Annotated in this window: 47 protein-coding genes, 2 tRNA genes and 1 pseudogene (1 of these 50 cut by a window edge); 29 read left to right on the top strand and 21 right to left on the bottom strand. The window is 60.9% G+C overall.

Annotated elements, in window-relative coordinates; genetic code table 11:
- From addA to JK199_RS13845, 4 genes are all read left to right on the top strand, one after another.
- On the top strand, positions 1-1687 hold the end of the coding sequence (gene addA / locus JK199_RS13860; protein WP_212377042.1) for a double-strand break repair helicase AddA. Its footprint begins 1931 nt before the window's first position; the window shows 1687 of its 3618 coding nt (coding positions 1932-3618); its start codon lies off the left edge, out of view; the stop codon is at positions 1685-1687.
- A gap of 130 nt (positions 1688-1817) precedes the next feature.
- On the top strand, positions 1818-2144 hold the full coding sequence (gene trxA / locus JK199_RS13855; RefSeq protein ID WP_025829565.1) for a thioredoxin TrxA: 327 nt from the start codon (positions 1818-1820) through the stop codon (positions 2142-2144).
- A gap of 132 nt (positions 2145-2276) precedes the next feature.
- Positions 2277-3200 (top strand): acetyl-CoA carboxylase, carboxyltransferase subunit beta, encoded by a 924-nt coding sequence (gene accD / locus JK199_RS13850; RefSeq protein ID WP_244985178.1) that lies wholly within the window; start codon positions 2277-2279, stop codon positions 3198-3200.
- Between the two features lie 11 nt (positions 3201-3211).
- A complete protein-coding gene (locus JK199_RS13845) occupies positions 3212-4561 on the top strand; it encodes a bifunctional folylpolyglutamate synthase/dihydrofolate synthase (RefSeq protein WP_212377039.1) in 1350 nt (449 codons plus the stop codon).
- Between the two features lie 71 nt (positions 4562-4632).
- On the opposite strand, the gene JK199_RS13840 is transcribed toward JK199_RS13845, so the two are convergent.
- Both JK199_RS13840 and JK199_RS13835 read right to left on the bottom strand, forming a co-directional pair.
- Positions 4633-5631 carry a hypothetical protein gene (locus JK199_RS13840; RefSeq protein WP_212377036.1) on the bottom strand — a complete coding sequence of 333 codons (999 nt, stop codon included), beginning with the start codon at positions 5629-5631 and terminating at the stop codon, positions 4633-4635.
- 174 nt (positions 5632-5805) lie between these two features.
- Positions 5806-5880: transfer RNA gene (locus tag JK199_RS13835), tRNA-Thr, on the bottom strand.
- Between the two features lie 134 nt (positions 5881-6014).
- Between JK199_RS13835 and cysS the strand changes: the two genes are divergently transcribed.
- Positions 6015-7385, top strand: coding sequence for a cysteine--tRNA ligase (cysS, locus tag JK199_RS13830; protein WP_212377034.1), 1371 nt, complete (start codon positions 6015-6017; stop codon positions 7383-7385).
- A complete protein-coding gene (locus JK199_RS13825) occupies positions 7382-8149 on the top strand; it encodes an RNA methyltransferase (protein ID WP_025828376.1) in 768 nt (255 codons plus the stop codon). The genes cysS and JK199_RS13825 overlap by 4 nt, the downstream gene beginning before the upstream one ends.
- A 125-nt stretch (positions 8150-8274) precedes the next feature.
- On the opposite strand, the gene JK199_RS13820 is transcribed toward JK199_RS13825, so the two are convergent.
- Positions 8275-8940, bottom strand: a complete 666-nt coding sequence (locus tag JK199_RS13820; RefSeq protein WP_025828379.1) for an alpha/beta hydrolase — start codon at positions 8938-8940, stop codon at positions 8275-8277.
- A 420-nt stretch (positions 8941-9360) separates the two neighbouring features.
- Here JK199_RS13820 and JK199_RS13815 point away from each other — a divergent pair, with 420 nt between their 5' ends.
- From JK199_RS13815 to JK199_RS13790, 6 genes are read left to right on the top strand one after another with little or no spacing between them, the layout of a single operon-like run.
- Positions 9361-10509, top strand: coding sequence for a cysteine desulfurase family protein (locus tag JK199_RS13815; protein ID WP_212377031.1), 1149 nt, complete (start codon positions 9361-9363; stop codon positions 10507-10509).
- 43 nt (positions 10510-10552) lie between these two features.
- Positions 10553-11752: a cysteine desulfurase family protein gene (locus tag JK199_RS13810; RefSeq protein WP_212377028.1), complete on the top strand. Its 1200-nt coding sequence runs from the start codon at positions 10553-10555 to the stop codon at positions 11750-11752.
- A complete protein-coding gene (locus JK199_RS13805) occupies positions 11740-12054 on the top strand; it encodes a ferredoxin family 2Fe-2S iron-sulfur cluster binding protein (protein ID WP_179194632.1) in 315 nt (104 codons plus the stop codon). The genes JK199_RS13810 and JK199_RS13805 overlap by 13 nt, the downstream gene beginning before the upstream one ends.
- A 37-nt stretch (positions 12055-12091) precedes the next feature.
- Positions 12092-13210: a tRNA 2-thiouridine(34) synthase MnmA gene (mnmA, locus tag JK199_RS13800; protein ID WP_212377024.1), complete on the top strand. Its 1119-nt coding sequence runs from the start codon at positions 12092-12094 to the stop codon at positions 13208-13210.
- 13 nt (positions 13211-13223) lie between these two features.
- Positions 13224-13895, top strand: a complete 672-nt coding sequence (locus JK199_RS13795; RefSeq protein ID WP_212377022.1) for a glutathione S-transferase — start codon at positions 13224-13226, stop codon at positions 13893-13895.
- Positions 13896-13927: 32 nt separating this feature from the next.
- Positions 13928-15109 (top strand): glycosyltransferase family 4 protein, encoded by a 1182-nt coding sequence (locus JK199_RS13790; protein WP_212377019.1) that lies wholly within the window; start codon positions 13928-13930, stop codon positions 15107-15109.
- On the opposite strand, the gene JK199_RS13785 is transcribed toward JK199_RS13790, so the two are convergent.
- From JK199_RS13785 to rfbB, 7 genes are all read right to left on the bottom strand, one after another.
- Positions 15106-15780 (bottom strand): RluA family pseudouridine synthase, encoded by a 675-nt coding sequence (locus JK199_RS13785; protein WP_212377016.1) that lies wholly within the window; start codon positions 15778-15780, stop codon positions 15106-15108. The two genes, JK199_RS13790 and JK199_RS13785, sit on opposite strands and share 4 nt — an antisense overlap.
- The gene (locus JK199_RS13780) at positions 15777-18377 is read right to left on the bottom strand and encodes an FtsK/SpoIIIE family DNA translocase (RefSeq protein ID WP_408742389.1); all 2601 of its coding nucleotides are present in this window, start codon (positions 18375-18377) and stop codon (positions 15777-15779) included. Before JK199_RS13780 ends, JK199_RS13785 begins: the two co-directional genes overlap by 4 nt.
- 186 nt (positions 18378-18563) lie before the next feature.
- Entirely contained in the window at positions 18564-19553 is a 990-nt protein-coding gene (locus JK199_RS13775) for a glycosyltransferase family 2 protein (RefSeq protein WP_342356336.1), read from the bottom strand.
- A 119-nt stretch (positions 19554-19672) separates the two neighbouring features.
- Positions 19673-20578 (bottom strand): dTDP-4-dehydrorhamnose reductase, encoded by a 906-nt coding sequence (gene rfbD, locus JK199_RS13770; RefSeq protein ID WP_212377010.1) that lies wholly within the window; start codon positions 20576-20578, stop codon positions 19673-19675.
- A gap of 15 nt (positions 20579-20593) precedes the next feature.
- Entirely contained in the window at positions 20594-21151 is a 558-nt protein-coding gene (rfbC, locus tag JK199_RS13765; protein ID WP_077930844.1) for a dTDP-4-dehydrorhamnose 3,5-epimerase, read from the bottom strand.
- Between the two features lie 49 nt (positions 21152-21200).
- A complete protein-coding gene (gene rfbA / locus JK199_RS13760) occupies positions 21201-22112 on the bottom strand; it encodes a glucose-1-phosphate thymidylyltransferase RfbA (RefSeq protein ID WP_077930845.1) in 912 nt (303 codons plus the stop codon).
- Positions 22109-23167: a dTDP-glucose 4,6-dehydratase gene (rfbB, locus tag JK199_RS13755; protein WP_025828394.1), complete on the bottom strand. Its 1059-nt coding sequence runs from the start codon at positions 23165-23167 to the stop codon at positions 22109-22111. Before rfbB ends, rfbA begins: the two co-directional genes overlap by 4 nt.
- A 181-nt stretch (positions 23168-23348) precedes the next feature.
- Between rfbB and JK199_RS13750 the strand changes: the two genes are divergently transcribed.
- Both JK199_RS13750 and JK199_RS13745 read left to right on the top strand, forming a co-directional pair.
- Positions 23349-25541: a hypothetical protein gene (locus tag JK199_RS13750; RefSeq protein WP_244985177.1), complete on the top strand. Its 2193-nt coding sequence runs from the start codon at positions 23349-23351 to the stop codon at positions 25539-25541.
- Between the two features lie 16 nt (positions 25542-25557).
- Positions 25558-26253: a histidine phosphatase family protein gene (locus JK199_RS13745; protein ID WP_212377008.1), complete on the top strand. Its 696-nt coding sequence runs from the start codon at positions 25558-25560 to the stop codon at positions 26251-26253.
- A gap of 409 nt (positions 26254-26662) precedes the next feature.
- Here JK199_RS13745 and treF read toward each other — a convergent pair.
- A pseudogene (treF, locus tag JK199_RS13740) lies at positions 26663-28684 on the bottom strand (alpha,alpha-trehalase TreF); the annotation flags it as partial.
- Positions 28685-29264: 580 nt separating this feature from the next.
- Here treF and tldD point away from each other — a divergent pair.
- The 3 genes from tldD to JK199_RS13725 all read left to right on the top strand — a co-directional run bounded on the left by tldD (position 29265) and on the right by JK199_RS13725 (position 32514).
- A complete protein-coding gene (tldD, locus tag JK199_RS13735; RefSeq protein ID WP_212377002.1) occupies positions 29265-30722 on the top strand; it encodes a metalloprotease TldD in 1458 nt (485 codons plus the stop codon).
- 113 nt (positions 30723-30835) lie between these two features.
- Positions 30836-32095 carry a tyrosine--tRNA ligase gene (tyrS, locus tag JK199_RS13730; RefSeq protein ID WP_212376999.1) on the top strand — a complete coding sequence of 420 codons (1260 nt, stop codon included), beginning with the start codon at positions 30836-30838 and terminating at the stop codon, positions 32093-32095.
- Positions 32096-32139: 44 nt separating this feature from the next.
- Positions 32140-32514 (top strand): hypothetical protein, encoded by a 375-nt coding sequence (locus tag JK199_RS13725; protein ID WP_077930850.1) that lies wholly within the window; start codon positions 32140-32142, stop codon positions 32512-32514.
- Positions 32515-32864: 350 nt separating this feature from the next.
- On the opposite strand, the gene JK199_RS13720 is transcribed toward JK199_RS13725, so the two are convergent.
- From JK199_RS13720 to JK199_RS15990, 8 genes are all read right to left on the bottom strand, one after another.
- A tRNA-Thr gene (locus tag JK199_RS13720) sits at positions 32865-32939 on the bottom strand.
- Between the two features lie 65 nt (positions 32940-33004).
- Positions 33005-33418, bottom strand: coding sequence for an RNA polymerase-binding protein DksA (gene dksA / locus JK199_RS13715; protein ID WP_025829278.1), 414 nt, complete (start codon positions 33416-33418; stop codon positions 33005-33007).
- Between the two features lie 189 nt (positions 33419-33607).
- A complete protein-coding gene (locus JK199_RS13710) occupies positions 33608-34924 on the bottom strand; it encodes an O-antigen ligase family protein (protein WP_244985176.1) in 1317 nt (438 codons plus the stop codon).
- Between the two features lie 78 nt (positions 34925-35002).
- Entirely contained in the window at positions 35003-35605 is a 603-nt protein-coding gene (gene ssb / locus JK199_RS13705) for a single-stranded DNA-binding protein (RefSeq protein ID WP_212355822.1), read from the bottom strand.
- Between the two features lie 143 nt (positions 35606-35748).
- The gene (gene rsmD, locus JK199_RS13700) at positions 35749-36390 is read right to left on the bottom strand and encodes a 16S rRNA (guanine(966)-N(2))-methyltransferase RsmD (RefSeq protein WP_212376996.1); all 642 of its coding nucleotides are present in this window, start codon (positions 36388-36390) and stop codon (positions 35749-35751) included.
- 3 nt (positions 36391-36393) lie between these two features.
- A complete protein-coding gene (locus JK199_RS13695) occupies positions 36394-37179 on the bottom strand; it encodes a pseudouridine synthase (RefSeq protein WP_212376993.1) in 786 nt (261 codons plus the stop codon).
- Complete coding sequence (locus tag JK199_RS13690; protein ID WP_212376990.1) at positions 37176-37904, bottom strand: gamma-glutamyl-gamma-aminobutyrate hydrolase family protein; 729 nt, start codon at positions 37902-37904, stop codon at positions 37176-37178. Before JK199_RS13690 ends, JK199_RS13695 begins: the two co-directional genes overlap by 4 nt.
- Before the next feature lie 127 nt (positions 37905-38031).
- Complete coding sequence (locus JK199_RS15990) at positions 38032-38160, bottom strand: hypothetical protein (RefSeq protein WP_255029828.1); 129 nt, start codon at positions 38158-38160, stop codon at positions 38032-38034.
- Between the two features lie 337 nt (positions 38161-38497).
- Between JK199_RS15990 and JK199_RS13685 the strand changes: the two genes are divergently transcribed.
- From JK199_RS13685 to JK199_RS13665, 5 genes are all read left to right on the top strand, one after another.
- On the top strand, positions 38498-38971 hold the full coding sequence (locus JK199_RS13685; RefSeq protein WP_025829269.1) for a nucleoside deaminase: 474 nt from the start codon (positions 38498-38500) through the stop codon (positions 38969-38971).
- Positions 38972-39150: 179 nt separating this feature from the next.
- Positions 39151-40737, top strand: coding sequence for a Do family serine endopeptidase (locus JK199_RS13680; RefSeq protein WP_086654768.1), 1587 nt, complete (start codon positions 39151-39153; stop codon positions 40735-40737).
- Positions 40738-41097: 360 nt separating this feature from the next.
- Positions 41098-42243, top strand: coding sequence for an efflux RND transporter periplasmic adaptor subunit (locus JK199_RS13675; protein ID WP_244985175.1), 1146 nt, complete (start codon positions 41098-41100; stop codon positions 42241-42243).
- Positions 42236-45325 (top strand): efflux RND transporter permease subunit, encoded by a 3090-nt coding sequence (locus JK199_RS13670; protein ID WP_077930858.1) that lies wholly within the window; start codon positions 42236-42238, stop codon positions 45323-45325. Before JK199_RS13675 ends, JK199_RS13670 begins: the two co-directional genes overlap by 8 nt.
- Positions 45322-46860, top strand: coding sequence for an efflux transporter outer membrane subunit (locus tag JK199_RS13665; protein WP_212376986.1), 1539 nt, complete (start codon positions 45322-45324; stop codon positions 46858-46860). Before JK199_RS13670 ends, JK199_RS13665 begins: the two co-directional genes overlap by 4 nt.
- On the opposite strand, the gene JK199_RS13660 is transcribed toward JK199_RS13665, so the two are convergent.
- Positions 46840-47598 (bottom strand): Crp/Fnr family transcriptional regulator, encoded by a 759-nt coding sequence (locus JK199_RS13660; RefSeq protein ID WP_244985174.1) that lies wholly within the window; start codon positions 47596-47598, stop codon positions 46840-46842. The genes JK199_RS13665 and JK199_RS13660 overlap by 21 nt on opposite strands.
- A 331-nt stretch (positions 47599-47929) precedes the next feature.
- On the opposite strand from JK199_RS13660, the gene JK199_RS13655 reads away from it, so the two are divergent.
- The 6 genes from JK199_RS13655 (at position 47930) to JK199_RS13630 (ending at position 54441) form a co-directional block, all read left to right on the top strand.
- Positions 47930-48730 carry an OmpW/AlkL family protein gene (locus JK199_RS13655; RefSeq protein ID WP_025828742.1) on the top strand — a complete coding sequence of 267 codons (801 nt, stop codon included), beginning with the start codon at positions 47930-47932 and terminating at the stop codon, positions 48728-48730.
- 4 nt (positions 48731-48734) lie between these two features.
- Positions 48735-50114: an oxygen-independent coproporphyrinogen III oxidase gene (hemN, locus tag JK199_RS13650; protein ID WP_212376978.1), complete on the top strand. Its 1380-nt coding sequence runs from the start codon at positions 48735-48737 to the stop codon at positions 50112-50114.
- A gap of 152 nt (positions 50115-50266) precedes the next feature.
- A complete protein-coding gene (locus tag JK199_RS13645; RefSeq protein ID WP_025828744.1) occupies positions 50267-50929 on the top strand; it encodes a 2OG-Fe(II) oxygenase in 663 nt (220 codons plus the stop codon).
- Between the two features lie 136 nt (positions 50930-51065).
- On the top strand, positions 51066-52703 hold the full coding sequence (locus JK199_RS13640) for an electron transfer flavoprotein-ubiquinone oxidoreductase (protein WP_212376975.1): 1638 nt from the start codon (positions 51066-51068) through the stop codon (positions 52701-52703).
- 62 nt (positions 52704-52765) lie between these two features.
- Positions 52766-53515, top strand: coding sequence for an electron transfer flavoprotein subunit beta/FixA family protein (locus tag JK199_RS13635; protein WP_077930863.1), 750 nt, complete (start codon positions 52766-52768; stop codon positions 53513-53515).
- Between the two features lie 2 nt (positions 53516-53517).
- The gene (locus tag JK199_RS13630) at positions 53518-54441 is read left to right on the top strand and encodes an electron transfer flavoprotein subunit alpha/FixB family protein (RefSeq protein ID WP_212376972.1); all 924 of its coding nucleotides are present in this window, start codon (positions 53518-53520) and stop codon (positions 54439-54441) included.
- 99 nt (positions 54442-54540) lie between these two features.
- Here the strand turns inward: JK199_RS13630 and JK199_RS13625 are convergent, their stop codons facing one another.
- A complete protein-coding gene (locus JK199_RS13625; protein ID WP_244985173.1) occupies positions 54541-55212 on the bottom strand; it encodes a TetR/AcrR family transcriptional regulator in 672 nt (223 codons plus the stop codon).
- Positions 55213-55271: 59 nt separating this feature from the next.
- Here JK199_RS13625 and JK199_RS13620 point away from each other — a divergent pair, with 59 nt between their 5' ends.
- A complete protein-coding gene (locus tag JK199_RS13620) occupies positions 55272-56888 on the top strand; it encodes an efflux transporter outer membrane subunit (protein WP_212376969.1) in 1617 nt (538 codons plus the stop codon).
- Positions 56889-57286: the final 398 nt, after the last annotated feature.

Below are 57286 nucleotides of genomic sequence, written 5' to 3'. Positions count from 1 at the left end.
GCGAACGGGGCTGGCGGACCAGCTGGCCGTGCAGGATCTCATGGCGCTGTGCGGCGCGCTGCTGCTGCCGCAGGATGATCTGACGCTCGCCTGCGTGCTTACTTCCCCTCTGGGTGGGGTGTCGGATGAAAGTCTGATGGCTCTGGCAACCGGGCGCGGCAGGGGGGAGCCGCTCTGGTCCGCTTTGCGGGTGCATCATGCTGAGCGGCCGGACTGGGCACAGGCCTGGCAGATGCTGGATGGACTGTTCCGGCGTGTGGATTATCTGACGCCGCATGAACTGCTGTCCGAAGCACTGGGCCGTTCCGGCGGCCGGGCGCGCCTGCTGGCGCGGCTGGGGCCGGAAGCCGCCGAATCGATAGATGAACTGCTCTCGGCCGCCCTGCGCTATCAGGACATGCATCCGCCGTCTTTGCAGGGGTTTCTGCACTGGCTCCGTAATTCGGAAGAAAGCGTGAAGCGTGAGGCTGAAGCCGGGGGCGATGCCGTGCGCGTCATGACGGCGCACGGGGCCAAGGGGTTGCAGGCCCGGCTTGTCATTCTGCCCGATACGGTGGGCACCCCCCGGTTTGAGGACCGGCTGTTCTGGGTCAAGGACGGGCCAACCGGGCTGGACGTGCCGCTCTATGTGCCGCGTGGCGCCTTGGCTGTGAGCGTCACGCAAAAGCTGCGCGCGGCGATGCAGGCCAGTGCCATCGAGGAATATAACCGCCTGCTCTATGTGGCTCTTACCCGTGCGGCGGAGCGGCTGGTGGTGTGCGGCTGGAAACCGGGCCGCGTGGTGCCGCCAGAAAGCTGGTACGAACGGTGCCGCAAAGGATTTGAGGCAGCGGGGGCTGTGCCGCAGGACTGGGATGCGGGCGGCTGGACCGGCGAGATGCTGGTGCTGGAAGAAAAGCCCCGGCCCCGTGCGCAGAAGGAAAGCCAGAGCACCCTTTCTGCCGCTCCGTCTGAGGCGGCAGGTCAGGCAGAGGGTCATGCAGTGAAGGCCGTCCTGCCTGTGTGGCTGGGGCGTGCGCCCGCATGGCAGGGGGTGCCGCCGGTGGCGGACGCACCACTGGCCCGGCCTCTGGCCCCCAGCCGCCCGGATGATGCCATGCTGGGGCCTTTGCCGCCCGTTCGCTCCCCGCTGGATGTGGCAAGCGTGACCCCTGCCGCAGCGCGGGAGGCGGCCTTCCGGCGTGGCACGCTGGTGCATGCGCTGTTGCAATACCTGCCCGCTTATCCGCCGGAACAACAGGCAGAGATGGCGCATGGCTGGCTGGCCCGCCCTGCCAGCGGCCTGAAACCGGAAGAGGCCGCTATACTGGCAAAGCAGGTGCTGGGCGTGCTGGCCCTGCCGGATCTGGCGGCGCTGTTCTCCCCACAGGCACGGGCGGAGCAGCGGCTGGCCGGTGTGGCAGGTGGGCAGGTGATTGTGGGGCAGGTGGACCGCATGATTGTTCTGCCGGACATGGTGCTGGTGTGTGACTTTAAAACCGGGCGGCACACGCCGCGCACGGTGGCGGCAACACCCGTGCTGTATCTGCGTCAGATGGCGGCTTACCGCGCGTTATTGCAGGGGTTATACCCCGATAAGCGGGTGCGGTGTGTGCTGGTCTGGACGGAGGGTCCACGGGCAGACGTGCTGCCGGATGCCCTGCTGGAGGCGCATGCGCCGGGTGTCCGTGGAGACAGCACATCTTGACCGGATGCGCTGGCCCCTTAAGTGTAGAGACACACGCTGTGGGCGGGGAACCGTTTGCGGTCAGACTGTTTATGCCTCTGTCAGGCGTGCCCGCATGCCACCCGTCCACGAACAAGGAAGAGACAATCCCATGAGTGAACATACGCTTGCTGTTACAGATTCCAGCTTTGACGCCGATGTGCTCAAGGCCTCCGGTCTGGTGCTGGTCGATTTCTGGGCGGAATGGTGCGGCCCGTGCAAAATGATTGGCCCGGCACTGGAAGAACTCGGCAAGGATTTTGCCGGGAAGCTGACGGTGGCCAAGATCAATATTGACGATAACCCCGTCTCCCCCAACACGTACGGTGTGCGCAGCATCCCCACCCTGATGCTCGTAAAGGATGGTCAGGTGCTGGACACCAAGGTGGGCGCGCTGCCCAAAAGCCAGCTTAAAGCCTGGGTTGAAGGCGCTCTGTAAGCCTGTCTTGCAGAGGACGTGCGCCGTCCTGCCGGGCCATAATGCTTGGCAGGACGGCGCAAGCAGCGTAAGGCACGCTGCTAACAGGGCTATGCTCCCATTTTTTGATTTATCGCAGTTGCAGGGTTCAAGATGAGCTGGATCACCGAATACGTCCGTCCCAAAATTCGCGGCCTTCTGCGTCGTGATGTGCCGGATAATCTGTGGACCAACTGTGAGTCCTGCAGCCAGATGATTCTGACCAAGGAACTGCATCGCGCCATGAATGTGTGCCCCCATTGCGGGCATCACATGAAGGCACTGGTGCCCGACCGTCTGGCATGGACGTTTGATAACGGGGAATGCATCCGGATTGAACTGCCGCCAGCCCCGGTCGACCCGCTGGGCTTCCGGGACCAGAAAAAATATACCGACCGCCTGAAAGACGCCCGCGCCAAAAGCCATCTGGATGAATCCCTGATTGTGGCGCACGGCACCATTGGCGGGCACCCGAGCGTTGTGGGCGTCATGGCGTTTGAATTCATGGCGGGCACCATGGGTGCGGCCTTTGGTGAGCGTTTTGTGGCGGCGGCCCGTCTGGCTGTGCTGCAAAAGTCCCCGCTGGTCATTTTCACCGCCTCCGGCGGCGCGCGGATGCAGGAAGGGGCGATCAGCCTGATGCAGATGCCGCGCACCACCATCGGGGTGCAGATGCTGAAGGAAGCAGGTCTGCCGTATATTGTGGTGCTCACCAACCCGACCACGGGTGGCGTGACGGCCTCCTTCGCCATGCTGGGCGATGTGCAGATTGCCGAACCCAATGCGCTGATCGGCTTTGCAGGCCCACGCGTGATTGAAGACACCGTGCGGGAAAAACTGCCCGAAGGCTTCCAGCGGTCCGAATATCTGCTGGACCACGGCATGCTGGACATGGTGGTGTCCCGCAAGGAGATGCGGGAGACACTGGCCCGCGTGATCGGCCTGCTGATGCGTGCGCCTGCCACACCGGAAGACGGGAAGGCTGAACCGGCCCCCGCCGTTGTGCCGGATGCAGCCCCTGCCGCTCCTGCGGCCTGAGTACTCCGCGCGTGACATCCTCTACGGGCGGCTCCGTGCCGACGACTGAGTTTTCAGGCCGGACCGGAGAAGTGCTGGAACGGCTGAACCGTCTTTACCCGGCGCTGATTGATCTCTCACTGGGGCGGCTGGAAACCCTGCTGGGCAAGCTGGGGCACCCTGAAGACAACCTCCCCCCCGTGATCCATGTGGCGGGCACCAACGGCAAGGGCAGCACCTGCGCCACGCTGCGCGCCATTGGTGAGGCCGCGGGCTGGCGTGTGCATGTCATGACCTCGCCGCATCTGGTGGATGTTACGGAGCGGTTCCGCCTTGCCGGGACGCTGGTGAGCGAGGCCGAACTGGTCGCGACACTGGAGGAAATTGAGCAGGCCAATGCCGGAGCGCCCATCACGGTGTTTGAGGTGCTGACGGCGGCGGGCTTCCTGCTGTTTTCCCGCCATCCGGCGGAACTGGCCATTATCGAGGTCGGGCTGGGTGGCCGGTGTGACGCCACCAATGTGCTGAAGCACCCGGCGGCCTGCATTGTCACCTCGGTTTCCATGGATCATGAGGCCTTTCTGGGCAACACGCTGGAAGCCATTGCCGCGGAAAAAGCCGGGATTTTCAAACCCGGTGTGCCGGCTGTAACCGGCGCGCAGCCAGAGGCCGTGCGGCGTGTGCTGGAAGCGCAGGCCCGCGCGGTGGGTGCGCCGCTCGCCTGCCGTGGGGAGGCCTGGCAGATTGCGCCCGTGGTCTCCAGTGGCGTGCCTGCCGAAGATGGCAGCCTGATTTTTACCGATTCTCAGGGCTCGCTTACGCTGCCTGCTCCGGCCCTTACTGGCCCATGGCAGATGGAAAACGCCGGTCTGGCTGTGGCGGCGCTGCGTGTGTCCGGGCTGAGCGTGCCGGAGTCTGGCTGGCAGGGTGTGGGCAAGGTTTCATGGCCCGCCCGGATGCAGCGGCTGCATGGGGCACTGGCGCAAAGCCTGCCCGCAGGCTGGGAACTGTGGCTTGATGGCGGGCACAACCCCGGTGCGGGCCACGCGCTGGCGCAGGAATTGCAGACATGGGGGGACGAACCCCTCCATCTGCTGGTTGGCATGAAGCAGACCAAGGATGCCTCGGGCTTTCTGAACCCGGTTCTGCCTTACGCCACAACCCTGTGGGCCATTAGTGAACCCACGCAGCATCTGGCTCTGCCAGTTGAAGCGATTGTGGAAGCCTCCGCTGGCAAGGCTCAGGTTGGCCCGACGCTGGTCCGGGCGCTGGATGCTCTCAAGGCCCGGTCAAATGGTCAGCCCGCCCGTGTGCTGATCTGCGGGAGCCTCTATCTGGCCGGTGTGGCACTGACACAGGATGGCTGGACGCCGGGAGCGTAAGCGCGTTTCTGGCTGTTGAGCTGTTGAGCTGTTGAGCTGTTGAGGTCTGGGAAATAACGTCGCGCTCCGGGTCAGAGCGTTTTCACATACTGTTCCATGGCGGCATATTTTCCGGCGGTGGGTGCGTTGAGGAAATGCACAAAGCCACGCCCGCGCATCGGAGGGGTATTCGGTGCCCCTTCACGCAGGCGGAACAGTAAAACCGCGTTGCGCATATGCTCAAAGCTGCGCACATCGGTTTTCAGAAAAACATAGTTTGCGACACACTGGTCATATCCCAGAAACGGTCGTCGTTCCCCGCTTTTTTTCTGAAAGCTTTTGGCTGTTGTCAGCGCGAGGTTTGCAGAAAACTGCAAAACCGCACCCTGACCACTGGCAAGAATTCCGGCGGAAAAACCGGGCGCGCGCCGGTCAAACGTCATGCCATCCTCGGCCATCATGCGCCAGCCGAACCAGTGACCGGAGGAGGACTCATGCCCCTCCCCAATCTGACCTTCCGGCATGACATGAATTTTGTCTGACCCCGCAATCTGCATCAGGAAAGTCTCAATCGGGGCGTCGATCACAACATCGCAGTCAAGATACAGTAGGGGCTGGCGGTGTGAAAACACAGGATCACTCAGCCGGAATCGCGCGAGGCAGAAATCGACAATGTCCGCATGTTCGGAAACGCAGACGATGTGCAGACGCTCGCCCAGATGCAGATCGTCACGGAGAGCCTCTACCTTTGGGGCATCATCAGAGGATGTGATAACGGCAATCTCACCCCGATACTGTCCGGGGTGAAGAAGGGACCGGAGTGAGAGGGATAAACATCTGAAAATATCATCCTCACCGAACGCCGCGTAATAAACCAGCGGACGGAATGGCCGGATGCGGGCGACTTTCCACCCTTCATAAAGAAACGTGACAGAGGCGGCTAAGGAAGGGTGGGCCTTGCGGAATGCGGCCTCTATGGTGTCAGGATCAATACGGACTCCGTCGGCCTGATAGTGGTCACCACATTTCTGAAAATCAATGACACGGTCAGGGCAGGAAGAAATCCATTTAAGGGTTTCAGGATTGAACATGCTCTTCCGGTCCCGCTCGGCTGTTTTTGTTTAAGGATTTTTAGGCGGATCTGGCGGTTTGTTCCAGAGCGCATCAGACGAAGGAGCGGCCTGCATACTGCGGGCGAGGATTATCGCCAGCCTCTGTCCGGCTTTTGCCAGCCTGCAAAACAGTTTTACATTTGAGGGGAAAAATGGTGCCCCCATTCAGATTTGAACTGAAGACCTACCGCTTACAAGGCGGTTGCTCTACCACTGAGCTATAAGGGCACAGCACATGACGTGCAGGGCCGGATTAAAACTGTAAAACGCGCGGCGCGTCAAGGTCCGGTTTTCAATCTTACCGCAGTTTTTTGGTTGTGCGGATATTGCATCGAACCACACGCTGGCGCATCTAGTCGCTTATGCCGCACTCTGCTTCCGCACCCCTGCCAGCTCTCTCTCTGCACGACAGTCAGCGCCGCGCGACCGTGCCGTTTACGCCGCTCGATCCGGAGCACGTAAAAGTCTATTATTGTGGACCCACGGTCTATGATCTGGCCCATATCGGCAACCTGCGCGCCATGCTGACAGCAGATGTGCTGGTGCGGTTCCTGCGGCAGGCCTATCCGCGCGTGACGTTTGTGCGCAACATTACGGATGTGGACGACAAAATTACCGCCCGCGCCCGCGCCAACGGGGAGGATATTGCCTCCCTGACCCAGCGCACGACGGAGGAGTTCCATCAGGATCTGGCGGCCATGAATGTGCTGCCGCCGGATATTGAACCCCGCGCCACTCATAATATTGGCGAGATGCAGGCCCTGATTGCTCGCCTGATTGAAAACGGCCACGCCTATGAGGCAGATGGCCATGTGCTGTTCTCCGTTGCGTCTTTTCCGTCTTACGGGGCGCTGTCTGGCCGGGATCCGGAGGAACTAGTGGCCGGGGCTCGTGTGGAAGTAGCGGGCTACAAAAAAAATCCGGGTGATTTTGTGCTCTGGAAACCCTCGGATGCGGACCAGCCGGGCTGGGAGAGCCCGTGGGGCCGGGGGCGTCCGGGCTGGCATATTGAATGTTCGGCCATGTCACACCGCTACCTTGGGGAAAGTTTTGATATTCACGGCGGCGGGTCCGACCTGTTGTTCCCGCACCATGAAAATGAGCGCGCCCAGAGCCTGTGCTGCTTCCCGCAGGGCAAGTTTGCCAATTACTGGGTGCATAATGCCATGCTGCTCGTTGAAGGCGAGAAGATGTCGAAATCGCTCGGCAACTTCCTGACGATTCGGGACGTGCTGCAACAGGCTCCGGCGGAGGCACTGCGCCTGCTGCTGCTGGGGGCGCATTATCGCTCGACCCTGAATTATACGCAGGCCGGATTGCAGGAAGCCCGCAAGGTGCTGGACCGGTTCTATCGTGCGCTGGCCGCTGGCCCGGTGCCTGATGTCGCGGCTCCGGAGTCTGTGCTCAGGGCGCTGGCGGAAGATCTGAACACCCCTATGGCCATTGCTGAACTGCATGTTCTGGCCGGGCAGGCGCTGGCGGGTGACAGAACGGCCGCCGGGGCGCTCAAGGCGGGTGCGGGCCTTCTGGGGCTATTGCAGGAAGACCCGGAAAAATGGTTCAAGGGCGACCATTCGGATGAAGACGCGCAGATTGATGCCCTGATTGCGGAACGGACTGCGGCCAAAAAGGCGCGTGATTTTGCGCGGGCGGATGCCCTGCGTGACCAGCTTCAGGGGCAGGGGATTGTGCTTGAAGATACAAAAGACGGCACGATCTGGAGGCGCGCATGACCGGGCGTGACGGCGGGGCTCCGCTAGAGCCTGTTGGCAACACGCCAGTTGTCATTCTGGTCCGCCCGCAGCTTGCCGAAAATATTGGCACCACGGCCCGCGCCATGGCGAATGGCGGCCTGTTCCACCTCCGTCTTGTCAGCCCGCGTGATGGCTGGCCGCAGGAGCGGGCCTGGCGCACGGCCTCTGGCGCAGACCGGATTCTGGAAGCCGCGACCGTGCATGAGAGCGTGGATGATGCCATTGCTGATCTGCACCATGTATTTGCCACCTGCCCCCGCCCCCGCCACATTGTCAAAACAGTCATGACGGCGCGTGGCGGGGCTGCGGAGTTGCGGGCTGCGACAAACCGGGGGCTGAAGGTCGGCCTGCTCTTTGGGCCGGAACGCGCCGGGCTGGATAATGAGGATATGGCGCGCGCGGATGCGCTGATTCGCTACCCCTTAAATCCGGCTTTCATGTCGCTCAATCTGGCGCAGGCCGTCATGATCATGGCGTATGAATGGTGGCTGGCGGACGATCAGACCGCACCGCGTGAACTCATGACCAACGAGACCCATGTTGCGACCAAGGGTGAACTCGAAAACTTCATGGGGCATCTGATCCGTGAGCTGGATGAGTGCGGTTTTCTGCATAATGAGCAGAAGCGCCCCGGCATGGTGCGCAACCTGCGGCATTTTTTCACACGGGGGGAAGTGACGGAGCAGGAACTGCGTACGCTGCATGGCGTGGTGCGGGAACTGGCGCATCCGCGCAGAAAATAACCCGGACCCGGAAGCGGTTTTAAAAACGCTTTAATCGCTCAGACTACAATGCCTGCTGGGTGCGGTCTGGCGCGTGGCTGGCACGGGGCAGATTTGCGGAAAATCCGCCCCGTGCGACACGATATTTAGTCAGCGGCCAGTGGCATGTTGCGGTGTGCCATGGCTGTGGTCACGTGGTCTTCCAGCGCTGCCGTAACCTTATCGGCCTGTTTGGCAAAGATATGGTCGGCATCCGGGAAGACGCGGTAATCCACCGTCACACCCTTCTGGGTGTTCAGCTTGTCCACCAGCTTATGGATGGCGGGTTCCGGAGCCATATCATCCTTGCCGCCTGCAATCATCAGGCCGCCACAGGGGCAGGGGGCCAGAAAGCCAAAGTCATAATAGGTGGCCGGAGGGGCCACGCTGATCCAGCCGGTAATTTCCGGACGGCGCATCAGCAACTGCATGCCAACAAAGGCCCCGAAGGAATAGCCTGCAATCCACAGACCGCTGGCGTTCGGGTTGACCATCTGCATCCAGTCCAGAGCGGCGGCGGCATCGGAAATTTCACCAATTCCGCCGTCGTACCGGCCCTGAGACCGCCCGACGCCACGGGAATTATAGCGCATGACCGAAAAGCCCATTTTCTCAAAGGACCGGTACATGGCGTAGGTAATGCGGTTGTTCATTGTGCCGCCGTGCAGCGGGTGCGGGTGCAGCACCAGCGCCAGAGGCGCATTGGGCTGGTTGGAATGGTGGTAACGCCCTTCAAGACGCCCGTCCGGGCCGGCAAACATAACCTCAGGCATTCGGGTTCCGCATGGTTTTGAAATGCGTCCGTGGGCATGACGCATCCCGGTTTAGCAAAGGCTCCGGCAGGGGGCGATGCCACGCTACAAGCCGGTGCAGGCGGGTCAGGCGGCCCGCAAAACAGTCAGAAAACAGGCCACCTCCCGCCGCAGGCCAGAACAGGCGCGGCAGAAACGGTCTGTTATGGACATGGTATCATGCAGGAGGCAGAAAAAGGGGTGAGGCGCAAAATCCGAGATTGACCTTGCTGCTGGCAGGGGCATACTGCGAAACCTCACCTTGCTGCACTGTATGGTATTGACCATGGCCCCTCTATAAGGGGTGTGCGGTCATAATTTCCACATAAATCGTTCTAATGGCTGTTTTGTGCCCCTTGCAGGGGAACGCACGGGTATTTGAAGGGCAGAAGGAGCAGATCAATGAGTCTCTGGGCGCAGAGCCGGGGTGAGACGTCCCGCAGGGCTTATCTGGATGCGAACGCCACGGAACCTCTGCGGCCACAGGCACGGGAGGCCATGCTTGCGGCGGCTGATCTGACGGGCAACCCGTCCTCCGTGCATAGTGCCGGGCGCATGGCGCGCGCCGTGCTGGAAGAGGCGCGGGATCAGGTGGCCAGAGCACTCGGCGTTGCGCCGCTCAACTGCATTTTTACGTCTGGCGGCACGGAGGCCAATGTTCTGGCCATGCACGGGCTTGGGCAGGGGCGGCGCTTTCTGGTCGGGCAGACAGAGCATGATGCCGTGCGGAAAGGTGTGCCCGCAGGCGCGCCGCTGAGCTGGCTGCCGGTGGAGGCCAGCGGGCAGGTCCGGCTGGACGTGCTGGAGTCTGAACTCGCACAGGGTGGCCCCCCGGCTTTTGTGTGCCTGATGCTGGCCAATAATGAGACTGGGGTTCTGCACCCCATGGCCGAGATTGTGCGCCTTTGCCAGAACTATGGCGCGCATCTGCATGTGGACGCCGTGCAGGCCGCAGGGCGGATGGCGCTCTGTGTGGAAGAGATGGGCATGGATAGCCTTGCTCTCTCAGGCCACAAGATGGGTGGCCCGAAAGGGGCCGGGGCATTGCTGCTGCGTGGCCCGGCTCCGGCGCGACTGGAGCCGTTGTTTGAAGGGGGCGGGCAGGAACAGGGCCGCCGTGGCGGCACGCCCCCCTTGCCCGCACTGGCTGGTCTCGTGGCTGCGTTGCAGGCCTCTCTGGCGCAACCGGCCCAGCCTCTTGCCGCCCTGCGGGACAGGCTGGAGCAGGCGGCATGTGCGGCGGGTGCCGTGGTGAATGGGGGTGCGGCCCCAAGGCTTGCCAACACCACGAACCTCTCCCTGCCGGGGCGCAAGGCGCAGGGGCAACTGATGCGGCTTGATCTGGAGGGTGTCTGTGTGTCCGCCGGGTCAGCCTGTTCTTCCGGCAAGGTGGCGGTTTCCCATGTGCTGGACGCCATGGGGCTGGGGGATCTGGCCGGGCAGTCCATTCGGGTGTCCCTGCCCTGGAATGTGACGGAAGAGGACATACATCAGTTTATCCGGGCGTATGAGGGCATGGCGCAGAGTGCTGCCCCCACCTTTGCGGGCTGAGCGGGCTACGCAAGAGCCGGAGAGAGGAGAAGAAAGGGAGGTTATGGACGCGCTGTATTTCGATCATGCCGCAACCACCCCGTGTGACCCGCGTGTACGGGCTGTGATGCTGAACGCCCTTGAGCAGGATAACGGGAATCCGCACAGCACCACGCATGCGTCCGGCCGGAAGGCGGCGGATCTGGTGGAGCGTGCGCGGGCGGAGGTCGCGGCCCTGATTGGGGCAGACCCGCGCGAGATTATTTTTACGTCCGGCGCAACAGAGGCCAATAACCTTGCCATCAAGGGGGCGGCCCGCCATCTGGCGGCCATCGGCAGCCCGCGCCGCCGGGTGATTACGGTGGCGACGGAACATAAATGCGTTCTGGAAAGCGTGCGCGATCTGGCTCAGGAGGGGTTTGAGCCTGTTATTCTGCCGGTAGACGCCAGCGGGCTGCTGGACCCGGCTGTTTTGCAAAAGGCGCTGGAGGTCCCCACCGCGCTGGTGTCCATCATGGCGGCGAATAATGAGACCGGCGTGTTGCAGGACCTCGCAACGCTTGCGCCGCTGGTCGAGCAGGCCGGAGCTTTACTCCATTCCGATCTGGCGCAGGCCGCCGGAAAAATTCCTGTGGATGTGCGGCGTCTGGGGCTGGCGTTAGGGTCTCTTTCTTCCCACAAGCTCTATGGCCCCAAAGGGGCCGGGGCTCTGTTTGTGCGGCGCAGGCCCCGGGTCAGGGTGCAGCCCTTATTTTCCGGGGGCGGGCAGGAGCGCGGGCTGCGGTCCGGCACATTGCCCGGCTTTCTGCTGGCCGGATTCGGGGAGGCCTGCCGGATTGCGCGGGCGGAGGCTGAGCAGGACGCCGCGCATCTGGCGCACCTGCGGGACATCTTTCTGGCGCGTGTGCGGCAGAGCCTGCCGGATGTGGTGGTGAATGCGGAAGCCTCCCCGCGTCTGCCCGGTCTGTTCAGTCTGCGGTTGCCGGAAGGGCGGCGCGCGCTGGATGTGATTGAGGCCATGCCGGGGGTGGCGGTGTCTCTGGGTTCGGCCTGCTCTTCGGCGGAAATTGCTCCGTCCTACGTGCTGGAAGCCATGGGGCTGGGGCGGGATGAGGCCGGAAGAAGCTTGCGTCTCTCCCCCGGACGCTTTACCTCAGCCGCCGAGGCGGAGCGCGCGGCAGACAGGCTGGTGCAGGCCGCTATGACACAGACAGCTATGATTACAGACAGTACTGGCAGGATAGAAAACGCATGCCCCAGATGACCTTTGTTGAACAGGACGGAACCGAACGCACGGTTGATGCACCGCTCGGCCTTTCTGTGCTTGAAATTGCCCACAAGCATGGCATTGATCTTGAAGGCGCGTGTGAAGGCTCTCTGGCCTGTGCAACCTGCCACGTGGTTGTTGATCCGTCCTGGGCGCCGAAGCTTGAGGCTGCCACGGATGATGAAGAAGATATGCTGGATCTGGCCTTCGGTCTGGAAAAAACATCCCGCCTTGGCTGCCAGATTGTTATGACAGACGCGCTGGATGGTCTTGTTGTGCGCCTGCCGCGCACGGCCTGACGCGATTTTAAACACGAGAGAATAAGGGGACGCGCCGATGCGCATTCTTGTGGCCATGTCCGGGGGGGTGGACAGTTCCGTGGTTGCCGCCCGCCTTCAGGCAGAAGGGCACGAGGTGATCGGGGCGACCCTCCAGCTTTATGATTCCCGCGGGGCTGCCAAAAAAGGGGCCTGCTGCGCCGGGCAGGATATCCGGGATGCCCGCGCTGTGGCTGACCGTCTGGGTTTCCCGCATTATGTGATTGATGCGGAACGCCGGTTTAAGGACAGCGTGATCGAGCGGTTTGCTGATGCCTATGCGGCAGGCGAGACCCCGGTTCCGTGTGTGGCCTGTAATCAGGGCGTGAAATTTACCGATCTTCTGGGCCTCGCGAAGGAAATCGGGGCGGATGCCATGGCGACCGGCCACTATGTGCGCCGTGTGGAAGGCCCGGACGGGCCGGAACTGCACCGCCCGGTGGATGAGGCGCGGGACCAGTCCTGGTTCCTGTTTGCCACCACGCGGGAGCAGCTTGATTTTCTGCGCTTCCCGCTGGGCGATATGCCGGACAAGGCCGCTGTGCGCGCGGAAGCCGAGCAGTTCGGGCTGGTGGTTGCCGGTAAGCCGGACAGTCAGGATCTCTGCTTTGTCAGTGATGGCTCCTACGTGGACCTTGTTGAAAAAATGCACCCCGAAATGGCTGGCCCCGGTGAGATTGTGGACAGCACCGGCCGCGTGGTGGGCCAGCATGAGGGCGTGATGCGCTTTACTGTTGGTCAGAGCAAACGGCTGGGCAACGCCGCCCGTCTGGACGGAGAGCGCCAGATGGTGGTGGGGGTGGAGCCCGGCCGCAAACGTGTGGTGATCGGCCCGCGTTCAGGCTCTTTTGTCAGCACACTTTCTGTGCGGGATGTGAACTGGCTTGTTGATGCCCCGCCGGAGGGGCTGGTCTGCCGGGTGCAGATGCGCGCGCGGGAAGAGCCCCGCGCGGCCCGTGTCATGGCAACGCCAGAGGGTGCGACCGTTCTGCTGGAAGAACCCGCTATGCCCGCCCCCGGTCAGGCCTGTGTGTTTTATGATGGCAGCCGTATTCTGGGCGGCGGCTTTATTCGCCGGACAGAAACTCAGTCTGACCCGCTTACAGACGTCGGGGCAGACACAATATCAGCAGCCTGACAGGAGAGAGACGATGGCAGACGGACGACTGGTAATAGGCACGCAGCGTTATTCTTCATGGTCTCTGCGGGGCTGGCTGCCAGTCCGGCTGGCCGGGCTGAGTGTTGATATTGATGTCATTCCTCTGGCCGGTGGCGGCAAGACCACGGCACTCAAGACGCTCTCTCCTAACGGATGCGTCCCGTATCTGGAACATCATGGGGCCGTGGTGTGGGATTCGCTCTCCATTGCGGAATATTGCGCGGAGCAGGACCCGGACCTGTGGCCTGCGGACCGGTGTGCCCGTGCGGTAGCCCGCTCCATTTCTGCGGAAATGCATTCCGGCTTCCGGGCTGTGCGGGCGGCGCTGCCCATGAATCTGGGGCGGGATAAGCGGCCACCCGCAGCCGGGTTTGATGAGGACGTGCTGAAAGATATTGCCCGGATTGATGCGCTGTGGACCGATGCCCGGACGCGCTTCGGGCAGGAGGGCGCGTTTCTGTTTGGCGCAGAGTTTGGCAATGCTGACGCGATGTATGCGCCCATCGTCGCCCGCTTCCTGTCCTACGATGTGCCGGGCCTGTCTGATAGTTCCCGCGCCTATATGCAGGCCGTGCGCCAGCATCCGCTGATGCGCGAATGGTATGATCAGGCCGCACAGGAACCCGTCGACTGGTATCTGGACGTTTATGAATCTCTGGCCTGATCAGGGCTTTTGTTCCTGATGGTGAGACAGGCATGAGCGTCTCTCGCCCCGGCGGCATACAGGCCGGGCTTCCGGCTGAAGGTACCGGGGGGAATGATGCGCAGGTTTCCATTTCTGCACCGCGTGTCCTGACGGTCCTGCCACCCCGAGAACGCTTTGCAACAGGTGAGGCCGGAGCCATCGCGCTGCTGGTTCGGCGGATGGCTGAGAGCACGGAAACTGTGGCGGGACTTGCCCCGGCCGGGCAACCGTTTGCGGGTGTGCGGTTTGCGCCTGTAGTCCCGGTCTTTCGGCCCTTCAGCCGGATTCAGCGCTATGTGGCCGGGGTGGCGGCCCTTGTCCGGTCCGTACGCCCGGATCTGATTGAAGTGCATAACCGGCCAGATGTGGCTCTGGCATTGCGAAAAGCCTGTCCCGGCCTGCCTGTGAGTCTGGTACTGCATAATGACCCTTGCGGGATGCGGCGCGCCCGCACTGCGGCAGAGCGAGAGCATCTGGGGCAGGCGGTGGCTGTTGTCGCGGTGTCAGAATGGGTGCGTGGCCGCTTTATCAGTCAGGGTGTGACCTCCTGCGTGCGGGTTCTGCCGAATAGTCTTGATCTGTCTAAGCTGCCCCCGCCTGTGCCGCAGCGTGACCCGGTGGTGCTGTTTGCCGGGCGCATTGTGGCGGATAAGGGGGCGGATGCTTTTGTTGCTGCCTGTGCGCGTGTTCTGCCGCGCCATGCGGGCTGGCGGGCAGATATGATTGGTGCGGATCGCTTTGGGCCAGACTCGCCTGAAACTCCGTTTCTCACCGCGCTGCGCGCGCAGGCCCGGCAGGCAGGCGTAGTGCTGCTTGGTTATCAGCCACATGAGGCTGTGATGCAGGCCATGAGTCGCGCTGCAATCGTGGTCGTACCCAGCCGCTGGCCGGAACCGTTTGGCATGGCGGCACTGGAAGCCATGGGGTGCGGGGCGGCGGTTGTGGCCTCCCATCGCGGGGGGCTTCCCGATGTGGTGGGAGAGGCAGGACTTTACGCAGACCCGGATGACCCGGACACACTGGCCGCAGCTCTGGAGCAGCTCATTGTCTCACCCGCCTTACGGGCGGAAGCGGGGCAGGCTGGCCGTGCGCGCGCCAGATTGTTTAATGCTGCTGTCATGCGGGAAAAACGCCGCCTGCTGCATGAGGACCTTGTGCGCGAATGGCGCTGGAAAGGCGTGTTCCGCGCTTAACGGTCCTGCCGCCACCCGCAGGTGCGCAAAGCCTCCTGCATCCCGGCACGCGGGGGCGCTGTGGCAGAAACAGGCGGCGTCAGCGGCAATGTCAGGCTACGGGCCAGCAGGTGCAGACCTTGCGGGTGCGGGTGGCCATAAAGCGTATCCCCCACAATGTGCCAGCCCATGGCCGAGCAATGCACACGTGCCTGATGGGTGCGGCCTGTATGCAGCGTAAGCTCCAGCCAGCATAGGCCTGCGCCGCGCCCCAGCACCTGCCAGTCTGTCCGGGCGGGCGCGCCCTTCGGGTCGGTAATGATCCGCCAGCCGGAGGGGGCGGTTGTTTTGGTAAGCGGCAGGGCAATGGTGCCCTGCTCAGCCTCCGGGCCGCCTTCCACCACCGCCCAGTAGGTTTTACGGGCGGTTTTGTCGGCAAAGGCCTTCTGCATGGCCAGCAGGGGCTGTTTGCGCAGCGCAATAGCCAGACAGCCGGAGGTTTCCGTATCCAGCCGGTGCGCCAGCCACGGCCCGTCCTTGCGGCGGGAGAGCAGAGGGAAGCAGTCTTCCACGCAGGGGCCGCCCTTTGGTCCGGCATGCACAGGCACACCGGCGGGCTTATCCAGAATCACCACATGCTGATCCTGATACAGCAATGTCAGCGGGAATGGGCAGGGCGGAGGTTTGGTCATTCCTCGCGGTTGGGGCCTGTCAGCACCTTGCGGCGGCCCACATGGTCGGCCCGGCTAATAATGCCTTCACGCTCCATCTGCTCAATCAGCTTGGCGGCGCGGTTGTAGCCAATGGACAGGTGCCGCTGCACGAAGGAGGTGGACGCTTTGCCTTCCCGCGTCACAATGGCCACGGCTTCATCATACATATCAGATTCGCCGTTATCGCCACCGCCGCCGGATTTGCCGCTGCTGGCCGGGGCTTCATCTACGGGTTCGGCCAGAACGTCGTCATCATAGATGGGCTCGCCCTGTTCCTTCAGGAAGTTGACGACCTGTTCCACCTCATTATCCGCCACAAACGGCCCATGCACACGGGTAATGCGGCCGCCGCCCTGCATGAACAGCATGTCACCCTGCCCGAGGAGCTGTTCGGCCCCCTGCTCACCCAGAATGGTGCGGCTGTCGAACTTGCTGATCACCTGAAAGGAGATCCGGGTCGGGAAGTTGGCTTTAATGGTGCCGGTAATCACGTCCACGGAGGGGCGCTGTGTGGCCATGACCACATGGATGCCCGCAGCACGGGCCTTCTGGGCCAGACGCTGCACACAGGCGTCAATTTCCTTGCCAGCCGTCATCATCAGATCGGCCACCTCGTCGATAATCACGACGATATAGGGCATCGGGTCGAGCGTGACGGATTGTTCCTCAAACACCGGATTGCCGGTTTCCGGGTCAAACCCGGTCTGCACCCGGCGTACCACAACCTCCCCGTCCGCACGGGCTTCCGCCGCGCGGGCGTTGTAGCCAGCAATATTGCGCACCTGCAAATGCGCCATTGTGCGGTAGCGGCGGTCCATTTCCCGCACCACCCATTTCAGGGCGTTTACGGCTTTGGGCGGCTCTGTCACCACCGGGGTCAGCAGATGCGGGATACCATCATAAATGGAGAGTTCCAGCACCTTGGGGTCAATCATGATCAGGCGGCATTCATCCGGGGAAAGCCGGTAGAGCAGCGACAGGATCATGGCGTTCACGCCAACCGACTTACCGGACCCGGTGGTGCCAGCCACCAGCAGATGCGGCATGCGGGCCAGATCACTAAAAACAGGCTCGCCCTCAATATCCTTGCCAAGAGCAAGGGAGAGATGGGCCGGGTCATCCCGCCAGTCCGGCTGGTTCAGCAGTTCGGACAGGTAAACCGTCTCCCGCTTCTTGTTCGGAACTTCAATCCCGATCACATTCCGGCCCGGAACCGTGGCAATACGCACGCTCAGCACAGACAGGGACCGCGCCACATCATCCGCCAGACCAATCACGCGGGCGGAGCGGATGCCTGCGGCGGGTTCCAGTTCATACAGCGTGACAACCGGGCCGGCGCTCATGCCGACAATTTTGCCCTGCACGCCATAGTCACACAGCACCTGTTCCAGATTATGCGCGGTGTTTCTCAGGTCCTCTTCCGAGGGGCCATGCTGGGTATGAGCCGGTGCAGGTTTAAGCAGGCTCAGCGGCGGCAGTTCCCACCCACCTTTCCGGGTTGCGGGAGAGGCGGACGACTTGGCGGCTTTAACGGTTTTGGCCGCGCTGCCCGGTGCCGTGGCGTCCTTACCCGTAAACAACCGGCCCAGAAGACCATTCCGCCCCTGCGGGGCGGTAGCGGAGGGGGCAGGTTCCAGAGTCAGGCCAGACGCACCGGCAGGCTCTTCCCGCACCGGCGTTGCTGCGTGCGCAGGAGCCGGTTCGTCCTCGTCCGCGTCATGGAAGGCAGGCGCAGTTCCCGCAGAGCGGGCCGGCAGCGGGCTTTCATCTTCCTCGTCCTCATCCTGAAACAGGCTGTGGCCCGTGCTGCCACCGCTGTTTCTGGCGTAGGAGGTTTCCTCCCCCGTGGCGTATCCGCCTAAGGGTCCGGCATTTTCCTCTGTCTGGGGTTTGCGGCTGGCATAATACCGCACAAAGCGCATGCCAAGCTGGCCGGGGAGGCGCACCAGCACCAGCATCCCGCGCCAGAGTGTCAGCCATTCCTCACGCCGCAGACCTGTGCACAGGGCTGTCAGCAGGATGGCCAGCAGCACGCCCAGAATCCAGATAACCATGCCTCCGGCCGGGCCAACGGCGGCCGTGCCGGCAGAGAGGGACGTCTGGGCAATGGAGAATCCGATTCCGCCACCAATCCCGGCCTGCGTGGGCCAGTGAATGGGGGGAAGAGCTGTAAACAGGAGGGGAATGGCGGCCAGCAAGGCTCCGGCAACAGGCAGCAGGCAGATAAGCGCCAGACACCGCAGGGCGAACACCAGAGGGGCCTCATGCCCCAGCAGCCGGTGGCTCAGGAAGCGCCAGCCCCACGCAAACAGAATCAGGGAGGGCAGCACCGCAGCCAGCCCGATTCCCTGTAACAGCGTGTCAGACAGAACGGCCCCGGTCATGCCCAGCAGATTGGTGGGCGGCTGGCCGGTTGCGGTATTAAACGAAGGATCGTTCGGGTTGTATGTCACCAGTGCAACCAGCAAAACGCAGGCGAGCAGACACAGCAAAATCCCCCCGCCTTCTTCAAGCCGCAGACGGAACGCGCTCTTGTAAGGGGAGGTGACGTAATCGGAAGATCTTGAGTGGCTCACGCGCGCCAAGGGCCTGGATCCTGACTCCAAAAGGCCGCCCGTGCCCGCTTCTGTCAGAGAAGGGCGACCGGCGGCGAAGGGTTGATGATGGATGTTTCCACAAGAAACTGACCGTAACCTAGCCTGAACTGGTGTCCTAAAGAAGGTTGTAGGCCGAGTCTTTCTGCAAAACGCCGGAACAAAAGCTTATCCCAGCAAAAACCAGACCCTGAAAACCAGATCTTCAAGCGTTTTATGGCGTCTGAGCTGTTTCAGGCGGTGCAAAGCTGAGACTCGGGTGAGCAGACCGCGCCAGCCCGGCTGCTGTGTTTTTTGCAGCAGATCCAGAGCTTTGACGGTCTCCGGGGCCAGCAGCGTCTTGCGGCGAAGCAAATATAGGGTGTTGGCGCGGAAAATATTCATGAACGCCGTCGGGCCACGCCGGAGGGCCGCCAGAGCGCGGAGCAGGAAATGGCTGCGTGCCCCCACAGCATTTTTCTCATGCTGGCGATAGAAGAGTGACGGCTGATTGTCCGTCAGAACTAGCCCACCAGCTCCGGCCACCATCAGATACGCCCACCAGTCATGGAGCAGAAACGTCGGTGCGGGCATCGCTTTGCGGAGCAGGGCACAGGCGGCAGGTGACAGCATCAGCGTGCAGCCCGTCGCGATATTCTGTGTCATGGCGGGCAGAAAGCTGGTGCCGTCTGGCAATTCGGGTGACAGGCTGAGAGGGGTCAGCGTTTTGTTGGTCAATGTCTGGCGGGTGCAATAAAGGGCCGGGGTCTGGCCGGATACGGTCGCCAGCGCACGCATCCCGCGTTCCAGCTTGTCCGGAAACCAGACATCATCCTGATCACAAAATGCGACAGCGGCCTCCGCCGGTGCCTGCTCCAGCAAGGTTGCGTAGGAGCCTGTGACCCCCAGATGCGCGCCTTTCCCGGCCGGAACTTCCACACAGCGTGCAGGCCCCACGGCGCGGGTAAATTGCTGCATGATGGTAAGGGTGCTGTCAGTAGAGCCATCATCCCGCCAGAACAACGTCCAGTTGGACCATGTCTGTTGCCGGAGGGAGTCTAATTGCTGCTGTAAATAGGAGGCGCCGTTATAAAGAGAGAGAAGAATAGCGACGGAAGAGCCATCGCCCGCAGCAGTATTCCGGTGCTTTATAAGCGCGTGCTGGCTTGTTTGCTGCACCTGTGCTGTTCTTCCTTCAGTCCATATAATCTTAAAACCTGCCCGGGACTGGCTATAGAAGAAGACTGTCTGGAAAATCTGTCAAATTTCAGACCATCCAGACAGTTTCGCACACTGTTTTACGCTGTCTGCGCAAAAATCTGGTGAACAGTTTTCCGCACGCTCTCCTGCCAGGCAGGCATTGTAACGCCGAAAACGCGCGTAAGTTTACTGTTATCCATACGGGAATCAGCAGGACGCTTGGCCGGGGTTGGCCAGTCCTGCGTGCGGATGGCCGTCACGTCAGGCATTGTCTGGCCGTGCGTTGCGGCATCCTGCAGGGCGGCAACAGCCAGACCATGCCAAGTTGTCTCTCCCGTTCCGCAGGCGTGGTAAATGCCCGCAAAGAAGTCTTTCCAGCCGTCTTTTTCAATCACGGCGAGAATGGAGAGAATAGCGTCCGCCAGATCGTCAGAGCTGGTCGGGTTGCCTTTCTGGTCCCCCACCACTTTCAGAGCCGGGTTTTTGGCCCCGGCATTGATCATGGTGCGCACAAAGTTTTTCCCGTGGGCGGAATAAACCCATGAGGTACGCAGCACGATAGTTTTGGGGTTGGCCGCCAGAACCTTGCTTTCTCCCTCGGCCTTGGTGCGGCCATAAACCGTTTCGGGAGAAACCGGGTCTGTCTCAACGTACGGCGCGCCCTTATCCCCGGAAAACACGTAATCCGTCGAGACATGAATCAGCGGAATACCGTGCTCGGCACACAGGCGGGCCAGTTCTTCGGGGCCGGTCGCGTTGGCACGGGCTGCCCCGTCCTGCTCACTTTCCGCCAGATCCACCGCAGTCCATGCGGCGGCGTTGACTACAGCAACCGGTTTGATGGCATTGAGTGTTGCGGCAATGGTTTCGGGTTTATCGAAGTCAAAGTCAGGGCGACCAACGCAGTGGATGCGCGGACCTCCCAGATTGACCAGAGATGTTGCCAGCTGGCCTTTGCCACCGGTAACCAGAATGGGGCCACCGTTCTGTGCGAGACGATTCATGAGTTTTGCTCCTGATTACAGGTGAAACCAGCCTTTGGCGGCGGAAAATTCCGGAGCTTCCAGATCTTTTTCAGAAAGCACGGCGTCTTCCATTTTCACGGGCCAGTCGATGGCCAGCTCTTTGCTGTTCCAGATCACCGCGCGTTCAGACGCTTTATTGTACAGGCCAGTGCATTTGTACTGCACTTCCGCATCTTCCGTCAGGGTGCAGAACCCGTGCAGGAAGCCCGGCGGAATCCAGAGCTGGGACCAGTTTTCTCCAGACAGCTCAGCAGCCACCCATTTCCCGTAAGTCGGGGAGCCCGTGCGGGCATCCACAGCCACATCCCAGATGGCGCCTTTGGTGCAGCGGACCAGTTTACCCTGCGCATAGGGTGCAAGCTGGCAGTGCAGGCCACGGATCACGCCTTTCTGGCGGGAAAGGCTCTGGTTATCCTGCACAAACGGCTCGGTAATCCCGGCATCCCGCATCCGGTCGATATTATAGGTTTCAGAGAAAAACCCACGATTGTCCTGAAAACGCGGGGGCGTGACCAGAATCACGTCCTCAATGGCAAGGCGTTCAACTTTCATGAAAAGAAAGCTCCTGTCTGCAAACGGTTAGGAAAGAGAAAGGGGTGGTTCAGCCTGCGGGCTGAACCGTGTTGGCGACCTGCATCAGCAGCCGTCCCAGTTCTGTTTTCCCCATGCGGGAGGCATGTGCGCGGAGCTGGTCCGCATCAATAAAGCCGAGCCTGAAGGCCACTTCCGCCGGAGAGCCAACCAGCATGCCCTGACGGGCCTGAATGGTGTGCACAAACTGACCGGCTTCCATCAGGCTGTCCGGAATCCCGGCGTCCAGCCAGGCGCAGCCGCGGCCCAGACGGTCCACGTGGAGGCTGCCTTCTTCCAGATAGAAGCGGTTGAGGTCTGTAATTTCCAGCTCACCGCGCGCAGAAGGTTTGACCCGTTTGGCAAAGTCCAGCACACGGTTGTCATAGAAATACAGGCCGGTCACAGCCCAGTTGGAAACCGGCTCTTTCGGTTTTTCAACAATGCTCAGCGCGCGGCCTGTCTCGTCAAAGGACACCACGCCGTAGCGTTCCGGGTCACGGACCTGATACGCAAAAACCGTTGCCCCCGTCGGGCGGATGGCGGCTGTCTGGAGGGCAGCGCTCAGATGGTCCGCAAAAATCAGGTTGTCACCCAGTGCCAGTGCGCACGGGCAGTTATCCAGCCAGTCTTCCGCAATCAGGAAGGCCTGCGGAATTCCGTCCGGGGAAGGCTGAGCCCGGTATTCAAACGTGACGCCAAACTGAGACCCGTCTCCCAGCAGGCGCTTGAACTGCGGGAGATCGGCGGGGGTGCTGATGATCATGATATCCCGGATCCCTGCCAGCATCAGCGTGGAGAGCGGATAATAGACCATCGGCTTATCATAAACCGGCAGCAATTGTTTGCTGGCGGCAAGCGTCATGGGGTACAGGCGCGTTCCGGAACCACCGGCCAGCAGAATACCCTTCATTTTTGTCTGGATTGCAGGCTTCTGTGTCATTCTACGGTGCTTCCCAGTCTGTTGCCTGTGTAACGGCGGGCGCGGATGCCTTCCCACCAGTCGCGGTTGTCCAGATACCACTGCACAGTGCGGCGGATGCCGGTTTCAAACGTGTGCTTTGCTTTCCAGTCCAGCGCTTTTTCCGCGTGGGACGGGTCAATTTCATACCGGAAATCATGGCCGGGGCGGTCTGTGACAAACCGGATCAGGCGTGTGCGCGGGCCAGCAGGGTCCGGCAGCAGCTCGTCCAGAACGTTGCAGATGGTCTCTACCACTTCCAGATTGGTGCGCGGCTGGCGGGCGCCGATGGCGTAGGTCTCGCCCGGCACACCGGTTTCAACCGCTTTGACCAGTGCTTCAGCGTGGTCTTCCACAAACAGCCAGTCCCGCACGTTCTTGCCATCGCCATAGACAGGCAGGTCCTTGCCTTCGATCGCGTTGATGGTGATGAGCGGGATCAGCTTTTCCGGGAAGTGCCAGATGCCGTAATTGTTAGTGGTGTTCGTGACAAACGTCGGCAGGCCATAGGTATGATGCCAGGCGCGGACCAGATGGTCGGAGGACGCCTTGCTGGCCGAATACGGGCTGCGCGGGTCATAGGGCGTGGTTTCCGTAAAGGGCGGGTCGTTCGGCTCCAGCGCCCCGAAGACTTCATCGGTGGAAATATGATGGAAGCGGAACGCGGCGCGATCAGCCTGATCCAGCGTCAGCCAGTATTTCCGGGCGGCTTCCAGCAGGGAATAGGTGCCGACCACGTTGGTCTGGATAAACACCCCCGGACCATCAATGGAGCGGTCCACATGGCTTTCAGCCGCCAGATGCATGACAGCCTGCGGCCGGAATGTTTCAAACAGGCGGCTCAGCTCGCTGCCGTTCACAATATTGGCGCGGGCAAATTCGTAACGCCCGCTTTCCGCGGCGTCTTCCACGGTTTCTTCGGACGCCGCATAGGTCATGCAGTCCACATTCAGGACAGAATGGTTCGTGTCGCGGATAATATGACGGATCACCGCTGACCCGATAAACCCGCAGCCGCCTGTTAATAAGATGCGCATTGATATTCCGTTTTTGTGAACCAAAACAAACGATTGAAATCTCCGATATCCGGCATAGCTCAGAAGAGCGGCCTCTGCCAGCAATCTTGGCGGATTTGCGATTTTCCCGTGCTTGGCTATATGAAAAACAGGCGTACAGGCCGCCGGACGACGGATCTGTTAGGAACTTGAAAGCGAAAATATGTTTGCCAGAAACCTGACGGAGACCCTGCTGCACGTTCTGGACCGCCCGGAGCTGCGTCTTCTGGCCACAGAATGCCGGATCACGCTGGACCCGGCCGTTGCGCATCCGTTCCATGTGCGTACCGGGCGGCAGATTGTGCTGGGCTCCCCCTGCCTTGGGGAACGGCGGGTTGTTGCGTTCCATCTGCGTCACGCGCTGGAACTGGCGGTTCTGTCAGAAGAGGCATCGACCTCAGAGTCTCTCTCCCGACTGAAAATTTCTTTTTCCGCGGCCAGAACAGCGGCCCGATTCTGGATGCTGGATGCCCCGGCCGATCTGCCGGCCCCGGAGGCATGGGTGCGGACGCTCGCCAGCGCGCAGCCTCCTTCGCGCGACACCCTGCCGCAGCTTTTTGATGCCTTATATCCCCTTGTCAGCTCCCCCGGTCAGAGTGCTGTGTCCGACGCCGCACTTTGGGATGAGCTTTCTGCATGGCTCATACAGTCATGGCCGCTGATCGGCCCGGTTGAAGCGCTGATGGCGGAAGGGGGAGATGCCCGGCTGAATATTGATCCGCGGACCGGCCTCAACCATTACGGCTGCTCCCACCGTCCGCGCCCCTGGGCGATAACATTCGCATCGTCCACGGCGTCTTCTTTGTCGGAGCGTGGGTTTACGGGCGGGGAGATGGCCAGAGTGCAGCTTGCGAAGGCTGTGCTCGCCAACAAAGCGCCTCAGGCCTTGCAGACTCTGGCGCTGGATGTCCGGAGCTTTCTGGCGGAATGGTATGGTCTTCCCGGTCAGGATCGTATTGTGCTGGCCTCCTCCGGTACGGATGTTGCTCTGGCGGTGCTGGCCTTATCGACTCTGCCGGGACAGCCGGTGACAACCATTCTCACCGCGCCGGAAGAAACGGGCAGCGGGGTGCCGCTGGCTTCGCACGGGCAGCATTTTGCGCAGGAAACCGCTCTCGGACTGTCTGTCTGCAAAGGTCGACTGGTAGACGGATTCCCGGAAGACACGGCCTGCGTCGCCCTCCCGCTCCGCGATGCGCAGGGGCATTTGCGCCCAGAGGCAGAGGTAACGGCCTCCTGCCAGAGTGAGATCAGAGAACAGCTGGCGCAAGGGGGGCGTGTGCTGCTGCATGTGCTGGATCTGTCTAAAACGGGCCTGCTGGCCCCTGACCTGAAAGCGCTTGAAGGCCTGTGTGATCAGTATCCGGGGCAGCTTGATGTGGTGGTGGATGCCTGTCAGGCGCGGCTGATGCCGGAGCGGGTTCAGGCTTATCTGAGCCGTGGCTGGGCTGTTATGGTCACAGGTTCCAAGTTCTTTACCGGGCCGCCATTCTGTGGCGCTCTCCTGTTGCCCGAGAGCTGGAAAGCCCGGCTGGATCAGGGCGCGCTGCCTGCTGGGCTTGCCGCCTATGCCAACCAGTGTGAATGGCCAGCCAGTCTGGCCTCCCGGGGGCTGGCGTCCGGCTTTAATCACGGATTGCTGTTACGCTGGCGGGCAGCGCAGGCAGAAATGGCGGCGCTGAGTGCGATTCCCTCCGCGAGTGTCGCGCGCCGTTTGCAGAGCTTTCTGGCGGCTGTCACACAAGGGATCGCAGCGAATCCTGACCTTGAATTCCTGCCGCAACCCGCGCCCCTGCGGGAGGCTCTGCCGCATGACTGGGACCGCCAGCAGACAATTCTGTCTTTCCTTGTACGCGCGCCTGAAAGCACCCGTGGCGTTGTGCCGCTTGATCTCGCGCGATGTCGGAAGCTCTATCAATGGCTGAATGCTGATCTGTCTGCGTATGTCCCGCAGGAGCAGGCCGCACTGGCAGCCCTGCTGTGCCACATCGGCCAGCCTGTTCCCATTCCGCACGCGCAGGCGGCTGATGGTCTTGTGGGCGCGCTGAGGCTCTCCGCCGGTGCGCGCCTTGTCTCTGGTGAACCCTCTCATGAAGGTCTTGATCCTGCTGCCCGCATGGCGCGGGAAATTCAGGACGCACACCGGGTTCTGCAAAAAATCAGCCTGATTCTGACATACTGGGATCGTATTGCGCAGGCAGACCCGCTCCCGTCCTACGCACCACGCTGGGAGCCGGATGAGGCGGGTGACGAGTCCAACTGGCCAGAATCCTCCTCTCGGGAGACTGTGACAGACCTGCAAAAGGCGGATGCTCTGCGCCGCGCCATTTCTGCCCTTGCGCTTGGCGGTTCCTGACAGCACAACAGGGACCATGACTGTCAGCCTCACATCCCCCGCGACCCGGCAAACCAATCAGGGTAATTTTCTCGATACACCGCAGCTTGCCCCCGGCATTACGCGGTTCTGGCTGATCCGCCACGCGCTGGTGGAACAGAACGCCCGGCTCAGGCTTTATGGCGCGCTGGATGTACCGCTGTGCCCGGATAGCCTGATCGCGCAGCGCCCGATGTATGAAGCCCTGGCAGCCCGCCTCCCGCGTGACGCGCACTGGCTGATCAGCCCTCTCTCCCGTACGCGCTGCACGGCGGAAGCCATTCAGGAGGCCGGATACGGGCCAGTGCCGATGGACGTGGAGCCTGCGCTGATCGAGCAGAATCTCGGCGCATGGCACAATATGCCGCATCAGGAACTGCCGCAGCACCTGCGTCTGGCCCCGCATCCCTTCTGGTCCGTCTCGGCCACGGAATGCCCGCCGGGTGGGGAGAGCATGATGGATGTGTGCGGCCGCGTTGGTGCGGCGCTGGACCGGCTGGCTGATGCGTATGAAGGGCAGAATATCGTTGCTGTCAGTCATGGCGGGGCCATTCGGGGCGCGCTGGCGCACGCCCTGCGAATCCACCCTGATACTGCGCTGCACTTCTCTATCCAGAATCTCTCCCTGACAATTCTGGAGCGGCTGGCTGAAGGCTGGCGCGTTGTGACGGTCAACGAACTCCCCGGACTCTGATCCTTCGGGGAGAAGCGTCAGGCCGTCTCCTCCCGCGCGTATTTTTCTGACTTTTCCGGCTTCACGGCTCTTGCGCGGGAGCCTTTGGATCTGAGATCGGCGTGCCAGTGCCAGTGCCAGTGCCAGTGCCAGTGCCAGTGCCAGTGCCAGTGCCAGTGCCAGTGCCAGTGCCAGTAGGGCGCGGGGCGGGTGTCGGTTGAAGGCGCGGGGTCACAGCCGCTGACTCCTCATGGCGTGCAGGCTGATGGCTTTGTGGCGTATCTCCTGACGGGAGAGGTGCTGTCTGTTCTCCCGGTTTTGCTGGAGTTCCGTCTGCTGGTAGCTGTGCTGAGGTTGACCCCGAGCCTGACCCTGTGTTCAGGCCTGCACCTGCACCTGCACCTGCACCTGCACCTGCACCTGCACCTGCACCCCCATCAGGCCCGGCCGGAGGTGTTGTTGTCACTGGACTGGCTGGGTGAGAAGCTGGTGCGCCAGAAGCAGGCATTTCAGGCCGGGCAGGCGTGTTCTGTGCAGGCGCATCGGTTTTGAGGGAGGAAACCGACACGCCTTTCAGCGGTGAGCGTTCCGTCACCGGGATTTCCGGCCCTTTTGCATCCCACGCATCCACAGGCGGCAACGGCTGCTGGGAAGGCTGGTCGGCCAGCGGGTTATTATCCAGCACTTTGCGGGTATTCTGTGGATAGCGGTTCATCAGGCCCAGCAGGGTGCCGTTGGTCCAGCCAAACCCGATCTGCATCGGGTATTCACCGCCTCCCTTGCCGCCCGTGGCACTAATCTCGGGGGAGACGACATCATATTTTTCCAGCAGCACGCCGCTTTTTTCATAAGTGCCAATTACGCGGGCCATCCAGCGGCGGCCAATATCTGCTGCCAGAGCATCATGCCCATATTGTTCCAGCCCTTTGATGGCCATCCATTCTTCCGGTGCCCAGCCATTAGGGTAATCCCATTGCTGCCCGGTCTCCCGGTCTGTCACACTCAGGCCCCCTATATGTAAGAGGCGTGTCTGAAGCGTGCGCGCAACCGCATCAGCCTGCTCCTGCGAGGCAATATGCAGGAACAGGGGCACTGCGGTTGCGGTGGACAGCACGTCTCTGAGCTGTCCGGTTCGCCAGTTATAATCGAAATACGCCCCCTCTTTTTCATTCCAGAGAACGTGGTTGATCGCGTTTTTAAGTTGTGTGGCCTGCTGCGCGTAGAAGGCTGCTTTGTCTTTCTCGCCATTCAGGGCGTAGGCGTGGGAGAGCGTTTGCTCCAGATGTACCATGAGACAGTTATATTCGATGGTGATGAGGGACGTTGTGGTGATGGTGTCCAGCGTCTTGCCGTCCGCCAGCCAGCGGGACGTGTAATCCCACCCGGTTTCCGCTCCGGCGCGGAGGTCCCGCCAGAGGTCCGGGGCCGGGCGGTGTGAGCTTTTCGCGGTGACCAGATCCTGCGGGAAGCTTTCATCCCGCGGGGTCTCCATATCATCCCACGGCCGGAACATCAGGGTGTTGTCCGGCAGGCGGACCACATGCTGCCAGGCCGCACCGGGTTTGAGCGCATCCGCCCCGTGGGTCCAGTAGTCATATTCCCGCTGTAATTCCGGCAGGAAGGATGTGTAGACCACCTGCCCGTCATGGCTGGCGAGCAGATCCAGCATCAGGGAGAAAAAAGGCGGCTGGGAGCGGCTGAGGTAATAGGTCCGGTTGCCATTAGGCATATGACCATACCGGTCTATCAGGGATGCAATGTCGCGCACCACATTGCGGAGCAAATCAATCCGCCCGTCTTCATACAGGCCGATCATGGTGAAGTAGCTGTCCCAGTAATAAAACTCCGAGAACCGGCCACCGGGGACAATATAGGTTTCCGGCAGGGGCAGCAGGGAGGACCACGGTACGGCGGTATCGGCCTCCCGCGTCAGCACGTCCCACATGCCGGAAATATAGTCCCGCACGCTTTCTCCCGGTTTGCGGCTATAGGCCGCCGAGCGCAGCACCGGGATGGTAAAATGCTGTGAGACAAACCGTTTCAGATTGAAATCCGGCAGATCTTTTTCCTGCCGCCATGCCGCGACCAGATCCGTGGGAGCCTGATCCGGGATGGCATCCGCAACGGCTTTGGCGTCTGTAAAAATATGGGCGGCATGAATGGCGGCAAACAGGTCTCCCAGCGCAATGGAGGGCGGCCGCAGGTCCTGCGGCACAAAATCCGGCGCGGCATGTTGGCCTGCATGGGTTGCGGGCTGCACATCAAAAAGTCTGACCTGCACGGGCGGGACGGCATCATCTTCATCCAGAGGTGCCTGCGCAGGGTCGGTGCTTGCAGGGGCCACGGCTTTCGACTCTGCTTCAGGAGCAGGAGCAGGAGCAGGAGCAGGAGCAGGAGCAGGAGCAGGAGCAGGAGCAGGAGCAGGAGCAACGGATGGGGGGCTTGCCGGAATATCTGCTGGAATGGCTCCATTTCCAGAAGACGCAGAGGCAGGGTGAGGCGCGGAGGGTGGTGCTGCCGGAGCTGGGGAGGGATTGGTGTGTGAGGGCGTGCCAGCCACAGCAGGATGGTCCTGTGAGGCAGGGGGCTGGGCTGGCCCGCTGGCGATGGATGGGGTGGTGTTGGGGGTGGCGGTAGCAGTCTGCGCCAGAACCGGAGCCGGGGCAGCGGCCAGACAGCAGAGCAGAGCAAGGCGCAGGGGATAAGGACCGGAAGAGGCCGGGCGGGGAGACACAGCGTGTGCTGGTTGCCTCTGGAACGTCGGAATCCCGGAATGTGTTTTGGTCTGGTAAGCGCGCATGGTCGTCTTTCATCTGCTACGGCGGAACGCCGGGGCCGGAAAAGCAGAAAAAGAGGCCGCAGCGGTTGGTCGGGGGCGGGCTGTTAAACCCTGTCACGCATTGTCTCTGCCCCCAGACAGAAACGATGAAACCCCTTGCGGGTTTTGCGGCAGCACTTAACTGTTTATGCTCAGGCTGCTCTGCCGGGAAAATCTGTGACCCGGAGCCTTCTTCCTGTCAGGAGTTTTGTTCATGTCGTCTCTCCCTTCAAGCCCTGGCGCTCTGGCGGTTACAGACCAGTTGTTTTTTGACAGACCGGGCGCCCTGCTGGACCGTGCTGATGCGGAAGCCCTGACCCGCAAGGCGCTGGACGGGATGGATGATGGGGAACTGTTTCTGGAATACCGGGAGAGTGAAGGGATAGCGCTGGATGATGGCGTTATCCGCTCCGCGTCTTTTGATACCAGCAGCGGGTTTGGTCTGCGGGCCGTGCTGGGGGAAGAGACCGGGTTTGCTCATTCTGATGATCTCAGCCGCTCCGCTCTGGCGAGGGCCGGGGATGCTGTCAGCGCCGTGCGTGGTGGCCGTTCCGGCACGATGGCGGATGCCCCCCGTTCCACCAATCGCCGTCTCTACACGGATGCCAACCCGCTGGGTGAGACGGATTTTGCCGCCCGCTCTGGCCTGCTGACCCAGATTGACGCCTATGCCCGCGGTAAGGATAGCCGCGTGGTGCAAGTGATGGCCTCGCTTTCCGGGGAATGGCAGGCCGTGCAGATTATCCGTGCCGATGGAGCGCGAGTGGCGGATTTGCGGCCACTGGTGCGGCTGAATGTGTCTGTGGTGGTGGAGCAGGACGGCAAACGGGAAAGCGGCAGCCACGGGCTGGGTGGCCGGTATGAAATCAATCGTCTGCTGGAAGCGGACACATGGCAGGGTGCGGTGCATGAAGCCCTGCGGCAGGCGCTGGTGGCCCTTGAGGCCCGGCCTGCTCCGGCTGGTGAGATGGAAGTTGTGCTCGGGGCTGGCTGGCCCGGTATCCTGCTGCATGAAGCCGTCGGGCATGGGCTGGAAGGGGACTTCAACCGCAAGGGCACATCGGTTTTTGCCGGGCGTGTTGGCACGCGGGTTGCCGCCCCCGGTGTGACGGTGATTGATGATGGCTCTCTGCCGGACCGGCGCGGCAGCCTGACCATTGATGATGAAGGCACCCCCACAGGCCGGACCACGCTGATTGAAGACGGGATTCTGAAAGGCTATTTGCAGGACCGTCTGAACGCGCGCCTGATGGGCGTTGCCGCAACGGGCAATGGTCGCCGCCAGTCCTACGCACACATGCCGCTGCCGCGCATGACCAATACGCTCATGCTACCCGGTCAGGCCTCCACGGAAGAAATGATCAGTTCCATGAAGCGCGGCCTGTACGCCGTGCATTTTGGCGGCGGGCAGGTGGATATCACGTCCGGCAAGTTCGTCTTCTCCGCCTCCGAGGCTTATCTGGTGGAAGACGGAAAAATTACGACGCCCGTCAAAGGGGCGACGCTGATCGGCAACGGGGCGGACGCCATGACCCATGTGTCCATGATCGGGAAAGACATGGAGCTTGACCCCGGCATAGGCACCTGTGGCAAGGCCGGGCAGGGCGTGCCCGTCGGGGTGGGGCAGCCCACTCTGAAAATGACGGGCCTGACAGTGGGCGGCACGGCCTGATCCACACATCGGAACAAGGGAAGAGGTTCAGCCAGCCTCATGCTCGTGCTAGAGCGTGAGGCCGGATCTTCTGCTTTGGCGGTAGGCAGAGGCGTAAACAGGAATTAAAGAGAATGGTCGAAAACGGGTTTCAGAGTTCCTTCATGCAGGAAGCCGCAGCGCGCGGCTTCATTTTTCAGTGCACGGACCCCGCTGCGCTGGATGACGCGATGGTGAAGGGCTCTGTTGCGGCCTATATCGGTTTTGACCCGACAGCGGACAGCCTGCATGTGGGCAGCCTGATCCAGATTATGATGCTGCGCCTGTTGCAAAAGCACGGGCACCGCCCGGTGGCTCTGGTGGGTGGCGGCACAGCCAGAATTGGTGACCCCTCCTTCCGTGAGGAAGCCCGCAGGCTGATGACGGAAGAGACCATCGGCACCAATCTGGCAGGGATTGAAGGGTGCCTGCGGCAATACCTGACCTTTGGAAGCGGTGCGTCCGGGGCCATTCTGGTGAACAATGCCGACTGGCTGGACAAGCTGGCCTATATCGACCTTCTGCGGGATGTGGGGGTGCATTTCTCCATTAACCGCATGCTGGCTTTTGATTCCGTCAAAAACCGTCTGGACCGTGAGCAGGGGCTGACTTTTCTGGAGTTCAACTACTCCATTCTTCAGTCCTATGACTTCCGGGAACTGAACCGCCGCCACGGTGTGACCCTCCAGCTTGGCGGGTCTGACCAGTGGGGCAATATTGTCTCTGGCGTGGATCTGGTGCGCCGCACAGACCAGAAAAGCGTGATGGGCCTGACAACCCCTCTGTTGACAACCGCCTCCGGCGCCAAAATGGGCAAGACGGCCAACGGGGCTGTCTGGCTGTCTGAAAAGCGTCTGCCGGTGTTTGATTACTGGCAGTTCTGGCGCAACACGGAAGATGCGGATGTGGGCCGTTTCCTGCGGCTGTTTACCGATCTCCCTCTGGAAGAATGTGCCCGTCTGGAAGCCCTGCAGGGCGCTGAGATTAATGAGGCCAAGAAAATTCTGGCAACCGAAGCCACCGCCCTGTGCCACGGGCGCGAGGCCGCGCAGGCTGCGGCAGAAGCGGCCCGCCAGACTTTTGAGGAAGGGAACGTAACCGCGGCGGATCTGCCGGTGCATTTCGTGCCACAGGCTACCCTGACGGAAGGTGTGCCGGTGTTCCGCCTGTTTGTTGAAGCCGGACTGGCCAAAACCAATGGGGAAGCCCGCCGGCTGGTGCGCGGCGGCGGCGCGCGCGTGAACAATGCCGTGGTACAGGATGAAAACGGCGTGATTTCAGAAAAAGACATGGCGGACGGCGCCATTCGGTTGTCTTCTGGCAAGAAGCACCATGTTCTGGTCAAAGTTGGGTAGTTTTCTCACTCCAGAAAAATATCAAGGTGACAGGAGCACGCCGTATGAAACGTACCCCTCTGATTCTGGGTTGTCTGGGGCTGACACTGGTCGGCACGCTCTCTGGCTGTGCAGGCCCGGTTTATAGCGGGGGGTATGACTATTACGGGTACAGCCCGTCCCGTGGTTATGATGACTATTACGGCTATGGCCCGCGCTGGGGCTATTCAGACAGGCGCGCCCGCCCGTTCCCCGGTGGTAGCAGGCCCGGCATGGCCCCGCGTCCCGGTCGGCCGGGTGGCGGTGGCGGTCGTCCGCCGCATGGCGGGGGTGGTGGCCGTCCCGGTGGTGGCGGGCGTCCGGGGGGTGGTCCCGGAGGCGGTGGACATGGCGGCGGAGGCCCCGGTGGGGGTGGCGGACCGGGTGGTCCGGGCCGCTGATCCGGCTTTAAGGCATGGATGGAAGAGGGAGCCGGTTTATGGCTCCCTTTTTTATGGGGAGCAGTAAAAAATCCCCCTGATTATCCACAGGGTCTGGAGTCGCTTTTTACTGGTTTTCTGAGTCGTGCACCGATGTTGCACCCGTTATCCACAGGTTTATTCACGGCATGCGGGATCTCGGTTGTCTCAGGCGATGGGGCAGGGCGTGCTTTCGGGAACCCTGCGCCGGGGAGCCCTTTTTGTCCGCATCAGATACGGAGGGGCTGATGCACATGGAGCATCAGGACTTTTCCTCGCGCCCTTGGATAAAGGGAGATAAAAGTGCGGACTGATAAAAAGCAGGGAAATCATGGTGCTGCTGGACAGGATTGAACTGTCGACCTCTCCCTTACCAAGGGAGTGCTCTACCACTGAGCTACAGCAGCCCGCTGGCGGCGTTCTAGCTGGTCATGCCAAACGCCGCAAGTCTGTTTCCGCCTAAAAAGCGGAATTAATCGTCACGATGGGTTTTTTCCATCCGTTCATGCTGTTCCTGTGCCTCGATGGACAGGGTGGCAATCGGGCGGGCTTCCAGCCGACGCAGGGTGATGGGTTCACCCGTTTCTTCACAATAGCCGTAAGACCCGTTTTCAATGCGCTGGAGGGCAAGGTTGATCTTGCCGATCAGCTTGCGTGCGCGGTCACGGGTGCGCAGCTCCAGCGCCCGGTCTGTCTCCACGCTGGCGCGGTCCGTAATGTCGGCTTCATGAATGCCACCTTCAGAAAGGCTGGCGAGGGTATCTCCGGCTTCCTTGAGGAGTTCAGAGCGCCACTTCAGCAGTTTTTGTCTGAAATATTCCGTCTGAAGAGGGTTCATAAACTCTTCATCATCTGACGGGCGATAGTCTGGCGGTAGAGTAATCATGTCAGTTGTCAGCCTTTGCAATGACAGGACACCTGCCTTGAAAGAATGACGCGGCTTATAGCGGCGTGAACCCGGAACGCCAAGAACATTATGAGATTTCAGAGGAAGAAAACGGACAACATAGGCATGCAGCCAGCCCGATATGCTCAAGAAATAGTATGGCAGCCGGACGCTAATAAAAGGAAATATTTAAATTTTCTTACAAACAGGATGCGTGGTGCTGCCGCAGGCTGTGGCCCGGCTCTGGGCTGAAGCCGCCAGCATCCACCCCGCAAACAGGAAAATCCAGCCCGCTGTAGGGAAGGAGAACAGGGCGCTGGTGGAGGCCACAGGCCACAAAAGCACACAGCACATAATAAACAGCATGGCCTGCTGCGGGTGCGTGGCCGGTGCCAGCGCACGCAGGCCGGTGCGCAGCCAGCACATAATCATCCAGCCAAATGCGGCCAGCCCCGGCAGGCCCGCGGTGGTGGCAATTTGCAGATAATAATTATGGGGGTGGATGTTGCAGCCTTTCCCCGTATCACTGTCCAGCGGGGGCAGGCCAAATGGCGTCAGGGCCTCGGTATGGAACGGGACGTGGCAAAAATTTCTGAACCCGTCCATGCCAAGCCCCAGCCAGGGGTGGGAGACAACCATTGTCACGGCAGTGCGGTACAGCCTGCCGTAATCGCTCTGGGTAAAATGGTGTAACTGGCTGGAAAACTTCAGTACCAGCTTGGCGTAGGTGCGCGGGGAGATAACCGGCAGACTGGCAATCAGACCCCCTACGACCACCATAATCAGCACAAACGGCACCCGAAAGCGGCGGACCATCAGGGCTGTCAGCATCAGGCCGAACAGGAGCAGCACATTGCTCATCCGCTGGCCGATCAGCACCATGGTTGTCACGCTCAGCACCAGCAGTAAGGCTCCGCCTGCCCATGCGGAGAGGCGTCTGGTGTGGAATGCGTGCAGAACAACCGGCATCAGCGCCGGAAAAAACAGCATGAGCAGCGTAAATCCGGCCCGTGGCTTCATGAAGGGGCCGGTCAGTGCGCCATCATCAGCAGGCGGGTAGCCCAGCAGATTGGTGCCGGTCAGATACTGCTTCCAGCACTGGCCTATCAGCCAGAAGGCCAGCACGAATAAAATTGTAGCCAGCATTTTGCGCCGCGTGGCGGAAACCAGAATCCAGCTTTCCAGTGCTGCGGCCAGCAGAAAGAGGCGGGGCAGGCATAACGCCTGTACCCATGCCTCCCGCAGACCGACATAAACGGAGGAGATCAGGCATAATGCGCAGAACAGTGCGGCGGGGCGCAGCCAGTCCTTACGGGTCCAGAGCCAGTCTTTCTGCACAACGGAATAGAGCAGGAAGAGGCAGCCGATCAGTGTGGCGGCAACGTCACTCAGCGCGCGGCTGTAAAAAAACAGAACAGGGAGAAGAAAGGTGCATCCTGTTCCACACAGCGTCAGCATCGCAGCAAGGCGGCCGGAAGAGCGGGGTACTAAGGATGCAGGTGTCATGACGGAACAATCCCGTTGTGACAGACCGCATAACCCCGGCGGAAGACCGGGGGAGGGACTGTCAGACCTCTCAGTCAATCAGAACGGGATTTCGTCGTCCAGATCACTGTTGCCGGGGGCGTCCCAGCCACCGGAGTTGCCACCGCCGCCGGGCCCGCGGGAGGGCGCATTCTGGCGCGGTGCGGAAGAGCCTCCAAAGTCACCCCCGCCCATGGAGCCGCCCCCATAACCACCGGAGTTGCCGCCACCGTAACCCCCGCCAGCATTGCCGCCGCCGTAGCTGCTGCCACCGCCGCCATACCCGCCGGATTCTTCCCCTTCGCCACCGCTGCGGCTGTCGAGCAGAACCAGTTCACCACGGAACCGCTCAACAATGACTTCCGTCGTATAGCGTTCCTGGCCGGACTGGTCGGTCCATTTGCGGGTCTGCAACGCGCCTTCCAGATAGACCTTGCGGCCTTTCCGCAGGAAGCGCTCTGCCACATCGGCCAGACGATCGTTAAAAATTACCACACGGTGCCATTCCGTGCGTTCCCGGCGCTCGCCGGAGGCACGGTCGTTCCATGTGTCACTGGTGGCGATAGAAAAAGAGACGATTTTCATGCCGTTCTGGCTGGTGCGGACTTCCGGGTCTTTGCCCAGATTGCCCACCAGAATAACCTTATTGACGCTGCCAGCCATCAGTGACCCCGTTTTCTAGAACAATAATAAAGAGTATTCCGCCCGTGTAGCGCACTCCTGCGCAACCCGCCAGTTCCCCGTTGGTTCTTCTTCTGTAAAATGACGCATCCCGTGCGGAATGCGCCCTGCGCGTGTACTGTTGCCTAGGCTTTCAGCCGCCACAGCGTCAGCCGTGCCGCGCCGTGCTTCCGTTCCGCCAGTAATGTTCCGGCATAAACAGGGGGAGGAGGTGCTTCTTCGCCCTCGCCTGCGGGTGCGGCGGGTGGCGGGACGTCTGCCTCTTCCGCATTTTCCAGCCGTAATGGCAGAGGTTCCTGTGCTGCGGTTTCAATCACCGCAATAGCGCCGGGGGCAATCCATCCCTGTGCATCCAGTGCCGCCAGTGTGCGGGCAGGCAGATCCTGCCGGTAGGGCGGGTCCAGAAACAGCAGAGAGCAGGGGGCCGGAGCATGGGTCGGCTTCGTGACGTCGCGCGGGATAACCTTGCTCCGGTCCTCCCAGCGGCACCCGGCAATATTGGCGCGCAGGGCCGCAAGGGCGGGGCGGTCTTTCTCAAAAAACGTCGCGTAATCCGCCCCGCGTGAGAGTGCTTCCAGCCCCAGCGCACCTGTGCCTGCAAAGGCGTCCAGCACGCGGGCGCCATTCAGCAGGTCCGGCCCGCCCCACGGCGCGTGGAGCAGGATATCAAACACAGCCTGACGCACCCGGTCCGCCGTGGGGCGGGTTGTGGTGCCGGTGGGGGCTGCCAGCATGCGGCCTTTGCGGGCTCCTGCAATAATCCGCATTGTCTAACGTGTCTTGGTGCCAGTGGAGGCGGAAGCCGGTTTACGAGGGGGCGTTTTTTCCGGTGCTTTGGGCATCTGTTCACGCAGGGTCTTGCCGGGCACTTCTTCCAGTTCTCCCCGTTGCAGGGTGCCAAGCTGGAAGGGGCCGTAACTGGTGCGGATCAGGCGGCTGACATGCAGGTTCAGGCCCATCATCACCTTACGGATTTCCCGGTTCTTGCCCTCACGCAGGGAGACGGTGAGCCAGGCATTGTCCCCTTTGCGGGAATCAAGTCCGGCTTCAATCGGCCCGTACCGTACGCCGTCAAACACGCTGCCTTTGGCCAGTGCTGCCAGCCGGGCCTCATCCACCACACCAAACACGCGGACGCGGTAGCGGCGCAGCCAGCCGTTGGTCGGCAGTTCCAGTCTGCGTGCCAGTTCACCATCATTGGTCAGCAGCAGCAGGCCCTCACTGTTCAGGTCCAGCCGCCCGACGCTGATCACGCGCGGCATGCCTTCCGGCAGAGAGGCAAAAACCGTGGGGCGGCCTTCCGGGTCCTTGTGCGTCGTGACCAGTCCGTCCGGCTTGTGGTAGCGCCACAGGCGGGTGCGCTGGGGCTGCTCAACAACATTGCCGTCCACCTGAACAAGATCACTGGAAGTGACAAACGTGGCGGGATGAGTCACGGGCTGGTTGTTCAGCTTGACCCGTCCTTCCTCAATCATCCGCTCGGCATCACGCCGACTGGCCACACCGGTCCGGCCCAGCCATTTGGCAATGCGTTCTCCACGCGATTCCTGCGTCACTCTGATTCTCCTGCTGCCTGCACAAAGGCGCTAAAAATGCTCCGGTCACCCGGGTCTATGCCAAATTCCGGATGCCATTGCACCCCAAGGCAAAATGGAAGGGCCGGGTCTTCCAGCCCTTCAATCAGTCCATCTTCCGCCACAGCATTCACAACCCCGCGTCCGGGCGTGCGCACAGCCTGATGATGGGAGGAGTTTACAGCCATCCGTGGCCGCCCCACGCAGCGGGCCAGCAGGGTCTCCGGTGTCAGGAGCACCGCATGGCTGGCTTCATCGCGCGGGTTGGGCTGTTCATGCGGTAGGGCGGTGGGGCAGGCATCGGGGATGTGCTGGATCAGCGTGCCGCCAAGGGCCACGGCCAGAAGCTGCATGCCGCCGCAAATACCCAGTACCGGCATCCTGCGCTGCATGGCGGTCGCCAGATAAGCCTGCTCGGCCTGCGTGCGCACCGGGCGCAGCGTAACGCTGCTATGGCGCTCGGTCTCGCCATACAAAGCGGGATCAATATCAAACGCCCCGCCAGTAATCAGCAGTCCGTCAATCTGATCAATATAGTCAGGGGCAAGCTGAGGGAACAGCGGCAGGGCAACGGGTAGCCCTCCCGCCGTTGCAATAGCGGACAGATAGTTTTCCCGCAGAGCATACCACGGGAATCGGGAATAGCGGTCTGGTCCGCCCGCCTCATGGTCAAGCGTAATGCCGATAACGGGGCGGCGTGCAGTCATGAACTCGGGTGTCTTTTTTCAGAAAAAGGCGGATGAAGCGTATCAGGTGCCACACCCCGCGCCGGTTTGCACGGGGATAAACACCAGCATCTTCTGAAACAGGACAGTTTTCCCGAAAAAACGAGGCTCAGCCCTGCAGAAGGGCAATCGTTCGGACGTGCGGTGAGGCGGTTGCCGGTTCATTCACCGTCCGGTCGACAACGGCAAGGCCGAGGCCGATTGCAGCGGCGGCGAGGATGAGAGACAGACTGTGCATGGTACTAATCCTTTCCGCGTCTGGTGTGTCAGGGCGATATTGCCCGGCACGATAGGTCTGAGCCGGTGCTCTGTTACAGAACAGATCATGGCATCTATAAGGCACAATGACAGAGAAGATCGCGCTTTTGCAAGAAAAAACGACTGTTTAAAATAAGGCAGATGGACTCATTTTCCTGAACGGCGTGTGAGGCCTGAAATATTTGGTGAGGCTTCCTTCAGAGCAGGACAAACACCGGGGTTTGCGGCATGACAGGGCCGGTCAGGGTGGCGGAGCTGGCATCCGGCCAGAAAAACGTCCGTGGCAGAGCCAGTATGGTCAAAAGAGGCGCAATGGCATGAAAAACGGGATGGAACTGGCACTGTGCGAAGCGCGGAACGCAGCGGAGCGGGGGGAAGTTCCTGTGGGCGCGGTTGTGCTGGGGCCGGATGGCACAGTGCTGGCGCAGGGGGGTAACCGGGTGGAAGAGCTCCAGGACCCGTCCGCCCATGCGGAGATGCTGGTTATGCGGGAGGCCCTTGCGGCCCGCGGCGGGCAGCGGCTGGCGGACTGCACACTGGTCGTGACACTGGAGCCCTGCCCGATGTGTGCGGCGGCTCTGGCGCATTTCCGGGTCGGGCGGGTGCTGTTCGGAGCGTATGACCCAAAAGGCGGCGGGGTGGAGCATGGGCCACGCCTGCCGTTTCGCGCAGAGGCCCTGCACAGGCCGGAAATTATTGGCGGTGTGCGGGAACAGGAGGCAGCAGCCCTGCTGAAAACATTTTTCCAGTCGCTCAGAACACGGGAAGAGGCGGAAAAATCCCTCCCGTAGCCTGTGTTAAAATTCTGATCTTCTGACAGTCTTCGTGCATCGCGGTCTTTTGTTTTTGCCATCAAGGAACCATGTTAACGGCAGAAGCGTATGATATCTGGCCTGTATGGCCTGAATGATACGCCCCGGCGGGGATCAGCCCTGTTGGCAGAAAGTTTAAGGGAACAGTCGGAATCGTGATGTCGGAAAAATCTGTATCCAAGTTTTTCGGGCGGACTCACCGCAAGACACTTCTGGTCCTTCTGGCTGGTGTCGCCTTTGCAGGGACAACCGGCATCGGGCCTTCTGGCGTACACGCCGCCTATGCTGAGGATGCCGGGGCCATCAAGCCGAGCAGCCCGGTCCAGACGCTTCCAAACTTTGTCAATCTGGTCAAACAGGTCAAACCGGCTGTTGTGTCCATCACCTCCATGATCAAGGCAGACGCCGTTGAGGGTGAAGGCGGCGGCATGGGCGGAATGGGTGGTGGTATGGGCGGCATGCCCTTTCCTTTCCCGTTCCCCTTCCAGATGGCGCCCCAGCAGTCCCGCCAGCAGATTGAAGCGCGTGGCTCAGGCTTCCTGATCTCGGCTGATGGCTATGTGGTGACCAACAACCATGTGGTGAAAGGGGCCACCAAGGTTACCGTCACGCTGGATGATGGCACCACGCTGCCAGCAAAAATCATCGGCCGGGATGGCAAGACGGATCTGGCTCTTCTGAAAGTCACCTCCACCCAGAAACTGCCCTTTATCGAACTGGGTGAATCGGACGATGTGCAGCCCGGTGAATGGGTTGTGGCCGTTGGTAACCCGTATGGTCTGGGCGGCACCGTTACGGCGGGGATCGTCTCTGCCCGTGGGCGTGACATTAATGAAGGCCCGTACGACAACTTCATCCAGATTGATGCGCCGATCAATCGCGGGAACTCCGGTGGTCCGCTCTTTACGCAGGACGGCAAAGTGGTGGGTGTGAATACCGCCATTCTGTCCCCCTCCGGCGGTGGCTCCATCGGGATTGGCTTTGCCATTCCGTCCGACACCGTGCGCAGCGTAACGGACCAGCTCCGCAAAACCGGCCATGTGGTGCGTGGTTATCTGGGCGTGAATGCTCAGGTGATTTCCCCGGCTATGGCCAAGGCCCTGAACATGCCGGTCCCGGCTCCGGGTGCGCCGCCTGCCGGTGCGCTGGTCGCCAGCACCAGCCCGGACAGCCCGGCTGAAAAAGCTGGTCTGAAGGCGGAAGATATTGTGACCGACTTTAACGGTCAGAAAGTCTCCTCCCCGCATGATCTGGCTGTGCGTGTGGCCTCTGTCGCTCCCGGTACGGACGCCAAAATTGGCTATCTGCGGGGCGGCAAGCCGCAGACGCTGACGGTAAAGATCGGCAACCTCGCCAAAGCCTCGAATGATGGCGGGATTGAAGGCAGCGCCTCCTCCGGCCCGCATCTGGGCGTCTCCCTGACACCGCTGAGTGGGGATATCCGCCGCCAGCTTGGTCTGGGCAGTGATGTGCATGGTGTGGTGGTGAATGACGTGCAGCCGGGCTCCCCGGCGGATCAGGCCGGCATTCGCCCCGGCGATGTGATCCAGTCTGTCAGCAACCAGAGCGTTGATTCGCCGCGGGCAGCGGTAACAGCCGTGCGTGGTGCGCTGGCTGCTAAAAAGCCGGTTCTGCTGCGTGTGCTGCGGGATGGACAGTCTCTGTTTATTGCCATCTCTCCGGATGGCACGGGGGACGGCTCTGACTCCGGCGCCACCAGTGGCGGGGACGACGACGACAACTAAAACCGTTTTATACGGGATAAGGCCGGGGGACTGACCCGGCCTGAAAGAACGCTGGCTCTGGAAAGGGCCAGCGTTTTTTTGTGCTTACACGCTGATATTATTTTCAGAAATCCGTAAAATGCTCTCTGGATAAAATGTTGTAACATAAAACCATTATAAAATTTTGATTAAATTCGGGGTCTTATGGATGAAATTTTCAGCCAGATCAGGTTAGTGCCACAAATGCAACAAAGCTATGCTCCAGTCTCGGGGCTTGTTTGCTTTGGTCCTGAGCGGGTATCTCCTGCGTATTGATAAAGTGGGAGCGATCCGCCCTATGACCCTCGCGCGTTTTTTCCATCTGCCATGCAGGGCTGCCTGATGCGCGCTGCACAGAGAGTGGCCATGCTGCTGCGTGCCGGGTGGGGTGTGTCTGGCCTGCTGTGTTCCGTGGTGTGTCCGCTCAGCGTGTCCGTTATGGCCAGCGCTCCGGCATGGGCGGAAAAGGCGGCCCTTATTGTGGGGAAAGACGGCAGCCTGAGCGTGCCGGAGGGCTCCCCCCTGCGGAAGCGGCTGGAAATTGAGGCTGTACAGGTTGTTGTCCCGAAGGACACCCTGTCTGTCCCCGGTGCGATTGTTACGGAACCTTCCCGGCAGGTGCCGGTATTTGCCCCGGTTACAGGCCGGATTATGGCGCTGAATGTTGTGCCCGGCCAGCATGTGCGGCACGGCCAGCCACTGGCGACCCTGCTGGCCGGAGATATGGCGCAGGCCGCCACGGATGAAGAAAAAGCCCGTGCCGGACTGGTGCTGGCGCAGGCCGCTATGGCGCGCGCTCAGCAGGTCAGGCAGGCCGGGGGTGCTGCCACGCGGGATGTGGAAGCTGCCCGTGCAGCACTGGTGCAGGCGCAGGCGGAGGAACGCCGCGCGCAGGACCGTCTGGCCTCGTTTGATGATAAAGCCGCCGCAGGCGGCACACTGACGCTGCGCTCCCCGGTGGATGGCGTTGTTTCAGCCGTTAACATGGCGCCGGGCCAGAATGTGACGGACCTTACCGCAGCACTGCTGAGCGTGGAAGACCTCTCTGAAATCTGGGCGGTGGCGGATGTGCCGGAAGCGGATGTGGACCAGATTCATATTGGTCAGTCCGTCACCCTTACCCTGCCCGCGCGGCAGGGAGTGCTGCTGTATGGGGAAATTGCAACGGTTGAGCCGGATCTGCGGCCTGAAACACGCCGCCTGCGCGCCATGATCCCGCTGCCCAACCCGGATGAAGATCTGCACCCCAATATGTTCGCCACAGTCAATATTCAGCTCAAACAGCCACCGGGCCTTATGGTGCCGCAATCGGCCCTGCTGATGAATAATGACAACGTGACGGTGTTTGTTGAAACCGCCCCCTGGACGTTCATGCGGCGCAAGGTCGGAATCTCCTATGATGAAGGAGAAGATACGCGGGTGCTGAGCGGGCTGAGCGCAGGAGACCGCATTGTGACGCGCGGCGGAGTCCTGCTGAACGATGATTGAGCAGATTATTGCCGCCTGCCTGCGGGAGCGCCGGATTGTTTTTGTCGCCATGGCCGTGCTTGCCCTGTGGGGTGGCTGGGCGTGGAAAGACCTGCCGGTTGAAGCCTATCCGGACCTCGGGGCTGTGTCCGTTCAGGTCACCACCCAAAGCTCCGGGCTGGCGGCGGAAGAGGTGGAACAGCAGATTACCATCCCGCTGGAACGCCAGCTTGCGGCCACGCCGGGGCTGGCCAACAGCCGTTCCAGCAGCACGTTTGGCCTTTCGCTTATCAACCTGATTTTCCGGGACGGCGTAAATGTCTACGCCGCCCGCCAGCGTGTGACGGAGCAACTGGCGCAGGTTACGCTGCCGCCGGGCGTTACGGCGGGGCTTGGGCCTGTCACCAGCCCGTCGGGCGAAATCTATCGCTACACGCTGGAATCAGACCGCCAGAATCTGATGCAGCTGTCAGAAATCCAGCGCTGGATTGTAGTGCCCGCTCTGAGCAAAGTGCAGGGCGTGGCCACCATCAACAATTTTGGTGGCTTCACGCGGGAATATCAGTTGTTGCTGGATCCGGCCTCGCTCTCCCGCTTCCATGTGGGCGTCAATGATGTTTTGACAGCCATTACCAACAGCAGCGTCAATGCTGGCGGTGGCCGCGTGGCGCGGGGTGAGCAGTCCTACATTGTGCGTGGCGTGGGGATGATCCATTCGCTGGATGAGATGGGCGATATTCCCGTCACCCAGCATGACGGCGTGCCGGTTTTCCTGCGGGAGCTGGGCCGGATGCAGCTTGGGCATCAGGTGCGGGAAGGGATTCTGGGGAAAAACGGCAACCCCGATACCATTGAGGGCATTGTCAGCATGGTCACGGGGGAAAACGCCTCGAAAGTGCTGGACCTGCTACATGCCCGCGTGGCGCAACTGCAAAAGCAGCTAGAGCCACAGGGGGTGCGGATCGTGCCCTATATTGACCGTGATGTTCTGGTGAACGCCACCACGGAGAAAGTGACGCACACGGTTCTGGAAGGTGTGGGGCTGGTTTTTGTTATCCTCATTCTCTTCCTTGGCAGCCCGCGCAGTGCGCTGGTCGCGGCGGTGACAATCCCGCTGGCGCTGGCGACGGTCTTTCTCATCATGAGTCTGCTCGGCATGCCCGCCAACCTGTTTTCCCTCGGGGCGATCGACTTCGGGGTGATTGTGGACGGCGCGATTGTGGTGACGGAATCCATCCTGCGCCTGCGGGAGGAGCAGCCGGGCCACACCATGACGCTGGAAGACGTGGAGGGGCTGACAAAGCATGTCGGCCGCGCCATCGTCTTCGCTACGCTGGTGATTATTGTCGCTTACAGCCCGCTTTTTGCGTTTGAAGGCGCGGAGGGGCGGCTGTTCCGGCCGATGGCCTTTACCGTCAGCTTTGCGCTGCTGGGGGCTCTGCTCAGCGCCATTGTGCTCACACCGTCTCTGGCCTTTCTGGCCATGCGCAAGCCGCACAAGATTTTCCATAACAAGCCGCTGGAAAAGCTGCACCACCTGTACCATGACAGTCTGGCCCATGCCATGCGCCGCCCGCTGCTGGCCTATATCGGCGCGATTATCGCCTTTGTGCTGGTGGTTGTGCTGGGGATGCATACAGGGCGGGAATTTCTGCCGGAAATGGATGAAGGCGCGCTGTGGTTGCAGGTGCAGCTCCCCTCCGGTCTCTCGCTGGAAAAAGCAGGCGCCATGGCGGATGAAGTGCGCCATGCCATTTATACCTTTCCGGAAACATCTTACGCGGTCACGCAGCTTGGCCGGAATGATTCCGGGACGGACCCGTGGACGCCCTCCCATATTGAGGTGCCGGTTGGCCTGAAACCCTACAACACCTGGCCGCATGGTGAGACAAAGGCGCAGTTTGTTTCTAAACTGCATGAACGTCTGGCCAAAATTCCGGGCATTGATTTTGGCATCAGCCAGCCTATTGCCGATGGAATGAATGATCAGGTTGGCGGCGCACACTCCGCGCTGGTCCTGCGTGTTTACGGGAATGATGCGCGGGAAATCCGGCGCATTGGCAACCAGATTGTCTCCGTTCTGAAAACCGTAAAAGGCACGACGGAAGCCTCGGTTTTTCAGGAACCTGAAATTCCGGAACTCAATATTGTGGCAGACCGGGCTGCTGCGGCCCGGTACGGTATTTCCGTTGCGGATATTATGGCCGTCGTGGGCAACGCCATTGGCGATGGCCCTGTCTCCCAGATCTATATCGCAGACCGCACGTATAACATGACGGTGCGGGTGCCGCCTGCCACGGTCAGCAATCTGCGCACGCTGGCCCATCTGCCGCTGACAGCAGCCAACGGCGCGCAGATCCCGCTGGAGATGGTCGCACATATCGACCTGAAAACCGGCGAGGGCACGATCTCGCATGAAATGACGGAACGGCAGATCACGCTGCGGGTGGATAACGGTAAACGGCCTCTGTCCGAATATATGGCGGAAGCCCAGCAGAAAATTGCCGCACAGGTGCATTTCGACTCCAGCCTGTACCGGCTGCAATGGGCCGGTGCGTTTGAGCAGCAGCAGCGGGCGCAGGCCCGTCTGACTGTGGCGCTGGGCATTATGCTGGTGGTCATGCTGGTTCTGCTGTTTGCCGAATTCCGCAAGATGCGGCAGGCCGTGCTGATTCTGGCTGTGGTGCCGCTGGCTCTTCTGGGTGGTCTGGTCGCCTTGCAGGTGCGTGGTGATACGCTGAACGTCGCAACGGCTGTAGGCTTTATCGCGCTGTTCGGCGTGGCGGTGCAGAACGGCATTATCATGGTCTCCAACATCAACCGGCACAGGGCGCAGGGCGTGCCGCTGTATAATGCCGTGCTGGAAGGGGCAGGGGAGCGGTTCCGCCCCGTGCTGATGACGGCCACCGTTGCCAGCATGGGCATGTTGCCCGCCGCCCTTGCCACCGGCATCGGGACGGACGTGCAGCGCGGGCTGGCGACGGTTGTCGTCGGGGGGTTGGGGATTGCGACGTTGCTGACCCTGTTTATCCTGCCAACATTCTATTACGAGCTGGAAGCGTGGTGTGAGCGCCGGGCCGCAGCACGGGAGCCTGCGCCATGATGCGGAAAAACCTGATGCTCTGTGCCGCCACCGCTCTGGCGCTGGGTGGCTGTGCCGTTGGCCCCGACTTTAAAAAACCTGCACCGCCCGCACCAACGGCGTATGGGCAGGCCGGAAAGGGAGACACCACGCAGCCGGTGGCAGGCTCAGCGGACGCGGCTGCCGCTGGCCCGCAGAGTGTGGTGCAGGTGTTCCGTCCGGGGCAGGATATTCCGGCGCAATGGTGGGTGCTGTTCCACTCGCCCGATCTGGACAGGCTGGTGCGGCGGGCGCTGGACCAGAATCCGTCTCTGGAATCCGCGCGTGATGCGCTGGCAGCGGCTAATGAAAATCGTCTGGCCCAGCAGAGCGCGCTGTATCCGTCTATCTCCGGCAGCTTCAACCCGACCCGGCAAAAGACGTCCCGCACCTATTCTCCTGTGCCAAACAACAATTCCTGGCTCTACACGGTGCATACGGCCCAGCTGAACATCTCCTACGTGCCGGATCTGTGGGGCGGTGTGCGGCGCGGGGTGGAAGCGGCGAAAGCCCTGCGGGATGCGCAGCGGGACCAGTTGCAGGCGGTTTATCTGACCCTGACATCCTCCATCGTGCAGGCCGCGATTGATCAGGCCGCCCTGAATGCGCAGTTTCAGGCCACGCAGTCTCTTGTGGCCTTGCAGCGCACCTTGCTGGCCTCGGCGGAGCGGCAGGAACAGGTCGGGCAGTTTTCCCGCAATGACGTCGCGATGCAGCGGGCGTCTCTGGCACAGAATGAGGCGAGTCTGGCCCCGTTGCAAAAGCAGCTTGAGCAGCAGAAACATCTGATTGCCGCTCTGGTAGGAGACGCGCCGGACGCCCCGGAGCCGACATTTACGCTGGAGTCTCTCTCTCTTCCGGTTGAACTGCCCGTCAGCCTGCCCGCCCGGCTGGTTGAGCAGCGCCCGGATATCCGCACCGCTGCGGCCAACTGGCATGCAGCCTGTGCACAGGTCGGGGTGGCCGTGGCGAATCGTCTCCCCAATGTGCAGCTTGGCGCGACTCCGGGCTTTGCAGCCGCATCCATCGCGCAGATGGCCACGCCGGGTTTCGGGCAGTGGACGCTGGCCGCCATGATCACACAGCCTCTGTTTGATGGGGGCCTGCTGCGGCATCAGGAACATGCGGCGCGTGCGCAGTATGATCAGGCTGCGGCGGATTATCGCACGGCCCTGATCGCAGCCTTGCAGGATGTGGCGGATACTCTCACGGCCATTCGCTCGGATGCCGCAGCCTTAGGGGCCAATGCGTCTGCCGCGACGGCTGCGGCGGAAAGCTGGCATATTGCTCAGGCCCAGTACCGGCTGGGGGACGTGAGCGAGGTCGCTATGCTTCAGGCACAGCAGACGCAGCTTCAGGCTCAGCTCACGCTGGCACAGGCCCGGGCAGACAGATTGTCCGATACGGTTGCTCTGTTTCAGGCTCTGGGCGGAGGCTGGTGGAACAGTAAGGAGCCGGACGCGCCGCGGACACCGTCCTGGCATCCGGACAAAGGGCTAGCGGTTATTCTGCCCTGAGGTCTGGCCCGAGGCGAGGTCCGTCAGGCGGGAGACGGACAACACCCGGATGCCATGATTATCGGTGCCGGTAATGGTCTGCTCACGCCGTAAGGCGCTGATAGTTCGGCTGACGGTTTCAATCGTCAGGCCCAGATAATCAGCAATATCAACCCGCGTCATGGGCAGTGAGACCATGCAGCCCTCACTTTCCGTCTGATTCGGGCTCGCGGGGGGTAGCATGCGGTTCAGCAGGAAACTCGCCACACGTTCCCGCGCGGTCTTGCGGCCCAGCAGCAGCATCTGCTCCTGCGCCTCAGCCAGTTCATCCGTGACTTCCGAGAGAAGCCGCCGCTCAAACTGCGGGTAATCCGTCAGTAATGTTTCAAGCTGCGGGCGCAGAAAACGGCAGACCTGCACCGTATCCACGGTTTCCGCACTAAAAGCATAGGTGTCGGCGTTGGTCAGGCCCAGAAAATGCCCGATATCCGCAAAACCGGTAATCTGGCGGCGTCCATCCGGCAGGGATTTGAAGAGTTTAACCGTCCCGGATGTCACATTATAAAAAGCGACGGCGGGAGAGCCTTCTTCCACCACTGACGTGCCCGGCGGCAGGGTCAGCCGCTTGGACGCCTGTGCCAGAATGGCCAGTTCCGTATCATCAATCGCACTGCACACGCTCTGCGCGCGGATATCACAGACAAGGCACCGATGCAGGTCAGTGCCTGTCTCCGTGGAGAACCTGCGCCTGAGAGGCATGGAATGTGTCCGTGAACTGGGAGCAGGCAGCATGGAAAATACAGGTCCGGCAATGCCGGCTCTTGCGGACTCAGACTATGAGCCGGAAAAGCCTGAAAAGAGATGGCGTAAATATTAGGTTATTGTTGATATAAATCAACGACAGCTCTGAAAATTCTCGCAGTGCAAGAATGTTTAAAGCGAATATCAGAGTTGTGTCGTGCGCTGTGGTTTAAATAACACACTCTTCCACTGATCATAGCGCAGGTTTGATCTAAATCATGGTGGACAGGTGCCGCGCGTGATTTCTCCCCACTCATAAACTTACAGCGCAGTTGGAAGAGTAACAGGTATGGTCAAGCTTCGTTCCTTATTTACAGCCCTTGTGGCGGGTGTGGCTGCTGTCTCCGGCACCGCCGCAGCTCAGGCTCAGGTTGCTGCTCCGGCCGCCACCAATAATGCGGCTTACGTCAACGCTCCGGTGGTCGGCCAGATTCCGGCTGCTCCCCGTGCGGGCAGCGGGCATTGCGGCCTGTTTGAAACCTGCGCCAGCACCAAAATTGGTCTGGGCAAAGGCGACTTCCTGATCCGCCTGTCCGCTCTGGGCGTGATGCCGGAAGACCGTGACAGCAAAGTCTGGCTGAACGGCAACGCTATTCCAGGCCGCGTGAAGACCACGCGTCAGGTCATGCCGGAACTGACGTTTGAATACTTCTTTACCGACAACATCTCCATCGACCTGATTGCCGCCAGCACCCGTCACGAAGTGGCTGCTGAAGGCACGCCGTTTGGTAAAGTGGATGTCGGCAGCGCATGGGTTCTCCCCCCGACGGTTACGCTGGCATGGCACTTCCGCCCGCATAAGCGCTTCAACCCCTATCTGGGCGTTGGTGGCACTCTGGCATGGTTCCATAACGTTTCTCCCGCCGGTGGCCTCGTGCAGAAGCTCAATGTCGGTGTGACCGGCGGCCCGTCCGTCAACGCCGGTTTTGATTACCAGCTCGTTGGCAACTGGTTCTTCAACTTTGACGTCAAGCAGATGTTCGTGCGGATGCATGCCTGGGCGAACGACCGTGAATCCGGTGCCTTCATCAAGGCGCATGATTCGCTCGACCCGACAGTGGTCGGCGCTGGTATCGAATACCGGTTCTAGTCGTATGAGCGCGGTATCTTTATCTGATCTGGTTCTTCGTTACGGCGGGAACCTGCCGCGCTACACCAGCTACCCGACTGCAGCCAGCTTTACGGATGCGGTCGGGCCGGCGCAGGCCGAGCAATGGCTGCGCGCCCTTCCGGCGGATGCGCCGGTTTCTCTTTATTTCCATGTTCCGTTCTGTGATGAACTGTGCCGCTTCTGCGGATGCAATACCTCCGTCATGCGCCATGAGGACGGGCGCAGCGCGTATGGTGATCTGCTGCGTGAGGAACTGCGCCGTGTTGTGGCGCTGGTCGGTCCGCAGCGTTCAGTGCGGCATCTCCAGTTTGGGGGCGGAACACCGTCTACCCTGCCTGCGGCCGCACTCCGTCAGGTCATGCGCAGCGTACGCAAGTTTTTCCGTATTGAGGCCGATGCCGAACTGGCAATGGAACTGGACCCCCGGCACGTGCCTGAGGGATATCCTGCCTTGCTGGGTGAGCTTGGCTTTACCCGCATCAGCCTTGGCGTGCAGGATCTGGAAGAAAAAGTGCAGGAAGCCTGTGGGCGGCACCAGTCTTTTGCACAGACAGAAGCCTGCATCAACGCCGTGCGTGCAGCCGGTGTGTCCGGCGTCAATGTCGATCTGATTTATGGCCTGCCGTATCAGACGGAAGAGAGTGTTGCGGCTACGGCGCGGAAAATCGCCTCGCTGCGGCCCAGCCGTCTGGCGGTTTTCGGCTATGCCCATGTGCCGTGGAAGCAGAAGCGCCAGCGCCTGATTCCTGAAGAGTCTCTGCCTCAGCCTGTCGAGCGTCTGCGCCAGCGCGCCCGTATTGAGGAGGTCCTGTGCGCGGAAGGGTATCTGCCCATCGGGCTGGACCATTACGCTCTGCCGGACGATACGCTGGTCAGGGCCATGCAGGCAGGCACGCTGCGGCGGAATTTTCAGGGCTATACGACCGATTCGTCCACCGTGCTGCTGGGAATGGGCGCCTCCGCCATTTCCATGTTGCCGGGTGGCTATACGCAGAATATTACGGCGGTAGCACCTTATGCCCGTGCTCTGGCGGACGCGCCCTGTCTGCCGGTTGCCCGTGGTGTGGCCCGGACTGCGGAAGATACCCTGCGGGGCCGGCTGATTGAAGAACTGATGTGCACCATGCAGGTTGATCTTCAGGCAGGCGCTGCCGCAGAGCATGACTTTGCCGCTGAATATGCCGCGTTGCAGCCTTTTGTGGAGGACGGGTTTGTCCTGCTGGATGGGAGCCGCATACGGGTCATGGAAGCCGGGCGCCCCTTCCTGCGGAATGTGGCGGCCGTGTTTGATACGCACCGCCAGGCGTTATCATCCACAACGCCGGATGCGGCCCCGCAGCCCCGCTTCGCCACAGCGCTCTGAACCTGTGTGCGGCGGGTGCGTTACAGCACCGGAGTTGATCGTGCGCGTATTTTAGCGCATGGAGAGAAGACTTTTCCCGCCCGGATGCCATAAAAAAGAACGGTATTCTTCTTAAAGGCAGGAACCCGCATCACAGCTGAAGGACAGAACAGATGCGTTCTGACGCCCCCGCTTTGACAGAAAAGCTGGCTGCCATGCAGCCTGCACAGGTCCCGTTTACACACTGGATGCTGGACTCCGTGCTGGAGCCAGAGGCCTGTGAGGCTCTTCTGGAATGGGAGCCGGGGGAAGACGCCAGAGCCGGGGATGTCGGCGGACGGCGTGAGACCCGCAACAAGTTCCGCGTGTTTGTGGACCCGGCAACCCGTGCGCGGGATACCCGGCTGGACCGGATGGCCCACCTGTTTGACAGCGAAAAAGCGCGCAGCGTGTTCCGGGATGTGTGTGGCGCGGAACTGGATGATTCCGCCCTGCGGCTGGAATTGTGTCTGGATACGGACGGGTTCTGGCTGGAGCCACATACCGATATTGGAGCCAAGCGTCTCACGCTGCTGATCTCGCTCTCCACAAACGATAAAAACGGTGCGTGGGGCACAGACCTGATGTCTCCGGAGGGGGAATCTATCACACGCGCATCCGGTGCTTTTAATTCCGGCGTGCTGTTCATTCCCTCGGACAAGACATGGCATGGTTTTGTAAAGCGCCCCATTGAAGGCACCCGCCGCACGCTGATCGTCAATTTTGTGGACCCGGCATGGCGTGCCGTGCATGAGCTGGCATTTGGCCCGCGTGCCGTCGCTGCTCCGTCAGCCTGAAATCGGGACAAAAACAGGGCCTGAGAGCCGGATTCTGAGGCAGAATCCGAACGCGACTCAGGCTGTTTTTTTGCAATTCCACGCCAAATCGGCTTTAGGAAGGCTTCGCCGAGATCTCAACGGGGGCTGAACAGGAATGAGTGACTCTGTGCGTGAGTCGATGGAGTTTGATGTCGTTATCGTTGGCGGCGGGCCTGCTGGTCTGGCTGCGGCGATCCGCCTGCGCCAGCTTGCGCCGGAAGCAAGCGTCTGCCTGATTGAAAAAGGCAGTGAAATCGGGGCGCATATCGTCTCTGGTGCTGTCATTGAGCCACGGGCTCTGACAGAGCTTCTGCCAGACTGGCAGAAGCGGGGCGCACCGCTTAACACGCCGGTCACCTCGGAAGAGATGCTCTACCTGACTGAAACCCGCAGCCTGCGTGTGCCCATGCTGGACCGGCTGATGCCGCACATGGCTAATCATGGCAATTATATTGTCAGTCTGGGTGAAGTCTGCCGCTGGCTGGCGACACAGGCGGAAGAACTGGGCGTTGAAATTTATCCCGGCTTTGCCGGTGCGGAAGTCCTGATTGAAGAAAACCGCGTGGTTGGTGTGGCCACCGGGGACATGGGCATTACCAGAGACGGCGCACAGGGCCCCAACTACCAGCCGGGGATGGAGCTGCGCGGGCGGTATACGCTGTTTGCGGAAGGCTGCCGTGGCTCCCTGACCAAGCAGGTCATGGCGCATTATGACCTGCGTAAGGGGGTGGACCCGCAGACCTACGGGCTCGGGATCAAGGAAGTGTGGGAAATCCCGGCGGAAAACCATCGCCCCGGTTTGGTTCAGCACAGCTTTGGCTGGCCGCTGGATGATAAAACCTATGGCGGCGCGTGGCTGTATCATTTTGGCGAAAATCTGGTGTCTTACGGCTTTGTGGTCGGGCTGGATTATCCCAACACCTGGCTGTCCCCGTTTGAGGAAATGCAGCGCCTTAAACTGCACCCGGCTTTCCGTAAGCATCTGGAAGGGGGCCGCCGTGTCAGCTACGGCGCGCGTGCTCTTTCAGAGGGCGGACTGCAATCCATTCCGCGTCTCACCTTCCCCGGTGGTGCGCTGATCGGGGATACAGCGGGCTTCCTGAACATGCCCAAAATCAAAGGTACCCACACGGCCATGAAGTCCGGCATGCTGGCAGCGGAAGCTGTGGCTGAGGCCATGCAGACGGACCGGGTTGAGCCCGGCTCCTTCACGCAGCGCGTCAGGGAAAGCTGGCTGTGGGAAGAACTGTATGCCGCCCGCAATGTACGTCCGGGCTTTGCGCGTTTCGGCACGAAGGGTGGGGCAATTTATGCCGGGCTGGACGCCATGCTACTGCGTGGCCGTGCCCCATGGACCCTGCATTTCCGGCATCAGGACAATGAAACCCTGAAGCCTGCCGAGCTGTGTGAAAAGCCGAATTACCCCAAACCGGATGGCACGCTGACGTTTGACCGCCTGTCTTCCGTCTTCCTGTCCGCCACCAACCATGAGGAAGATCAGCCGGTGCATCTGCGCCTGCGGAATCCATCCCTGTGGAAAACGGTGAACTGGGATGTGTTCCGCGCACCGGAATCCCGTTACTGCCCGGCTGGTGTGTATGAAGTGGTGGATGAGGCAACCTCTCCCGCGTTGCACATCAACGCGCAGAACTGCGTGCATTGCAAAACGTGTGACATCAAGGACCCGACCCAGAATATCGACTGGACAGTGCCCGAAGGGGCTGGTGGCCCTAATTATCCTGCCGGGATGTGATTTTGTTGCAAAATACGGTAAGCAGCGTCTGAACGATCCTGCGTCTGCAAGCGAAAGAAGCCATGAAGATTGTAGTACCTGTTAAGCGGGTTGTTGATTACAACATCAAACCGCGTGTGAAGGCAGATGGCAGCGGCGTTGAAACCGCTGGCGTCAAAATGTCGATGAACCCCTTTGATGAGATCGCGGTGGAAGAAGCCGTGCGTCTCAAGGAAAAGGGCGTCGCAACAGAAGTTGTTGTCGTCTCCATCGGCGTGCAGCAGGCGCAGGATACGCTGCGCACTGCCATGGCCATGGGGGCGGACCGCGCCATTCTGGTGCTGTCTGAAGAAAGCCCGGAACCTCTGGCCGTTGCTAAAGTGCTCAAAGCACTCAGCGAGAAAGAGCAGCCCGGTCTGTTCATTCTCGGCAAGCAGGCCATTGATGATGACATGAACGCAACCGGCCAGATGCTGGCGGGTCTGCTGGGCTGGGGTCAGGGCACGTTTGCCGGTAAGGTTGAGGTTACGGATGGCCGCGTTCTGGTCACGCGTGAAATTGACGGCGGCACGGAAGATGTCTCTCTGGCCCTGCCTGCGGTTGTCACGGCGGATCTGCGCCTGAATGAGCCGCGCTATGCCTCTCTGCCCAACATCATGAAGGCCCGCAAAAAGCCGCTGGAAACGCTGAAGGCGGAAGACCTTGGCGTGGATATGGCGCGTCGCCTCACTGTGGTGTCCGTGGCCGAACCGGAACAGCGTAAGGCTGGCGTAAAAGTTGGCTCCGTGGGTGAGCTGGTTGAAAAACTGCGTAACGAAGCAAAGGTGATCTGATCATGACCGCTCTTGTTCTTCTCGACCATGAAGAAGGCCGGATCAGAAAGTCTGCTCTTTCTGCTGTAACGGCTGCTGCCCAGCTGGGTGACGTGCATGTGCTGGTGACGGGTGATGCCGCCGTAGCGCAGGCAGCTGCCGCTATTTCCGGTGTGTCCAAGGTTCTGCATGCGGCCGATGCGCAGTATGCGCATGAACTGGCTGAACCTCTGGCAGCCCTGATCGTCTCGCTGGCTGGCGGGTATGACCAGATTATTGCTGCTGCCGGTGCCGTAGGGAAAAACGTGCTGCCGCGTGCAGCCGCCCTGCTGGATGTGCAGCCGATTCCGGAAGTGGTCCGCATTGTGGACGCCGAGACTTTCGTGCGCCCGATTTATGCAGGCAACGCTCTGGCAACCGTGCGGTCTTCCGATGCAAAGAAAGTTCTGACGGTTCGTGGTTCCGCGTTTGATGCCGCTCCGGCAGAAGGCGGCTCTGCCCCGGTGGAAGCTGTCGCCCCGGCTGCGACTCCGAACGTGTCCGAATTTGTGGCGGTTCACCTGTCCGAATCCGAGCGTCCGGAACTCGAATCCGCCCGTGTGGTGGTTTCTGGTGGACGTGGTCTCCAGAGCGAAGAGAAGTTCCATATTCTCGAACCTCTGGCCGACAAGCTGGGTGCGGCAATTGGTGCATCCCGCGCCGCGGTGGATTCGGGCTTTGTGCCGAACGAGTTTCAGGTTGGTCAGACCGGCAAGATTGTCGCGCCGGAACTGTATCTCGCCTTCGGGATTTCCGGCGCGATCCAGCATCTTGCCGGGATGAAAGACAGCCGCGTGATTGTGGCCGTCAATAAAGATCCGGAAGCCCCGATCTTTCAGGTTGCTGATTACGGCATTGAGGGTGATCTGTTTGAGGTCGTGCCCGCTCTGACAGCAGCTCTGAGCTAAACTGCTGAGACCCTGAAAAGCCTGTCCGCTCTCTTGGTCAGAGCGGGCAGGCTTTTTTTGTGTCCGGGGCCTGTTTTATCCAGCTTAAAAAAAGGCGGTTCAGTCCGCTGTCTTTTTTTCGGAAGATGCGACGCCATACGCTGCCAGAAACACGCGGACTGCGTTGCTGATCACTTTTTCTTCTTCCTCAGCTTCATTCTCCAGCGGCATGTTGAAGCGCTTCCTGTGCGCAATGCGTGTCTGGCACAGTGAGAAAAACTGCTCAGCAGCAAAAATCGGATCGTCTACTTTCAGCGTCCCCTGCGCGACCTGCCCTTCAATCCAGCCTGAAAGAGTCTCAAGGGCTCTCTTCGGGCCGCTCTGCCAGAACGTCGTGGCCAGATGCGGAAAATGTGGCGCCTCGGAAACAATAATCCGGTAGAGCATCAGGCTCTCGGGCGAGATGATCAGCCTGACAATTTCACGGGCCAGAGCCCGGAGCGTTTTTTCCGGGGAGAGACCTAACTGCTGCACCGGGGCCAGAACCTGTAACTTTTCCCGGCAGTTTTTTTCCACAAAGGCGGCAAACAGATCGCACTTGTTGGCAAAATAATTATAGAGCGTACCCTTGGAAACGCCGGCCTCGCGCGCAATGGCGGACATACTGGCCCCTTCAAAGCCATGGGCGGCAAAAATGGCTTTAGCCCCGGTCAGAATCTGTTCGCGCTTGGCTTCAGATTCTCCTGTGCAGAGGTGGGTCACCATTGCGGGCTTGGAGGGGGTGGCAGACATCGTGTGGTGTTATTCCCAAGTATGATGATTGACGCAACATTGAAAAACGATAGGTTGGCATGCTGACCGAACCGGTCGGTCAGTGCAAGAACCGGTTCGTGAGAATACAGATTTTCGTTAGGAGCAATCAGGTGGCGAAACGGTATGTGTCGGGGGCAGGCACCATAGTTCTGGCTTTAGCGCTGGGTGGATGCATGGTCGGCCCGGATTACAAAAAACCCGCCACGTGGACTCCGGCAGAATGGCAGCATGCCAAGCTGGAAGGGGCATCGCGGGTTCTGAGCGTACCCAGCACGCAGGCGCCAGATCCGGAATGGTGGTCGGTCTTTCAGGACCCGGAGCTGACATCTCTGGAAAAACGTCTGGCGTCAGAAAACCTTGATGTCCTTCAGGCGACCCAGCAGCTTGCTGTCAGCCGCGGGCAATTGCTGATTGCCGGTGCCGAGCGATTCCCCGATCTGGCAGCATCCGGCTCCTACAAACGGGCGCAGTACAGCAGCAAGCAGCTCAGCCGCGTTGTAGAACGTATTGGCCAGAATGCGCCGGAAGGGATGGGGGCACTCCTGTCCTCCCAGTCTTCTAACGTCTCTATCCCGCTGCTTAATCAGTGGCAGGATGGTCTTCAGGCCAGCTGGGAAATTGATCTGTGGGGCCGTGTGCGCCGGCAGTATGAAGCCGCCAAAGCCTATCTGACGGCCTCCATGGAAGAACGGCGCGGGATTCTCATTGCCCGGCAGGCAGAACTGGCCCGTGATTATATGGAACTGCGCGGCCTTCAGGAGCAGTTGCGCATCACCATTGCCAACCGCGATGCTGCGACGCAGATGCTCAAGCTCAGCAGCGCCCGCTATAAAAGCGGGCTGGTGAGTGAGCTGGATGTTGAGAGCGCCCGTTCTCAGGTAGAAAGCACCACATCCAGCATTCCGCAGTATGAGCAGCGGATTGCCATGCAGATTAACGCCATCAATCTGCTGATGGGAGCTCCCCCCGGTGGCCTGAATGCCGAACTGACACAGACGGCATCCATCCCGCTGGTCCCGGCCGCCGTGCCTGTTGGCCTGCCGTCTGAGTTGGCCCGCAGACGCCCGGATATCCGGGAGGCAGACGCAGAACTGCATGCTGCCACAGCGGAAGTCGGTCAGGCCGAAGCGGACTTCTATCCTAAAGTGACGATTGATGCCGGGTTTGGCTTCCAGTCCTTCTCCTTCCGGGACCTCGGGTTCTGGAGCGCCCGGACATGGAATGTCGGCCCCTCCATTTCCTTGCCGATTTTTCAGGGTGGCCGTCTGACCGGTCAGCTTGAGATGAAAAAAGCGTCTCAGAAGACTGCAGCTCTCCGGTATCGCAAAACCGTGCTGAAGGCGTGGAGTGAAGTTGATAACGCCCTGACAGCCTATGAGGCCGAGCAGAAGCGCAACCTCAGCCTGAAGGCGCAGGTCGCGGCGGATCAGCGGTCATGGCAACTGGCGCAGGAGCAGTATCGCCACGGTATGCAGAGTTTCCTGCAGGTGCTGGATACAGAGCGCCGCCTGCTGGCGTCCCAGACGCAACTGGCAGACAGCACGGCCGTTATCTCGGATAATTTGGTGCGTCTCTATAACGCGCTGGGCGGCGGCTGGGAGACAACATATCCGGAGACCGTCAAAGCGCCGACAAAAGTGGCGCAGCATAGTTAAGCTGCTGTCTGTTCCGGACAGAGCGAGAACCCCCGGCGTTTCTGACGCCGGGGGTTTTTTCGTTTGTAAGGGGAAGACTGGTGGAAGAGCCCGGTTTTAAGGCGAACGTCTCTTAAGGGTGCGAGGGAAGCCCATCATCAGCTCCGAGGTTCCCCGTGGAAGTCCTCTCAAAAACGATTCTATCCAGGCAGAGTCGTGATTCGGCAGAGGAAAAATCGGCTAACGCATTGAGAACTGGCGGGGAACTGGGGTTTTGTGTGTGTTTAAAAATTAAGACGCACTTTTTTGAAGTTTTTGTGTCGGATGGTGTTGACGGGTTGTGGGTGATCGCTTAGAAACCGCTTCACCGGACGAGATGACGGTTGGCAGCGGCCTCTGGCTCTGCTAGATTGATCGGC

The organism is Acetobacter persici (assembly GCF_018256955.1).
GTDB classification, from domain to species: Bacteria; Pseudomonadota; Alphaproteobacteria; order Acetobacterales; family Acetobacteraceae; genus Acetobacter; species Acetobacter persici.
The sequence above is the reverse complement of the archived record's forward strand: the minus strand, read 5'-3'. Positions and strand labels throughout refer to the sequence as shown.

What these genes read in the sequence shown, in the direction of transcription:
- JK199_RS13820 (WP_025828379.1), bottom strand. Translation starts at nt 8,940, where the DNA reads ATGCCTGAGGTTATGTTTGCCGGCCCGGACGGGCGTCTTGAAGGGCGT.
- JK199_RS13630 (WP_212376972.1), top strand. Translation starts at nt 53,518, where the DNA reads ATGACCGCTCTTGTTCTTCTCGACCATGAAGAAGGCCGGATCAGAAAG.
- JK199_RS13815 (WP_212377031.1), top strand. Translation starts at nt 9,361, where the DNA reads ATGAGTCTCTGGGCGCAGAGCCGGGGTGAGACGTCCCGCAGGGCTTAT.
- mnmA (WP_212377024.1), top strand. Translation starts at nt 12,092, where the DNA reads ATGCGCATTCTTGTGGCCATGTCCGGGGGGGTGGACAGTTCCGTGGTT.
- JK199_RS15990 (WP_255029828.1), bottom strand. Translation starts at nt 38,160, where the DNA reads ATGCACAGTCTGTCTCTCATCCTCGCCGCCGCTGCAATCGGCCTCGGC.
- trxA (WP_025829565.1), top strand. Translation starts at nt 1,818, where the DNA reads ATGAGTGAACATACGCTTGCTGTTACAGATTCCAGCTTTGACGCCGAT.
- JK199_RS13655 (WP_025828742.1), top strand. Translation starts at nt 47,930, where the DNA reads ATGGTCAAGCTTCGTTCCTTATTTACAGCCCTTGTGGCGGGTGTGGCT.
- JK199_RS13725 (WP_077930850.1), top strand. Translation starts at nt 32,140, where the DNA reads ATGAAACGTACCCCTCTGATTCTGGGTTGTCTGGGGCTGACACTGGTC.
- JK199_RS13665 (WP_212376986.1), top strand. Translation starts at nt 45,322, where the DNA reads ATGATGCGGAAAAACCTGATGCTCTGTGCCGCCACCGCTCTGGCGCTG.
- JK199_RS13685 (WP_025829269.1), top strand. Translation starts at nt 38,498, where the DNA reads ATGAAAAACGGGATGGAACTGGCACTGTGCGAAGCGCGGAACGCAGCG.
- JK199_RS13810 (WP_212377028.1), top strand. Translation starts at nt 10,553, where the DNA reads ATGGACGCGCTGTATTTCGATCATGCCGCAACCACCCCGTGTGACCCG.
- rsmD (WP_212376996.1), bottom strand. Translation starts at nt 36,390, where the DNA reads ATGCGGATTATTGCAGGAGCCCGCAAAGGCCGCATGCTGGCAGCCCCC.
- JK199_RS13620 (WP_212376969.1), top strand. Translation starts at nt 55,272, where the DNA reads ATGCTGACCGAACCGGTCGGTCAGTGCAAGAACCGGTTCGTGAGAATA.
- hemN (WP_212376978.1), top strand. Translation starts at nt 48,735, where the DNA reads ATGAGCGCGGTATCTTTATCTGATCTGGTTCTTCGTTACGGCGGGAAC.
- dksA (WP_025829278.1), bottom strand. Translation starts at nt 33,418, where the DNA reads ATGATTACTCTACCGCCAGACTATCGCCCGTCAGATGATGAAGAGTTT.
- cysS (WP_212377034.1), top strand. Translation starts at nt 6,015, where the DNA reads ATGCCGCACTCTGCTTCCGCACCCCTGCCAGCTCTCTCTCTGCACGAC.
- tldD (WP_212377002.1), top strand. Translation starts at nt 29,265, where the DNA reads ATGTCGTCTCTCCCTTCAAGCCCTGGCGCTCTGGCGGTTACAGACCAG.
- JK199_RS13645 (WP_025828744.1), top strand. Translation starts at nt 50,267, where the DNA reads ATGCGTTCTGACGCCCCCGCTTTGACAGAAAAGCTGGCTGCCATGCAG.
- ssb (WP_212355822.1), bottom strand. Translation starts at nt 35,605, where the DNA reads ATGGCTGGCAGCGTCAATAAGGTTATTCTGGTGGGCAATCTGGGCAAA.
- JK199_RS13640 (WP_212376975.1), top strand. Translation starts at nt 51,066, where the DNA reads ATGAGTGACTCTGTGCGTGAGTCGATGGAGTTTGATGTCGTTATCGTT.
- JK199_RS13785 (WP_212377016.1), bottom strand. Translation starts at nt 15,780, where the DNA reads ATGACCAAACCTCCGCCCTGCCCATTCCCGCTGACATTGCTGTATCAG.
- JK199_RS13710 (WP_244985176.1), bottom strand. Translation starts at nt 34,924, where the DNA reads ATGACACCTGCATCCTTAGTACCCCGCTCTTCCGGCCGCCTTGCTGCG.
- JK199_RS13825 (WP_025828376.1), top strand. Translation starts at nt 7,382, where the DNA reads ATGACCGGGCGTGACGGCGGGGCTCCGCTAGAGCCTGTTGGCAACACG.
- rfbA (WP_077930845.1), bottom strand. Translation starts at nt 22,112, where the DNA reads ATGACACAGAAGCCTGCAATCCAGACAAAAATGAAGGGTATTCTGCTG.
- rfbD (WP_212377010.1), bottom strand. Translation starts at nt 20,578, where the DNA reads ATGAATCGTCTCGCACAGAACGGTGGCCCCATTCTGGTTACCGGTGGC.
- JK199_RS13635 (WP_077930863.1), top strand. Translation starts at nt 52,766, where the DNA reads ATGAAGATTGTAGTACCTGTTAAGCGGGTTGTTGATTACAACATCAAA.
- JK199_RS13680 (WP_086654768.1), top strand. Translation starts at nt 39,151, where the DNA reads ATGTCGGAAAAATCTGTATCCAAGTTTTTCGGGCGGACTCACCGCAAG.
- tyrS (WP_212376999.1), top strand. Translation starts at nt 30,836, where the DNA reads ATGGTCGAAAACGGGTTTCAGAGTTCCTTCATGCAGGAAGCCGCAGCG.
- rfbB (WP_025828394.1), bottom strand. Translation starts at nt 23,167, where the DNA reads ATGCGCATCTTATTAACAGGCGGCTGCGGGTTTATCGGGTCAGCGGTG.
- JK199_RS13670 (WP_077930858.1), top strand. Translation starts at nt 42,236, where the DNA reads ATGATTGAGCAGATTATTGCCGCCTGCCTGCGGGAGCGCCGGATTGTT.
- accD (WP_244985178.1), top strand. Translation starts at nt 2,277, where the DNA reads ATGAGCTGGATCACCGAATACGTCCGTCCCAAAATTCGCGGCCTTCTG.
- JK199_RS13690 (WP_212376990.1), bottom strand. Translation starts at nt 37,904, where the DNA reads ATGACTGCACGCCGCCCCGTTATCGGCATTACGCTTGACCATGAGGCG.
- JK199_RS13675 (WP_244985175.1), top strand. Translation starts at nt 41,098, where the DNA reads ATGCGCGCTGCACAGAGAGTGGCCATGCTGCTGCGTGCCGGGTGGGGT.
- JK199_RS13805 (WP_179194632.1), top strand. Translation starts at nt 11,740, where the DNA reads ATGCCCCAGATGACCTTTGTTGAACAGGACGGAACCGAACGCACGGTT.
- JK199_RS13745 (WP_212377008.1), top strand. Translation starts at nt 25,558, where the DNA reads ATGACTGTCAGCCTCACATCCCCCGCGACCCGGCAAACCAATCAGGGT.
- rfbC (WP_077930844.1), bottom strand. Translation starts at nt 21,151, where the DNA reads ATGAAAGTTGAACGCCTTGCCATTGAGGACGTGATTCTGGTCACGCCC.
- JK199_RS13840 (WP_212377036.1), bottom strand. Translation starts at nt 5,631, where the DNA reads ATGTTCAATCCTGAAACCCTTAAATGGATTTCTTCCTGCCCTGACCGT.
- JK199_RS13660 (WP_244985174.1), bottom strand. Translation starts at nt 47,598, where the DNA reads ATGCCTCTCAGGCGCAGGTTCTCCACGGAGACAGGCACTGACCTGCAT.
- JK199_RS13750 (WP_244985177.1), top strand. Translation starts at nt 23,349, where the DNA reads ATGTTTGCCAGAAACCTGACGGAGACCCTGCTGCACGTTCTGGACCGC.
- JK199_RS13625 (WP_244985173.1), bottom strand. Translation starts at nt 55,212, where the DNA reads ATGTCTGCCACCCCCTCCAAGCCCGCAATGGTGACCCACCTCTGCACA.
- JK199_RS13790 (WP_212377019.1), top strand. Translation starts at nt 13,928, where the DNA reads ATGAGCGTCTCTCGCCCCGGCGGCATACAGGCCGGGCTTCCGGCTGAA.
- JK199_RS13795 (WP_212377022.1), top strand. Translation starts at nt 13,224, where the DNA reads ATGGCAGACGGACGACTGGTAATAGGCACGCAGCGTTATTCTTCATGG.